This is a genomic window from Amycolatopsis sp. NPDC026612, assembly GCF_040638285.1.
GTDB lineage: Bacteria > Actinomycetota > Actinomycetes > Mycobacteriales > Pseudonocardiaceae > Amycolatopsis.
Window position 1 is genome coordinate 1 of the sequence record NZ_JBEZYB010000051.1, and the last position, 55927, is coordinate 55927.

Genomic DNA, 55927 nt, shown 5'->3' on the forward strand with positions numbered 1-55927 from the left:
AACCGGGCCACAGAACGATACCCGAACAGCTCCAGCACGCCCCGCTGCTCGATTTCCACCAGCAGCGCACCAAGTTCAGCCTCAGCAGAACGCATACACGCAAGCAGCGAACCGATACGGTCGGCCAAGGCCACCGCATCGGCTCGCTGCATCACGTCGCTGGACATACCTTCAAACTACCCGAGAATCGAACGCACGTTCATCACACGATCGGGGTAACTGTTCAGTACGTTTCGATAGTTGTTGGTAGCCAGGAGTTTCCGGCGATGGCGTCACGCAGGGCGGTAATGATGTGGAGGCTGTTTTTGCGGGCGGTGGAGATGTAGCCGCGGACGCGTAGCCAGGCCTGGGCGCCGTGCCGGGTGCGCCAGCCTCGACCCGCTCGGCGAACCCGTCGAGCTGGTCGGCGACCGGGTGAGGACACCGGCAACCCAGCCGGTCGGCACTGGCAGCCCAGCAGGTCTGCCCGCAGCTGCGCTGTCCGCGCGGCCGGGATGTGCTGATAGGTCAGCAGATAGACCGCCAGCGCGGTCACGTTCGGCCCGTAGCAGGCCGGCGCGGCCCAAACCGGCACCGCACCCCGAGCACGCCGACGGCGTGTGATCGACGATGGTGTCCGGGTTCTTCACCAGCGACAGGTTCGCGCCGGACGCACCGGGCTGCTTGCCCTTCCGGCGTCCGGATTTGCCACGCAACGACTTGGGAGCAGGTTCGCTGAACCGGTCCGGCGATGGCGGCATCGAGGAGTTCCCCGAGTTCGCGCCCAACCGACGCTTGAGGGCGGCGACTTCGGCCCGCAACGCGGCGATCTCCTTCCGTGCACGCGCGAGCTCCACCGCCTGCGCTGCGACCAGCGCGGCCAGCTCGTCATACGACGGACGGACACCCTCCCCCACAACAAGATCATCCCACAAGCCACCTCGCGGCCCGGAAACGACCTGAACAGTTACCGATCAAGCGAATCACCCGTAGAACTTCCGCACCCGCGAAACGATGTACTCCTGATCCGCCTCCGTCAACGACGTGTACGTCGGCAGGTACAGCCCCTCCTCGGCGAACCGGTTCGCCTTCAAGGAAACCCAGACCGGATCCAGGTACATCGGCTGCCTGCTCATCGGCTTGAAGAACACCCGGGTCTCGATCCCTTCCGCAGCAAGGAAAGCCCGCAGCTCGTCGCGCCGGTCGCACAGCAGGTCGTACATCCACAGCACGTCACGGCGAGGCATGAGCGTCACACCGGGCACGTCCCGCAACCCGCTGTCGTAGCGCGACTCGATCGATGCTCGCAGCGACAGGATCTCGTCCAGCTGAGCCACCTGTGCCGTGGCCACCGCGGCCTGCAGGTTCGTCATGCGGAAGTTGTAGCCGATCTTCTTGTGCAGGAACGTGTGGTCGCGGTTGAACGCCATCCCCCGCAGATGCTTCATCTGCGAAGCGAGCCGGGGATCGTCAGTGAGGCAGATGCCGCCCTCGCCCGAGGCGATGATCTTGTTGGCGAACAGCGAAAAGCACGCGATGTCCCCGACCGGCCGCACGCCGTGCGCCTCCGCGGAGTCCTCCACCACGCGCAGGTTGTACTCGTACGCCAGTTCCATGATCGCGTCCATGTCGCAGCGACGGCCGTAGACGTGCACCGGCATGATCGCTTTGGTGCGCGGGGTGATCTTCTGCTCGATGAGCGACACGTCGATGTCGAGATCGTCGCCGCAGTCGACGAACACCGGCGTGGCACCCGTGTACGTCACCGCCCAGGCCGACGCGATCATCGTGAACTCCGGGACGATCACCTCGTCGCCCGGTCCGATGCCCAGCGCCCGCAGGGCCAGCGTCAGCGCTGTCGTGCCGGACGAGCACGCCACCCCGTGCGCGATTCCGTTGTAGGAAGCGAAAGCCTCTTCGAACCGGGCCACGTACGGTCCCTGGGAAGAGATCCAGCCGCTCGTCACGGCGTCGGTGACGTTCGCCAGCTCGTCGCCGTTCAGGTACGGCTGCGACACCGGGTACTTGACGGACATACGTTTCCCTTCAGAGAGCGGCCAGCACGGTGTCGGCCGCCGCGTCGACGCCGCCCGCGGCCCGGAAGCGGTCGGCCCATTCTTCGGCGCGCGCGGTGAACTCCTTCTCCTCCAGCACCCGGCGCAGCTTCGCGACGATCGCGGCGGCGGAAATCGTCTCCTCGTACGAGAGCACCAGCCCGCAGCCGCTGTCGAGGACCCGCGCCGCGTGGTCGTGGCAGTCCATCCAGAACGGCTGCACGAGCCCCGGCTTGCCGAAGGAGATGCCCTCGTACGCGCTGTTGCCGCCGCCGTGGTGGTAGTAGACGCGCACGTGCGGGTGGGCCAGGACGTCGAACTGCGACGGGACCCAGTGTTCGAGCCGCACGTTCGGCGGGAGGTCCGCCGGCAGGAGGACGCGCTGGGCCTTCGGCAGCTTCCACAGCACGTGGTGCTCGGGCCCGATCCGCCGCGCCGCCTCGGCGATCGCCGCGACCTGCGGTGCGGTGAGCCGCATGTGGGTGCCGAACGCCAGGTACACCACCGACTCGTGCTCGTCCAGCCAGGCCGACAGCGACGGGTCCGGCTCCACCGCCTCCGGCAGCGGCGGCACGACCGGGCCGACCATCCGCAGGTGCGACGGCGCCGCGTCGAACGGGTACTCCATGCCGAACACCGAATAGCCGAGGATCGCCCGGGCACGGTCGGCGTAGCCGGACTGACCCGCCGTGGCGTTCAGGATTCCCCCTGCCTTGCGGGCCTTGGTGAACTGCACCGCGGGCACCTTGGTCAGCATGCCGTGCAGCAGCCGCAGCCGGAACCAGAGGTTGGCCAGCTTCTGACGCGGGCCCAGCGAGCGCGGCAGCCCGGTGTTCGGGCTCGGGTAGCTCAGCGGCAGGCGCTCGGCGAAGATCTCGCTGACCGAGATGGGCACGCTGTAGACGTACGGGATGTCGCGGGCGATCGCCGCGTCCGTCGGGTAGACGCTGGAGGAGTCGATGACCATCAGCGCCGGCTGCACCTCGTCGACGACGGCCAGCGCCCGCTCGTACATGGTCACCATGAGCCCGGCGTCGGTGACGCCGCTCAGGTAGGCGATCACGTTCTGCGGCCGCGCGGTGAGGCTGCCGGGCTTCGCGGGCCGGGTCGCCGCGGCGTAGAGGTCCGGGTCCCACTCGCCCGGCGGGCGCTCGAGCCGTTCCCCGAACGAAACGAACCGGACGGGGTTGGCGGCGGAGATCGCCTCGACGTCGGCGCGGCGGTCCTCAGTGGACGCGAAGTACAGGTCCGGCACGCCACGGCGGGCGAGCTCCCCGGCGATGACGAGCAGCGGGTTGATCATGCCGGCGTCGGCGATCGAGGCGAACAGGATGGGAGCCACGGCCGTCACCAGCTCCCGGCGAGCATCAGCTCGCTGTACTTGTGTTCGTTCGACGCCTTCCGCAGGTCGGCCTCGACCATCATGCGCATCAGCTCCACGAAGTCGACCGACTGCTTCCAGCCGAGCTCGGCGCGGGCCTTTTCCGGGTCGGCGCAGAGCGTCTCGACCTCCGCGGGCCGCACGAGGGCCGGGTCGACGACGACGTGGTCGCGCCAGTTCAGGTCGACCGAGCCGAAGGCGATCTGGACGGCGTCGCGGACCGAGTGCATCCGGCCGGTGCCGACCACGTAGTCGGTCGCCGTTTCCTGTTGCAGCATCAGGTGCATCGCGCGGACGTAGTCGCCGGCGAAGCCCCAGTCGCGGACCGCGTCGAGGTTGCCGAGGTAGAGCTTGTCCCGCAGGCCCAGCTTGATCTCCGCCACCGCCATGGTGATCTTGCGGGTGACGAACTCGGCGCCGCGGCGCGGGGACTCGTGGTTGAACAGGATCCCGGAAACCCCGAACATGCCGAAGGATTCGCGGTAGTTCTTGGTGATGAAGTGCCCGTAGGTCTTCGCGACCCCGTAGGGGCTGCGGGGGTGGAAGATCGTCTGCTCGTTCTGCGGCGTCTCGGCGACCTTGCCGTACATCTCCGACGACGACGCCTGGTAGAACCGCATCCCGCCGCCGGTCGGCCGGGACTTGTCCAGGCCGCACACCATCCGGACCGCTTCGAGCACCCGCAGCACGCCCATGCCGTTCACCTCGGTGGTGAGCTCGGGCTGCTGCCACGACATCGGCACGAACGAGATGGCCGCCAGGTTGTACACCTCGTCCGGCTGCACGAAGTCCACCGCGGACACGAGACTGACCTGGTCCATCAGGTCTCCTTCCACGAAGTGGAGTTCGGAGACCAGCCTGCTGATCCGCGACTTGCGCGGGTTGGCCTGGCCGCGGACCAGGCCCCACACCTGGTAGCCCTCGGCCAGCAGATGTTCGGCCAGGTACGAGCCGTCCTGCCCGGTGATACCCGTGATCAACGCACGCTTCGCCATGAATGTGCCTTCCTTGCCACGCTGTGTCGATGGCTACCGGTGCAGCTCCCGCCGTGGCGTCGTCCGGCCGCCTTGCGAGCAGCTTCGGTGAGCCCCCTGCCGCCGCGAAAATCGCGCTGTACCGCCGAATCCGCGTCCGGGTGGTCGGCAACGACGTCCACGCTCGTGGCGCACCGGTTCTTTGTCAAGGAAATCACCGCGAAGTCAATGGTCACGGGCCGTGGATCCCCTACGCGGGCGGAAAACCTAGGGGCGAAGGTAGGGGTCGTTTCCCCGGCACGCAACGGAGCCGGGACCCGCGTGGGTCCCGGCTCCGTTGCGTGACAACGTCAGCGGGCCGGCGGCACCGGCCTCAGTGGACGGCGCACCGGGGGCGCCGGCACCCGGTGGCTGACCGCCACCGGCGGCCGGGCCATGCCCGGCAGGCGCTCCTGCTGCTCCGGCACCCGCAGCTGCGGTTCCGACGCCAGGTCGCGGCGGCGGCTGACGCTCAGCTTGCGGTACACCCGCGTCAGGTGCTGTTCCACGGTGCTGACGGTGATGTACAGCCTGCTGGCGATCTCCCGGTTGGTGTGGCCCCGCGCGGCGAGCCACCCGACCCGCTGCTCGGCGTCGGTCAGCAGCTTGACGTCGGCGGGGGCGACCGCGCCGCGGAGGGTGACCACGACGTCGCCTTCCCCGCTGTCGAGGAACGTCTTGCGCAGCAGCTCCGCGCCGCACTCCTCGGCCAGCACCCGGGCGTCCCGGTTCGCCGTGCGCGCCGTGGTGACGTCCCCGCCGGCCCGGCTCAGCTCGGCCAGCGTGCGGGCCAGCTCCAGCTTGGCGCCGGACTTCTCGAGGACGTCCACCGCTTCCTGCAGCAGCTTCGGGCGCCGGGCCGGGTCGGCCACGAGCGCCAGCGTCCGCAGTGTGATGCCCCGGGTGCGGTCGCCGCAGCCCGGGCCGAGCTTCGCCGCCTGCTCCTCGGCCAGCACCCGGGCCTGCTCGCGGTCACCGAGCTTCAGGTGGACCTCCGCGGCGCTGGAGCGCCACGGCACCAGCGACGGCTGGTCCAGGTTCCAGCGGGCCATCTGCGCCCCGCAGGCGAGGAAGTCGTTCAGTGCCGTCGGCAGCCGGCCCGTCGCGAGGTAGTAGTGCCCCCGCGCGTGCAGGTAGTGCAGGCCGAAGCGGGTTTCGCCGAGCGCGTCGGGCACCGGCTGGTTGAGCAGCGCCGCCGCTTCGTCGAACCGGCCCATCTCGGTCAGTGCGGCCAGCAGGGTCGCCAGCGGCGCCCCCACTCCGATCCCCCACGCCTCCGGGGTCATCTTCGTCAGCGCGACCTTCGCGTTGTGCGCCGCGAGCGGCAGGTCGCCCTGCCGGAGGGCGACCTCCGCGCGCAGCTCGGCCAGCGATGCCTGCCAGGTCGGCGCCGGGCGGCCGGCGGCCTGCGCCATCAGGTGCTCGGACCAGGTGGCGGCCTTGCCGAGGCGTTCGGCGTAGATCAGCACCGTTGCCGCGAACACCAGGTGCCGCAGGGTGATGTCGGTCATCCGGGTGCCTTCCAGCACCTGCTCGGCGTCGAGCACCGCGGCCTCGGACGGGCCTTCGCGGACCACGGTGGTCAGCGCGTCGATCGCCTTCAGCTGCGAGTTCACCGCGAGCCCCAGCTGCGGTGCCGTGGCGCCGTCGGTGATCGTGGCGAGCATCGGCTCCACCAGGTGCCGCATCCCCGGCACCGAGCTGGCCAGCCACGAGTCGAGCGTCAGCAGCTCGCCGCGGGTGCGGCGGTCCCGGCAGTCGACGAGGTCGCCGAACGCCTTCGCGATCTCGACGGCTTCGTCGACCCGGCCGAACCAGAGGAGGAACTCGAAGATGCCGACGACCCGGATGCCGGGCAGGTGCCCGGCGCGGGTCGCGTGCACGAGCTCCGGCAGCCGGCGCATCGCCTTCGCCGGGGTGGTGCGCCATTCGATGTCGGCCAGCGACGCCTTGGCGATCGCCCGGTCGCGGTCGTCGGTGCAGCAGCGGCTGGCCAGCGCGATGCAGGCGCGGGCCAGCTCGACGTCGTCCTCGAGCAGCGCCGCCTCCGACGCCTCGGACAGCAGGTGCTCGGTCCACGGCTCGTCCAGGTTCCCCGCCACCACGTGGGCGGCGATGGCGGTCGGGCGGGCACCCTGGTCGAACAGCAGACGGGCGGCCTGGCCGTGCAGGGCGGACCGGACGCCGGGATCGAGCTCGTCGAGCACCGCGACGCGGGCTTCGGCGTGCCGGAACCGGTGCCCGTCGAGGACGCCGGCCCACTCCAGCGCCCGGCGCACCGGTTCGGTGGTGGCCGGCGCGAAGGAAACCATGCCGCCCGCCAGCGGGATCTGGGACTGCTCGTCGTCGCCGAGCACGGCGAGCGCCCGGGCGAGCTCGAGCGCCCGCGGCTCGCTGGAGTGCAGGCAGCTGAGCACCGCGTGCCGGTAGGCGGCCCCGGCGACCACTTCGCCCGTGCCGGCCGCCCGGGTGTCGTGCACCAGCGCGGTGGCCAGCAGCGGGTTCCCGCCGCTGACCGCGAAGCACTCCGCGGCGAGTGCGTGGGCCTTGCCCTCGTCGAGCTTGCCGGCCAGCAGGACGCCGACGCCGTTGCGGGACAACGGGGCCAGCCGCAGCTGACGGCAGTGCGGCCGCCGCATCAGGTCGACGTGGCGCACCGGGCGCCGTTCGCCGGGGTCCGCCCGTTCGGCGAGCAGCACCAGCACCCGGGCCGGTCGGATGCGCCGGGCCATGTGCTGCAGGAACTGCAGTGACGCGGGATCGGCGTGGTGGGCGTCGTCGACGCAGAGCACCAGCGGGCTCTCGGCCGACCAGCCGATCACCGCGCTGGAGAGGCGGTGCAGGAACCGGCTGTCCAGCAGCGTCGCGTCGGCCTCGGCGTCCTCCACGTACGCCGAAACCTGGTTCGCGATGTCCGCCCGGACGCCAGGGGTGTGGACCAGCTGCGAAACGACGCCGAGGCCGACGGCGGTTTCCGACCGGGCACCGGAAGCGGACAGCACGACCGCGCCGGTGCCCGCGGCCTGCCTGCCGAAGGCCTCCAGCAGCGCGGTCTTGCCGCTGGCGACCGGGCCGAGGACGAGGCCGACACCGCCGGCCCCGGAGTGGGTGTCGGCGAGCATCTGACTCAGGGTCGCCGTTTCGAAATCACGTTCGATGAGCATGGCGGGAACTTCCCCCAGAAATTCGTTGCGTGTTGGATTCGTCTGATCCACGACCCGCGTTGCGGCCACCCCAGACGGGCCGAACGCCGGCATTTTCCCGCGAATCACCAGCACAGCAGCGTGCGTGGCGGACAAATGCCGTCGCACGCAATGCTTCACGGTCGTTCGACCCGGCACACCGCTCCCCAACGGGTGCCTGGCGACGACAAAGTCCCGACGACTCGCGTACGAGCCGGCGTCAAAGTGCTATTCGGCGTCCCTTACCAGGGACCGCGGTAAACGTTCATCGGACAACCTTTCCCCAGACCCCAGATCCCCACGGTTCACGCTTGGACGATTACTGCCCTGATCGCCCGGTTCACCGCGAGGAGATAACGATCAGAAGCTACCACCTGCCCCTACGTGCCGCAACGAACCAAGACGGGGTTTCACCCGGACCCCGATGTCCGCTTGGTCCGGTTCGCCGACACATTCCGCAGGCGGCCGCCATCACGTCGCCCACCGGCCCTTGACCAGCATTTACGCCGCGGAAACACCGGTGGCCGGACAGCGGAACGAAAGGCGTACCTGCTACGGCCGCAGCGAGGTTCCACTCACGGTCGAAGCCGCGGCGGCCGCGTTCCGGCATTCGAGTGAGCGGAACGCGGCGGTTTGCCGTTGCGTAACCTTTACGCCCATCTCAGGAATCCGGATGCATTCCGGATCGGGTCCCATGTTTTCCGAATAAGACCCGGGAAACACAATGTGAACGAAATTCGAGCCGGGTGGCCGCGCCGCGGACCGGGCGCGGCCACCGGCGTCACACCCTCTCGGGAACCCGGCCCTGCTTCGAGAAGTACCCGCGGACGCTCTTGGTGCACAGCAGCAGGAACAGGACCAGCAGGACGAGCCCCTGCCCGGCCTGGCCGGCCCGCATCCAGTCCGGGAACTCGGCGGCGACGACGAGGTACACCAGGCCGGCCAGCCCGAGGACCGTGATCACCATCAGCCGGACGTAGGTGCGGCGGCGGCCGAGCTTGAGCCGCCCCGCCAGCCGGACGTAGATGATCGCGATGACCAGCACGGACACCGGGCGGATCCACAGCACGCTCTCCAGGGACGAGCGCGTCGCCGCCCGGTCGGCCGGATTGGCCTGGCCGGTCGACTCCCAGTGCAGCACCTGGTAGTCGAGGATGCCGTCCTTGTGCAGGAACGTGAGCACCGCGAACGCGATGCTGATCAGCAGGTTCAGGTAGAGCAGGGTGATGACCGGCCGCAGCACGCGGCCGGAGGTGTTCGAGGTGGACATGGTTTCCCCAGTTCAGTCGGGCGCGGTGGCACGTTCGACGATGGCGACGAGTTCGGCCGCGTAGGCGTCGACATCGGTGCCGGGACGCCGGATCAGTTCGGTGTGGATGCCGTCGATCGCCTGGCGGACGGTGATCGCCATGACACGCGGGTCGAACCGGCCGAAGTCGCCGGTGCGCTGCCCGTCGCGCAGGCAGGTTTCCAGGATGTCGACGGCGCCGTGGTACCAGTCGTCACTGCCCGCGGTGACCGCGCCGCCGGCGCCGCCGCCGTGCCGCAGGCTCTCGAGCAGCGCGGTGATTTCGACCGGGTGCTCGGCGATGAACGCCAGGTTCGACTCGATGTAGGCCCGCAGCTCCGCCGCCGGCCCTCCCACCGCGTCGATCCGCTCCCGCATGTAGGCGAGACTCGTGGCCAGCACGTCCCTGACGACTTCGGCGATCAGGTCCGCCTTGCCGTCGAAGTGGTAGGAGATCATGCCGGTGCTGCTCAGCCCGGCGCGTTTCGCGATCTGCCCGAACGAAGCCTTCGCGTACCCGAGTTCACCGATGGTCTCGATCGCCGCGCGGACGATCTGCGCCCGGCGGGCGTTCTCGGTGAACGTTTTTGCTTGCATGAGCAAAAAGTAGCACGGCTGAGCAAACAACCGCCAGAATGCCCTCTTTCCGCAACAAGGGAGTTGCGGTATGTGTCGATCACCAGGCCCGGGACGCTAGCCCTCCACTTGACGCGCGGTCGCCATCGCGCGCTCGGTCTCCCAGAACGCCCGGACCGACCGGATCAGCCCGTCCTCGCCGACGCGGTAGACGAACACCCCGTCGGTGTCGACGCGGTAGCCGCCCGGCAGGAAGGTCGTGATCGTCCCGACGTTGGCCACCTCGTCGCCCCCGGCGTGCGAGTCGCGGATGGTGAACTCGAAGCGCTCGACGTTGGCGATCGTCATGTCCCAGAACGCGCCGATGCCCTCGTGGCCGTGGTGCCCTTTGCCCTCGGCGTCGAACATCGACGGGCCCACCGGGTCCTCGACGACGGCGTCCGCGGCGAACAACGCGAGCCAGGCTTCCTTGTCGCCCGCCGTCACCGCGGTCATCGACGCGAACGCCGCGCGCCGCGCCGGCGGCTGCTCCTGCCCGGTGTCCCAGCTGACCTGCACGCCCATGGGAGTCACTCCTCGAACTTCGCGATGATCTCGGCCCCGAACCTGCGGATCGCTTCGAGCTTCGGCTCGACGGGCGCGTCGAACCCGACGCCGTCGAACACCCACGGCATGGTGATGACGTCGGTGACGCCGGCTTCGGCCTGCGCGCGGTAGCCATCCAGGCCGAAGGCGTCGATGCAGACCGCCTGGTACTCGAACGGGTCGCCGGCGCGGCCGCGCTCGGCCAGCAGCTCCTTCAGCCGGGCGATCGTGTCGCGCAGCTCGTCGAGCTTCATCATCGCCGACGACCAGCCGTCGGCGACCCGCGCCGCACGTTTCAGCGCGACTTCGGTGTGGCCGCCGATGTAGAACGGCACCCGGCTCGGCGGTGCCGGGCTCATCTGGATCTTGGCGAAGTCGTAGAACTCGCCGTGGTACTCGACCATCCCCCCGTCGAGGATCAGCCGGAGCACGTCGATGGCTTCGTCGACGCGCTTGCCGCGCCGCTCGAACGGGACCCCGCAGTACTCGAACTCCTGCGGCAGCCAGCCGACGCCGAGCCCGAGCCCGAACCGGCCGCCGGTGAGCGCCGCCACCGAGCCGACCTGGCGGGCCAGCAGCACCGGGTTGCGCGAACCGAGCTTCAGCACCGAGGTGTAGAAGTGGATCCGGCTGGTGACCGCCCCCATCGACGCGGCCGCGACGAGCGGGTCCACCCAGGGCGTCTCGGCGGTCCAGAACCGGCTGCCGTCGGGGGTGTACGGGTAGTCCGTGTCCACCGTTTCGGCGTAGAAGAGCGAGTCGGGCAGGGCGATGGCGGCGAAGCCGGCCTCTTCGGCGGCCCGGGCGAGCTCGCCCAGCTGATCGAGGGGGTTCATCGCGATCGACAGGGTGAACTTCATGAGGTCGAACTATAACGTGTTCTAGTTTTTTCGGCCAGGTGCGGGCGTGGGCCCGATCACGCACCGGGAACCCACCGCGTAGCGTCCGCGTTGTCCGAATCAGAGGTGACCACCGGTCACCGAGCCGCGAATTCCTGGGAGTGGTCCATGGGCACCGCGATCTTCCTGATCGTGCTCGTCGTCGTGATCGTCGGTGGCGGCCTCTATTTCTCGCGGCAGCGCGCCGCGGCCCGGCAGCGGGAGCTCGATGACGCCAAGGCCGACGCGCGGCGCCTGGTCGAGCGGCTCGGCGGCCAGGTCCTCAACCTGAACGGCAACGACACCGCGTCGATGCAGGCGATGGCCGACGCGGCCGAGCGCTACAACGCGGCCGGCTCGCAGATGGAGCAGGCCCGCACCATCGAGCAGGCCCGGCTGGTCAAGGACACCGCCGTCGAGGGCCTCTACTACGTCCGTGCCGCGCGCGTCGCGATGGGCATGGACCCGGGCCCGCAGCTGCCGGAGGAGACCGAGCGCGAGCGCGCCGGCAAGGTCACCGAGCGCCGCGAGGTCGACGTCGAGGGCCAGCACTACGCCGCGTCCCCCGACGCCGGCCAGGACACCCCGTACTACTACCCGGGTGGCCGCGTCGCGGGCCGTCCGGTGCCGCAGGGCTGGTACAGCGAGCCGTGGTGGAAGCCCGCGCTCGTCGCCGGTGCCTGGGGCCTCGGGTCGATGTTCCTGTTCAGCGCGATGTTCTCCGGCATGGGCGGCATCGCGAGCGCCTCGGCCTGGGAATCCGGCTACGACGCGGGCCAGCAGGACGCGCTCGACTCCGGTGACATGGGCGGCGACGGCGGTGACTTCGACGGCGGCGGAGACGGCGGGGGCGACTTCGGCGGAGACGGCGGCGGCGACTGGGGCGGCGGCGGCTTCGACGGTGGCGGGTTCGACGGCGGGGGCTTCGACGGCGGCGGTTTCGACTTCTGACCCTCGGCGCACGTGAGCGGCTCGTTCAGCCGAACGGGCCGCTCACGGCCGTTCAGGCCGGCTGGCAGCGAGGGCACCAGTAGAGGTTGCGGCCCACCAGTTCCGAGTGCGCCACCGGTGTCCCGCACACCAGGCACGGCTCGCCGGCGCGGCGGTAGACGTAGACCTCGCCACCGTGGCGATCCACCCGCGCCGCGCGGCCCATCGCCTCGGGCAGGTGCTCCGGGCGGACCGTGTCGATGCGGCCGACGCGGACGCCGGCGCGCATCAAGGTCACCAGGTCGGCCCAGATGTCCGCCCACACCCGGCGATCCAGCGCCCGCCCCGGCGTCAGCGGCGCGACGCCGTGGCGGAACAGCACCTCGGCGCGGTAGACGTTGCCCACGCCCGCGAGGACAGCCTGGTCCATCAGCAGCGCCGCGATCGACGTCTTCGACCGCGAAATGCGCGCCCAGGCCAGGTCCGGTTTCGCGTCACGGCGCAGCGGGTCGGGGCCGAGCCGGTCCTTGATCGCGTCGGCCTCGCCGGGAGCCAGCAGCTCACAGCGGGTGGGCCCGCGCAGGTCCGTCCCATGTGTCCGGCCGGCCAGCCGCAGCCGGACCTGGCCCACCGGCTCCGGCGCGGGCAGCGGCGACTCGCCGAAAGTGCCGTACAGCCCCAGGTGGATGTGGACGACGCCGTGGGGACCGTAGTCGTGGAAGAGGTGCTTGCCGTGCGCCTCGGCGCCGACGAACACCCGACCGTCCAAAAGGGACGCTTCGGCGGCGAACCGGCCCTGCGGGCTGCTCACCGCGACCGGGGCGCCGGCGAACCGGCGCTTGTGCAGCCGCGCGAGCCGGTGGAGCGTGTGCCCCTCGGGCATCAGGCCTCCGGCAACGCCGGCGGGGTCCCGGTGCGCTCGTAGTCGAGCAGCTGCTGGACGCGGCGGGCGTGCCGCTCCTCCGGCGAGACCTCCGTCGCGAGGAACGCCTCGACGATCTCGACGGCCTCCTCGGCGGTGTGCATCCGGGCGCCGACGCCGATCAGCTGGGCGTGGTTGTGCTCGCGGCACAGCTTGGCCGTCTCGACGCTCCAGGCCAGGCCGGCCCGGGCGCCGGGGACCTTGTTCGCGGCGATCTGCTCGCCGTTGCCGGAGCCGCCGACGACGATGCCGCGGCTGCCCTCGTCGGCCACCACGCGCAACGCCGTCTCGACGCAGAACGCCGGGTAGTCGTCGGCCGCGTCGTAGACCCGCGGGCCGATGTCGGTGACTTCGTGGCCCTGCTTCTGCAGGTGAGCCACCAGGTGGTTCTTCAGCTCGAAACCGGCATGGTCGGATCCCAAGTAGACACGCACGGCTGGGAGTCTGCCACCACGGCCGTTTTCGGGCATGCTCCGGGGGTGGGGATCTGGGAGTAGACCGGCAGCGACGTGCGGCTCGACTGGGGCGCCGAAGGGGTGGCGGCGCTGGGCCGGGAATGCACCGTGCTGGTCGTCGTCGACGTGCTTTCCTTCGGCACGACCACGGATCTCGTGGTCGCCCGCGGCGGCCGCGTCCTGCCGGTCCGGTGGCGCGACGAACGCGGCGTGGCGCAGGCACGCGCGGCCGGGGCGATCATCGCGGGCGAAGGCGCCTTCACCCTGCGGCCGTCTTCTGTGACGGAAATCCCTCCCGGCACGCTGCTGGCGCTGCCCTCGCCCAACGGCGCGACCCTGTGCGACGCCGCGGCGTCGACCGGCGCCCACGTGCTGGCCGGCTGCCTGCGCAACGCCTCCGCCGTCGCCGCGAAGGCCCACGAGCTGGGCGGCCCGATCGGGCTGATCGCGGCCGGGGAACGCTGGGGCGTGAACGTTTTCGGCCACGGCGAAACGTCCGGACCGCTGCGGCCCTGCGTCGAGGACCAGCTGGGCGCCGGAGCGATCGCCGCGGCGCTGGCCGGGCATGGGCTTTCGCTGTCCGCCGAAGCGGCCCTCGCCGCCCGGTCCGTCGACGTGACGGCCCTGGCGAGCTGCGTGTCCGGGCGGGAGCTGACCGAAGCCGGCCACGGCGGCGACGTCGCCCTCGCCGCCCAACTCGACGTGAGCCGCGCCGCTCCCGTCCTGAGCGAAGGAGTACTGGCATGACCGGCCGCTGGATCGAGGTCGCCGACGGCGTCCACGCCCGCCGCTACGCGGAGCTGGACCTGACCGTCGGGCTGGTCGTGGGCGCCGAGCGCTGCCTGGTCGTCGACACGCGGGGCGACCTCGAGCAGGGCGCCGAGCTCGCGGCGGCGGTCCGGGAGCTCACGCCGCTGCCGTGGACCGTGGTGTACACGCACGCGCACTTCGACCACGCCTGGGGCACCGAGGCGTTCCTGCCGTGCGAGATCTGGGCGCACGAGCGCTGCGCGGCCGAGCTGACCGCGGATCCCGAGGCCCGCCGCGCCACTTGGGAGGCCCACTACCGCAAAGAGGGCAAGCCGGACATCGCCGACGCGATTTCCCGCACCACCATCGCGGTGCCGGACCACACGTTCACCGGCCGCGTCGAGCTGGACCTCGGCGGCCGCACGGCGGTCCTGCTGCACCCCGGCCGCGCGCACACCGGCCACGACATCGTCGTGCACGTCCCGGACGCGGCGGTCGTCTTCGCCGGTGATGTCGTCGAGCACGCCGAAGCGGGGTTCAGCGCGTACTCGTTCAGCGACGAGACCGACCTGACCGCCTGGCCGGCCGCGTTCGACGCGATCCTCGCGCTGGAACCCCGCGTCGTGGTCCCCGGCCACGGCGACCCGGTCGACGCGGAGTTCGTCCGCTACCACCGCGACGGCCTGCACGAGCTGATCACGCTCAAGGCCGGCCTGGGCCGCGGCGAGACGACCGAGGTGGCCGCCGTCGCCGCGTCTCGCTACCCCAGTGACGTCACCCTGGCCGCCCTCGCAACCCCCTGAAAACGGCTCAGTTGAAGTTCAGCTCGCCCGAGCGGGTGCGCTTGAGCTCGAAGAAGTCCGGGTAGCTCGACAGCGCCACCGCGCCGTCGAACACCTTCAGGGCGTCCTCGCCGCGCGGGATCGAGGTCAGGACCGGGCCGAAGAACGCCACGCCGTCGATGTGGATCGTCGGGGTGCCGACGTCCATGCCGACCGGGTCCATGCCCTCGTGGTGGCTCTTCTTCAGCGCCTCGTCGTACTCGGTCGAGTGCGCGGCCTCGGCCAGCTCGGCCGGGGCGCCGATCGCCGCCAGGGCCTCCTTGATGACCGAGTCGTAGTCCTTGTCGCCCTGGTTGTGGTAGCGGGTGCCGAACTCGGTGTAGTACTCGCGCAGCACCTCTTCGCCCTTGAGCTGCGACAGCGCGACCGCCACGCGCACCGGGCCCCAGCCCTTCGACAGCAGCTCCCGGTACTGCTCCGGCAGCCCGTCCCGGCCCTCGTTCAGCACCGACAGGCTCATGATCCGGAAGTGCAGGTCCAGGTTGCGCTGCTTCTCCACCTCAAGGATCCAGCGGGAGGTGATCCAGGCGAACGGGCAGATCGGATCGAAGTAGAAGTCGACCTTCGTGGGCTGCTCGGCAGCGGTCATGCGGGCACTCCTGAGTCACGTCTCGATGTGGGCGGACCCCCACAGAGCGGGCCAACGCCGGGAAACGCGGGGTTGTTCCCTTGTCGCCCGCCACCCCGTCCCCATGATTGGATGCGGGGAGTTGAAAACCGATACCAACGACCAGAGGTGCCTGTGCCCGCCCCCAACCTGACCCGCGACCAAGCCAAGCTGCGCGCGGATCTGCTCGAAGTCACCGGTTACGACATCGAGCTCGATCTGACCGACGGCCACGGCGGTCCCGGGGAGAAGACCTTCGCGTCGAGGACGACCGTCCGGTTCTCCAGTGCCCGGGCCGGCGAATCGACGTGGGTCGACATCGTCGCCGACCGCGTGCACTCGGCCACCCTGAACGGCGCGGACGTCGACGTCAGCGCGTACGTCGAGGACAAGGGCATCGCGCTCGCCGGCCTGGCCGGGTCCAACGAGCTCACCGTGACCGCCGACTGCCGGTACATGAACACCGGCGAGGGCCTGCACCGGTTCGTCGACCCGGTCGACGACGGCGTCTACCTGTACACCCAGTTCGAGACGGCGGACGCGAAGCGGATGTTCGCCTGCTTCGACCAGCCCGACCTGAAGTCGGTCTACCGGCTCACCGTCGTCGCGCCGAAGGACTGGAAGGTGGTCTCCAACGCCATCGTCGAGTCCGCCGAGGAGACGCCGGAGGGCGCCGTCCGGACGGTCTTCAAGGAGTCCGAGCGGATCTCGACCTACCTCGTCGCGCTCGTCGCCGGCCCGTACGCCGAGTGGCACGACGAGTACACCGACGACCACAAGACCATCCCGCTCGGCATCTACTGCCGTGCGTCGCTGGCCGAGCACATGGACGCCGACCGGCTGTTCACCGAGACCAAGCAGGGCTTCGGCTTCTACCACGAGAAGTTCGGCACGCCCTACCCGTTCTCCAAGTACGACCAGCTGTTCGTGCCGGAGTTCAACGCGGGCGCGATGGAGAACGCCGGCGCGGTGACGTTCCTGGAGGACTACGTCTTCCGCAGCCGCGTCACCCGCTACGCCTACGAGCGGCGCGCCGAAACGTTGCTGCACGAGATGGCCCACATGTGGTTCGGCGACCTGGTCACCATGCGGTGGTGGGACGACCTGTGGCTGAACGAGTCGTTCGCGACCTTCGCGAGCGTCCTGGCCCAGGCCGACGCCACCGAGTACAAGAACGCGTGGACCAGCTTCGCGAACATCGAGAAGTCGTGGGCCTACCGGCAGGACCAGCTGCCCTCGACGCACCCGATCGCCGCCGACATCGTCGACCTGCACGCGGTCGAGGTCAACTTCGACGGCATCACCTACGCCAAGGGCGCGAGCGTGCTCAAGCAGCTCGTCGCCTACGTCGGGCTGGACCACTTCCTCGACGGCCTGAAGGTGTACTTCGGCAAGCACGCCTGGGGCAACGCGACCCTGGCCGACCTGCTGGGCGCGCTGGAGGAGGCGTCCGGGCGCGACCTGTCGTGGTGGAGCGCGCAGTGGCTGGAGACCACCGGGCTGAACTCGCTGAGCCCGCGCTACGAAATCGGCGCGGACGGCAGGTTCACGTCGTTCGCCGTCGTGCAGTCCGGCGCGAAGCCGGGCGCCGGTGAGCTGCGCACCCACCGCGTCGCCGTCGGCGTCTACGACGAGGACGGCGGCAAGATCGTCCGGAAGCACCGCGTCGAGCTCGACGTCGACGGCGAGCGCACCGAGGTGCCGGACCTGGTCGGCCGGCCGGCGGGCAAGCTCGTGCTGGTCAACGACGACGACCTGACCTACTGCACGATGCGGCTCGACCCGGTGTCGCTGACCACGCTGATCGACCGCATCGCCGACATCACCGAGCCGCTGCCGCGGACGCTCTGCTGGTCGGCGGCGTGGGAGATGACCCGCGAGGCCGAGCTGAAGGCCCGTGACTTCGTCACGCTGGTGCAGCGGGGCATCCACGCCGAGAGCGAGGTCGGTGTCGTCCAGCGGCTGCTGCTGCAGGCCCAGACCGCGCTGAACTCGTACGCCGAGCAGGACTGGGCGGCCTCGACGGGGTGGCCGGCGTTCACCGGGCGGCTGCTGGAACTGGTCCGGGGCGCCGAGCCGGGTTCCGACCACCAGCTGGCGTTCGTCAACTCCCTGGCCGGGTCGGTGCTGGACGACGCCACGTCGGCCGTGCTGGCCGGCTGGCTGGACGGGTCGGCCCCGCTCGAAGGCCTGACGGTGGACACGGACCTGCGCTGGCGGCTGCTGCACGCGCTGGTCGCGCACGGCAAGGCGGCCGAGGCGGAGATCGACGCCGAGCTGGCCCGCGACAACACCGCCACCGGCCGCCGCCAGGCGGAACGCGCCCGGGCGCTGCGTCCGACGGGCGAGGCCAAGGCCGACGCGTGGCAGCGCGCGGTGTACGACGACGAGCTGCCGAACGCGGTCAGCGACTCGCTCATCTCGGGCTTCTCGCACCCGGGTCAGAAGGCGCTGCTCGGCTCGTACGTGGCCACGTACTTCGAGGTGATCGACGAGGTGTGGCAGCGGCGCTCCAGCGAGCGCGCGCAGCCGATCGCGATCGGGCTGTACCCGTCGTGGGCGGTGGCCCCGGACACGGTGACGGCGTCCGACGAGTGGCTGGCGGGCGACCACCCGCAGGCGCTGCGCCGGCTGGTGTCGGAGGGGCGCGCGGGCATCGTGCGCGCCCTGGCGGCGCGGGACTTCGACGCCCAGGCCTGACCTCAAGCGCCCCAAGGTGGCCTTCGGTGCGTTCAACGCACCCAAGGCCACCTTGGGGCGGTCGAACCGTCAGGGACGGCAGGTGACCGGCGGTCTCGGGCGGGCACACGCCGTGGCATACGCGTCGCGGAGTTCGATGATCACCTTGTCCGGCTCGGTTCGGAGACGGCTCGGCAAGGTTTGCAGACAGACGACCCCGGCAGCCGAATAGCGCGCATTGCGCGCCAAGGTCGCCGCGTAGAAGTCGCCGCTTTCGTGGTATGCGCGAGAGTCGATCTCCCAGGCGAACGCTACGTCTTCACACCAGGCGTCGGGTTTCGCGATGAAGCTGCCGTGGCGGTCGAAAACCGGGACGTTCCAGTCCGCTGCGGACAGGCCGGACAGCTTCCAGACCTCCCACGCGTCCGCCTCGGCAACCGACTCGGCACCTTTCAGGAGCGCTTGCAGGGCTCGGCGGGGGATCGCGGAGCCGCGCTGACTCCCTCGCCTCAGCTCACGATCCAGTTGCTCGGCAGTACACCTTCGGCGTTGAACGGCCTCCGCGAGCATCGCCTGGACGACGTCGAAGTCGCGAATGCGTCGAGCCCCGTCCAGCACGGCCCTGGCCGCGGGCGCGACCGGCAAGCCCTCCTTCGTCCAGGCAGCCGGCAGCCGGGTGGTTCGCTCTACGAGGGCAAAACCCGCGCTGGTGACTTCGCGTTCGTGAGGGATGAGCAGGTGGACGTCGCCGGGTTCCGGCAACTGATGCAATCCGTGGCGCTTCAGTGCCCAAAGGCCGGTGATCATGGCACCGGGGCCACCGCGCAGGAGCCCGGCTCTCAGCCGTTGCTCGGCGGTCGGTTCCGCGGGATGTAGCAGAATCACTCCGGGCAGCAGCCGACGCCACGGGCCGCCGGGCAGGCACCTTCGATAGACACTGCTTCTGGGCATGCCGATCTCTTCCAGTTCGGACACTCGGACGACGTCCGGGTTGTCCGGGTGACCGGCGACGAGTGGATGTTTGCTCCAAGTTCCTCGATACACGCCCCGAGAGTGCCGACCCGGTCCGACAAGAAGCGGGCACACGAGGGCACGAACGGCCCGTTCGCGTCCATTTCGGCCGAAATCCTCCGTTCGCGCCGCCCCAGCGCCCCAATGTGGCCTTCGGTGCGTTCAACGCACCCAAGGCGGCCTTCGGTGCGTTCAACGCACCCAAGGCCACATTGGGGCGCTTGAGACCGGACTGAACGCGAAAGTGCCCCGCATCCGGTCGGGTGCGGGGCACTTTCGTGGCTCGGGTCAGCGGGGCGCGGGGCCCGCCTGGTCGGACAGCATGCGCAGCGCGTTCACCAAGCCGTTGACCAGTCCGCGGATCAGGTCGCCTTCCTTGAACGACGCCACCATGCTCGCCACCGCCAGCTTGGCGCCGCGGTCGGGCAGGCGCAGGTGCGCCGTCCGGCCCGTGACGATCTCGATCTTGCGCTCGCCGGGCGAGACCGCGATCAGCACCGAGTTCGCCGGGTCCGCCGTCGTCGCGTGCAGCTTCTCCGCCGCCGGACGGCTGTCCTCGCCCAGCCCGCCGAGGTACAGGCTGAAGTCCAGGCCGGTCTCGCGGCTCGCGAACGTCAGCGCCTCGTCGAGACGGGCCAGCTGCCGGGTGTTGAACGGCCCCGCCGGCGCGGCCGCCTCGTACATCTTCGCGGCCGACACGCGGCCGCTGGACGTCAGCGCCTCGCCGTAGCCCAGTTCGGACTCGTCGACGCGCTTCGTCAGCTCACCAGTTGCCACGAGCGCCTCCCGCCGCGGTCGGGGCGCCCTCGGGCGCGCTGTTTTCGGTACCGGCGTGCCGGTGTCCCGCGCCGGCCCCTTCGGGGTTGGCGCTCCACCACATGGCCGGGTATTCCCAGGCCTGGCCGGACCGGTGCCGCGGGGCACCGCCGGACCTGCGCCGGAGCGTCAGCAGCCCGGCGAGGCCGTAGATGGCCAGCGGGATCACGGCGAAGACCACGATCGTCTCGACAACGTTCACGGCGCTGAGCGTATCGGATGACCTCCGAAGACACCGACTGCCACCGGCTCCCACCGCGCGCGGACGGCACTCGACCGTTCGTCGTAAGCCGAGTGCCGTCCGCCGCTTGGCTCGTGGCCACTGGAACGTTGGGGCGAAGACCGTCGGGCCGAAAGGTTGCAACTCAACGTACAGGCGGCCGCACCCGCCGCTGTCGTCTTGTCGCAGCCTTGAAATCCTCGTAGCTTTTTCACCTGTACGGGCCTTGCGCCCCGCTCCCCAGCTCCAGCAGGTAACGCACCGGTCCCAGGAGGCCTTGCCATGAACAGCGTCGACACGTCCGCACAGGCGATCACCGAGACCCTCTCGTCACTGAGCGACATCGAATTCGTGCCAGGAACGCGTGTGACGGCGGGCACAAGGGTTACGCGGGGTACACGCGTCACTCGCGGTACACGGGTGACGGCCGGAACCCGCGTCACCATGGGCACCCGGGTGACGGCGGGCACGCGGGTCACGCGGGGGACCCGCGTCACTCGTGGCACTCGCGTCACGATGGGCACGCGTGTGACGGCGGGCACCCGTGTCACGTGCGGCACCCGCGTCACGCGAGGCACACGGGTCACCCGCGGCACGCGCGTCACCATGGGCACTCGCGTCACCTGCCAGAGCGACTTCGCTCTCGCCGCCTGACCCTTTCCTCCAGGACCGCGCGCACTACCTGAACAGGCGCAAGCACCCGGCTCGCCCCGGCCGCCGCAAGGCAGCCGGGGCGCCGGCTTGTCCGGGGTGGGTCATCCGGGATGCCGCAGCCCCGCAACCGCCCGGCTCAGGCCGCGGAGCCGAGATACGGACGCCAGAGCGGATCGGCCTCCTTGGAGTGCGCGAGCAGCCGCCAGTGCGGGCCGTGCGGGGCCCGCGGGACGACGCGCAGCCGCCAGCCGATCTCCGAGAGCAACCGGTCCGCCTTGCGGTGGTTGCACTTGGCGCAGCAGGCGACGCAGTTGGTCCAGCTGTGGGGCCCGCCCCGGCTGCGCGGGACGACGTGGTCGATCGTCTCGGCCCGCCCTCCGCAGTAGGCGCAGCGGTACCGGTCGCGGTGCATCAACCCGGCCCGGGTCAGCGGCACCTTCGCGCGATAAGGTACCCGCACATAGGTGCTGAGGCGGATCACGGAGGGCACCGGCAGCGACACCTTCGCCGAATGCAGCTCGGTCCCGCCGGGGTCACCGTGGACCACTTCGGCCTTGCCGCACATGACGAGCACGACCGCGCGCCGCAACGGCAACGCGGTCAGCGGCTCGAAGGTGGCGTTGAGCAGGAGCACCCGGCGCCGGCCCCAGGCCGGGGCAGCCGGATCCCGGCCTCTACTACGCTGTCCGGGCGGGCGGGTCACTCCCCCTGGGCGGGTCCCCGGCCCGGCCGGGACGGCTCCGCCGGATGCGGAACCCCCCGGGTAGGCACGCAGAACCACCTCTGGCGTCTCGTCGGCCGTGGCTTGGCCGGAGACGCCGCGGGGGCTGGGTTGTCGGTCTGGCACTCGACCACCTCCAGGGGCGTAGGCATAGTCGACCACAGAACAGCCCCCCAGCGCACGTGTGTTACAAGACGTGTCACATCCGCGCGACCCAACATCCACTCGAAGTTGGGCTGATCGGCCCGATCGGAAGGATGAACGAACCGCCGTGCTCTCCCTGTTCCCCTCGGCCGACCCGCCGTGCCTGAAAGACTCCAGCACGTTCTGCGCCCAGGTGTATGACGTCACGAACAACGCGTGGCTGGCGGGCTCGGCGAACTGGCTAATCACCAAGCCGGTCAAGATCCTGATGATCATCGTGATCGCGTTCGTGGTCCGGCTGATCCTGAGAAGGCTGATCAACCGCGTCACGACCCTGCCGAAGTCGGGCGGCAAGCTGCCGTCGATGCTGCGCCCCCTGCGCGAGCGCGCCCCGGAGGTGCTCGGCTCCGCCGTCATCGAACGGCGCCGGCAGCGCGCGCAGACCATCGGCTCGGTGCTGAAGTCGATGGCGACGTTTCTCATCTACGGCCTGGCGTTCATCCTCGTGCTGGGCGAACTCGGCATCAACCTGGGTCCGATCATCGCGTCGGCGGGCATCATCGGCGTCGCGATCGGGTTCGGCGCGCAGAACCTGGTCAAGGACTTCCTGTCCGGGATCTTCATGATGGTCGAGGACCAGTACGGCGTCGGCGACGTCGTGGACGTCGGTGAGGCGTCCGGCACAGTCGAGTCCGTCGGGCTGCGGATCACCACCCTGCGTGACGTCAAGGGCACGGTCTGGTACGTCCGCAACGGCGAGGTGCTGCGCGTCGGCAACTCGAGCCAGGGCTTCGCGGTGGCGGTCGTCGACGTCCCGCTCGGCTACACGACCGACGTCGAGCGCGCGACGGCGGTGCTCTCGGACGCGGCCGCTGCGGCCACGGAGGGTGACGCGCTGAAGGACAACATCCTCGAGCCGTTCGAGGTGCTGGGTGTGGAAAGCGTCACAGCGGAGGGCATCCAGCTGCGCCTGACGGTGAAGGTGCGGCCGGGCAAGCAGTGGGCCGTGCAGCGCGCGCTCCGGGCCCAGCTGCTGGCGGCGCTGGAAGAAGCCGGCTTCGATCCGCCGCTCGGGCGGCTGTTCCCGCCCTCGGCTCCGGCGGGCGGGAAGTAGCCGCCGCCCACGCCGTTACGCTGGGAAGTGGGTTCACGACCATCCGGCATGAGCGGACCGGGCGTGGGGAACCCGCACCCCCAGGGCAAAATGGAAGGCGTGTCTGCAGTGAGCGAACCGGCGAACCTCTACGAAGCGATCGGCGGCGAACCGACGTTCCGCCGGATCGTCGGGCGGTTCTACGAAGAGGTCGCGCGCGACGAGATCCTCCGCCCGCTCTACCCCGAGGAGGACCTCGGGCCGGCCGAGGAGCGCTTCCGGCTCTTCCTCATCCAGTACTGGGGCGGCCCGCACACCTACTCCGACCAGCGCGGGCACCCGCGGCTGCGGATGCGGCACGGGCCGTTCAAGATCGGGCCGATCGAGCGCGACGCCTGGCTGCGCTGCATCCGGATCGCCGTCGACGAAGAGAACCTCGAGGAGCCCTACCGCGGGCAGCTCTGGGCGTATCTGGAGATGGCCGCGCACAGCATGATGAACAGCTTCGTCTGATGAGACCGGCCGCCTGGTGGCAGGACGCCGTCTTCTACCAGGTCTACGTGCGTTCGTTCGCCGATTCGGACGGTGACGGCGTCGGGGACCTGGAGGGCATCCACTCCCGGCTCGGCTACCTCGAGCTGCTGGGCGTCGACGCGCTGTGGCTGACGCCGTTCTACCGGTCCCCGATGGCCGACCACGGCTACGACATCGCCGACCCGCGCGACGTCGACCCGATGTTCGGCACCCTCGGCGACTTCGACGTGCTGCTCACCGAGGCGCACAAGCGGAACATCAAAGTCACCGTCGACGTGGTGCCCAACCACACCAGCAACCAGCACGCCTGGTTCAAGTCGGCGATGGCGGCCGCACCGGGCAGCCCGGAACGCGACCGCTACATCTTCCGCGACGGTGTCGGCCCCCGCGGCGAAGACCCGCCGAACAACTGGGTCAGCGCGTTCGGCGGCCCGGCCTGGACCCGGGTGCCGGACGGCCAGTGGTACCTGCACCTGTTCGCGCCGCAGCAGCCCGACCTGAACTGGACCAACCCGGAGGTCGCCGCCGACCTCGAACGCACCCTGCGGTTCTGGCTCGAACGGGGCGTCGACGGCTTCCGCATCGACGTCGCGCACGGCATGGCCAAACCGCCCGGCCTGCCGGACATGGACCCGCGCGCGGACCCGCAGGGGCCCAGCCACTACTACGACCCGCGGTGGGACCACGACGGCGTCCACGAAATCCACCAGATGATCCGCAAGGTGCTCGACGAGTTCCCGGACGCGATGGCCGTCGGCGAGATCTGGGTGACCGACGAGGAGCGGCTCTCCCGCTACCTGCGGTCCGATGAGCTGCACCTGGCGTTCAACTTCCGGCTGGTGCTGACCCACTTCGACGCCGACGCGATGCGCACGGCCATCGAGCGCTCCCTGACCGTGCCGGCCCGCACGGGGGCACCGGCGACGTGGACGCTCGGCAACCACGACGTCTGGCGGCAGGTCAGCCGCTACGGCGGCGGTTCCGCCGGGGTGCGCCGAGCGCGGGCGATGGCGTTGGTCGAGCTGGCGCTGCCCGGTGCGGTCTACCTGTACAACGGCGAAGAGCTGGGCCTGGCCAACGTGGACATCCCGGCTTCGGAGATGGCCGACCCGCGCGCGAAGACGAGCGGCGCCGAGTTCGGCCGGGACGTCTCCCGGGTCCCGCTGCCGTGGGAGGGCGACCTGCCGCCGTTCGGCTTTTCGCGGAACCCGCGCACGTGGCTGCCGATGCCGGCCGAGTGGGCCGGGTTGACGGTGGAGAAGCAGATCGAAGACGCCGGCTCGACGCTGTCGCTGTACCGGCAGGCGATCGAGCTCCGGAAGACGCACTCGGCGTTCAGCGGCGACGAACTGGAGTGGTACGGCGCGCCAGCGGGGTGTTTCGCGTTCCGCCGCAAGGGTGGCGGGCTGGTGTGCGCGCTGAACACGTCGGCGAGCCCGATCGCGCTGCCGCCGGGTGCGGTGCTGCTCGCCAGCAGTCCGCTGGTGAACGGGAAGCTGCCCGCGGATTCGGCCGTCTGGCTGGTCTAGCCGGACTGGTCGCCCGAACCGGAACCGTCGTCGAAGGCGCCGCTGGCCAGCCACGCCACCAGGGCCGCGGCCTGGAGGTAGGGCGCCGCCTGGGCAGCCGCCCGGCCCGCCGCACGCGTGCGGCCCCACCTCTCAGGTCGTTCGGCGCGCTCCGGCGCCCGCTCACCCACCGGACGGTCCTGGCGCCACGGCGTCTCCTCGGCGCGCACGGCGTCGAGGAAGTCCGCGGTGGGGTCTTCGTCCGGGCTCATGCCTCCAGCGTGCCACCGCCCGGTGCGGAACGGTGGCCGCCGTAAGCATTCCGTCAGAACAGCGCCGTCAGAAGAGCAGCGCCGTCAAAAGAGCAGCGGCAGCAGCGCGTGCCGGCGCCGCACGATGGCGCCGTAGCGGGCGTCCAGGCGCAGCCACGAGTCCGTCGCCGTCACGCGGACGACGTCACCCTCGACGTCCGAGTCCACGAACCCCATGCCGGACATCGCGAACAGGCACCGCATCTGGACCTTGACCTCGACCGAGCCGCCGGACACCGTCAGCACCGCCTGGTCCATCAGCGACGACGGCGGCGTGCCGTGCGGGCCGGCGTTGTCCCTGGCCAGCGTCACACCGCGGTCCGCCAGCTCGGACACCACCTGCGCCGGGAGCTCGTCGATCAGCGGCCAGCGGCCGGACGGCGGCAGTTCTCCGTGCCACAGCAGGTCGCGGGCCGGACCCGGGTCCATCCGGGGGCCGCCCGCCACGGTGAGCGCCGCGAGCAGCTCGTTACCGGACACCGTGACGTCACCGGGCGTGACGTCACCGGCCACCGCGCGGGTGGCCAGGCACTCGAACGGCGTCGACGTCCAGGCCTCGACCACGCCGTCGCCGCGCTGCCGCAGCCGGACGGCCGTCTGGCCGTCCAGCCGGACCGCGCGGGCGACGAACGCCCCGAGGGTCTCCCGGTCGGCCGCGTCCGGCACGAACAACTCAGGCATCCGCGAACCCCTGCTTCAGAAACTCCGACTCGGCCGGGCTGAGCCTACGCGGCCGCAGTGCGACCGTGTCGTACGGCGCCAGCACCGTCTCCGCCGTCACCGCCACGGGGTCCGAGGCCGCCGGGCCGCCGTGGACCCGGTAGGCCAGCGTGAAGCTCGCCGCGCGCAGCTCGGTCAGGTCGATGTCGATCCGCAGCTCCTGCCCGGTCACCACGATCGGCGCCTTGTAGGCCACTTCCAGCCGCACCACGACGATGCCCTTCGGCAGCTGGTCGAGTCCGGCCGCGACGGCGTTCTCGAACAGCAGCGGGATGCGCGCCTCTTCGAGCAGGGTCACCAGCTTCGCGTGGTTGATGTGGCCGTAGACGTCCATGTCCGTCCAGCGCGGGCGGACGTGCGCAACGTAGGTCACCGAACCGTGCTCCTGATCTGGCGGGCCGCCACCGACAGCATCGCCAGGTCGAGCCGGCCGGACTTGGTGATCTCGTCCAGCGCGACGCGCGTCCGCTGCAGGCGGGAGGCGTTGGTCTTCTCCCACTGGGCGATCTTGGCGTCCCCGGACGAGCCGGGGTCGCTGTGCCGCAAGGCGTCCAGGGTGATCGCCCGCAGCGAACTGTAGACGTCGTCGCGCAGCGAAAGCCGGGCGAGCGCGTGCCAGCGGTTGCCGCGTTCGAGCTTGCTGATCTCGGTGAGCATCTGATCGATGTCCAGGTGCGCCGAAAGCGCGTAGTACAGCTCCGCCGTCTCCGCCGGGCTGTGCATGGCGTCCAGCCCGACCTGCTGCTCGGCGAGCTCGGCCACGTCGGTGACGTCGAGCAGGCCGTAGGTGTGCAGCAGCAGCGACACCCGGCGGGCCAGGCCGGCCGGCACGTCGGCGGCGATCAGCTCGTCCGCGTGCGCCTGCACCGACTCCGCTTCGCGGCCGCGAAGCAGGTCGCCGATCTTCGGCACCAGTTCGTTCAGCACCCGGCCGAAGCGCTTGATCTCCGACAGCGGCGCGAGCGGCTGCGGCCGGTTGGTGAGGAACCAGCGCGCGGCCCGGTCGAGCAGCCGCCGCGTCTCCAGCACCATCGCGTCGGCGACCTCGGTGTGCACGACGTTGTCGAGCGCGTCGATCTCCTGCCACAGGGCGGGGAGGTCGAACACGCGCGTCACCACGGCGTACGCGCGCACCGCGTCCGTCGCGGTCGCGTTCATCTCCTCCATCAGCCGGTAGACGAACGAGATGCCACCGCCGTCGACCACCTCGTTGGCGATCATCGTGGTGATGATCTGACGGCGCAGGGGGTGCTCGCCGATCGCGTCCGCGAACCGTTCGCGCAGCGGCTTCGGGAAGTAGTCGGGCAGCCGGCCGGCGAACACCTGCGAGTCGGGCAGGTCGCTGGCCAGCAGCTCGTCCTTCAGCTCCAGCTTGACGTGGGCCAGCAGGGTCGCCAGTTCCGGCGAGGTGAGGCCCTTGCCCGCCTTCTCCAGCTCGCGGAACTCCGAGTTGCCGGGCAGCGCTTCGAGCTTGCGGTCGAAGGCGCCCGCGGACACCAGCGCCTGCACCTGGCGCGCGTGCACCGAGACCATCGGCGCGGCGTGCGCCCGGCTGACGCCGAGGACGGCGTTCTGCCGGTAGTTGTCGTTGAGCACCAGCGCGCCGACCTCGTCGGTCATCTCCTCCAGCAGCTCGTTGCGCTGCTCGCGCTCCAGCTTGCCGGTCTGGACGAGGTGGTCGAGCAGGATCTTGATGTTGACCTCGTGGTCGGAGCAGTCGACCCCGGCCGAGTTGTCCAGCGCGTCGGTGTTGATCTTGCCGCCGGCCCCGTCCGGGCCGCCGCGGCGGGCGAACTCGATCCGGCCGAGCTGGGTGAGGCCCAGGTTCCCGCCTTCGCCGAACACCTGGACGCGCAACTGCCTGCCGTCGACGCGGATGGCGTCGTTGGCCTTGTCGCCGGCAGCGGCGTGGGTTTCGCTCTCCGCCTTGACGTAGGTGCCGATGCCGCCGTTCCACAGCAGCTCGACCGGGGCCAGCAGGATCGCCTGGATCAGGTCCATCGGCGCCAGCGCGGTGACGCCCTCCTCGAGGCCCAGCGCCGTGCGGACCTGCGGGCTGATCGGGATCGACTTCGCCGTACGCGGGTAGATCCCGCCGCCTTCGCTGATCAGCGAGCGGTCGTAGTCGTCCCACGAGCTGCGCGGCAGGTCGAACAGCCGGCGCCGCTCGGCGTATGACGCTGCCGCGTCCGGGTTGGGGTCGAGGAAGACGTGCATGTGGTTGAACGCCGCGACCAGGCGGATGTGCTCGGACAGCAGCATGCCGTTGCCGAAGACGTCACCCATCATGTCGCCGATGCCGACCACGGTGAAGTCCTCGGTCTGGGTGTCCTTGCCCAGCTCGCGGAAGTGGCGCTTGACGCTCTCCCAGGCGCCCTTCGCCGTGATGCCCATGGCCTTGTGGTCGTAGCCGACCGAGCCACCGGACGCGAAGGCGTCGCCCAGCCAGAAGCCGTACTGCGCCGAGACTTCGTTCGCGATGTCGGAGAACTTCGCGGTGCCCTTGTCGGCGGCGACCACCAGGTAGGAGTCGTCGGCGTCGTGCCGGACGACACCCGGCGCGGGCACGGTCTTGCCCTCGATGCGGTTGTCGGTCAGGTCGAGCAGACCGGAGATGAACATCCGGTAGCAGGCGATGCCCTCGGTGAGCTGGGCGTCGCGGTCGATGCTCGCGTCGCCGCTCGAGGCCGGCGGGCGCTTCACGACGAAGCCGCCCTTCGCGCCGACCGGCACGATGACCGCGTTCTTCACCGCCTGCGCCTTGACCAGGCCGAGGATCTCCGTGCGGAAGTCTTCGCGGCGGTCCGACCAGCGCAGGCCACCGCGCGCGACCTCGCCGAAGCGCAGGTGCACGCCTTCGACGCGCGGCGAGTACACGAAGATCTCGAACTTCGGCCGCGGCTCGGGCAGGTCGGGCACGCCGGCCGGGTCCAGCTTGATCGCCAGGTACGGCCGCAGCTTCCCGTCGGTGCCGGTGACGTGGTAGTTCGTCCGCCGTGTGGCCCGGATGACGGCCATCAGCCGGCGCAGGATCCGGTCCTCGTCGAGGCTGGTGACCTCGTCGATCATCGCGTTCAGCTCGGCGGTCAGCGCTTCGGTCACGGACTCGCGGTCGGCGTCGGACGACTGCGGGTCGAACCGGGCCTCGAACAGCCGCAGGAGCTTGGTGGCGATCGGGGTGTGGTCCAGGAGCGTGTTCTGGATGTAGTCCTGGGAGAACGCGCTGCCGGCCTGACGCAGGTAGCGCGAGTACGCGCGCAGCACGGCGGCCTGGCGCCAGGTGAGGCCGCCGCGCAGGACGAGGCCGTTGAGGCCGTCGACCTCGGCATCGCCCCGCCAGGCGGCCTGGAAGGCGTCCTGGAACCGGCCGCGCAGCTCGGCGACGGCGTCGCCGTCCGACTCGTCGAGCATCTTCCGGTCGACGCGCAGGCCGAAGTCGTAGATCCAGCACGGGCCGCCGTCTTCGCGGTGCAGCTCGTACGGCCGCTCGTCGACCACCTCGACGCCCATCGCCTGCAGCACCGGGAGCACCTTCGAGAGCGTGACGCCCTCGCCGCGCAGGTAGAGCTTGAAGCGCCGCTCCCCCGGCCCGGCGTCGCCCGGCTGGTAGAACGACAGCGCGAGATCGCCTTCGTCGGTCAGCGAGTCGAGCGCGCGGAGGTCGGCGAGCGCTTCTTCGGCACTGAAGTCCTCCTTGTAGCCCTCCGGGAAGGTGCTCGCGAAGCGCTGGCCCTGCTCGGTGGCCGACTCCTCGCCGACGATCCCGACGGCGACGCCGCCGTCGGCGCGCTCACGGCGTTCGTCGAGGACCGCCTCGACCATCCGGTCGTCCCAGGTGCGGACGGCGTCGTTCAGCCGGTCCTGGATCTCGAGCGTGTCCGGCTCGATCCGGCGCGCCGGATCGGTGTGCACCACGAAGTGCACCTGCGCCAGGACGGTCTCGCCGATCCGCGCGCTGTATTCGAGCTGGGTGCCTTCGAGCTCTTCGAGCAGGACCTCCTGCATCGCCAGCCGCGAACGCGTCGTGTAGCGGTCGCGCGGGAGGTAGACGAGGCAGGAGTAGAAGCGGCCGTACGGGTCGCGGCGCAGGAACAACCGCAGCCGGCGGCGGTCCGAGAGCGTGATCGCGCCGGTCGTCGTCGAGTACAGGGAGTCGGTGTCGGCGGAGAACAGGTCGGCGCGCGGCCAGTTCTGCAGGATTTCGAGCATCCGCTGGCCGGAGAACGACTCGATCGGGAAGCCGGCGCGGTGGATGACCTCGCGAACCCGCTTGCACACCACCGGGATGTCGAGGACGTTCTCGTGCAGCGCGGTGGTGGTGAACATGCCGAGGAAGCGGTGCTCGCCGGTGACGGTGCCTTCGGCGTCGAAGGTCTTCACGCCGACGTAGTACGGGTAGACCGGGCGGTGGACGGTCGAGGGCGCACTCGCCTGGGTCAGCACCAGCAGCGTCGGCGCGAGCGCGGTGGCGGCGGTGTCCGGACCCGCGGTGAGGCCGCGGGCGGCGAGGCTGTCCTGGCGCAGCACGCCGAGGCCGGAGGCCAGGACGGCGCGCAGGGCCGGTTCGTCGGTGTCCGGGCTGTCGATCAGTTCGTAGCGGCGGTAACCGAGGAAGGTGAAGTGGCCGTCGGCCAGCCAGCGCAGCAGCCGGGCCCCCTCGGCCACCTCTTCCCGGGGCAGCCGCGGCGGGTCGGTCTCCAGCTCGCTCGCCAGCTGGCAGGCCGTCTGGGCCATCTTGTCGGCGTCCTCGACGACCTCACGGACGTCGCCCAGCACGCTGGAGAGCCGGTTGTCGAGCTCGCGGGCGCGGTTGCGGTCGGTGACGAAGTCGATCTCGATGTACATCCACGACTCGGCAGCCGCGTTCGCGGGCGGCTCGGCCGGGTCCGCTTCGGGATGGACTTCCAGCAGCTCACCGGTGAGGTCGCGGCTGACCACCACGATCGGGTGAACAATCCGCTGCACCTGGACGCCGTCGCGGGCGAACTCCGCGGCGATCGAGTCGACCAGGTACGGCATGTCGTCGGTGACGACCTGCACGACGGTGGCTTCGCGGGCCCAGCCGTCTTCGGCGACGGTGGGGTTCAGCAGCCGCACGGCCGGGCGGCCGGGCATCCGGTGCTTGGCCAGCTGCAGGTGCGACCGGACCGCGCCGACGAGGTTCACCGCTTCGTCGCCGACGATTTCCTCGGGCGGGATGTGCCGGTAGTAGAGCCGGATGAGCTCACCGATCTCCGGCGCCAGCCCGGCGGCGGAGTCGATCAGGTCGTCCCTGATCTGCTCCGGGCTGGCCGGGGAGCGCGGGCCGAATTCGGGTTCGGCGTCGGCTCCGGTTCCGGGTAGGGACGAGACTCCGGTCGAGCTCATTTGAGGCAACTCTCCAGTTTGCGTGAGGTGGCACCGCGCCGGTTCGGCGTTGAGCCGGCCACCCCACACTAATGCGCCGCGGCGGGGGATCACATGAAGACCCTGAGGTTCCCCGAGGCGCGGAAACCCTTCCGGGACAGCGAATTCGCGTGATCGGTCAAGCTACTGACGGGTTGTGTTCCGGGGGTCCGTGCGGCCCTGACCAGCCGTCCGGCACGGGTGGTGCGGGCGGACGGGCCAACGTGATCGGTTCAGCCGACGGAGGGGCACACCGCTCGGCGAGCGCTGTCGGCCGGTCGGCGACCCCCGAAGTGCGACCGAGCCCACTGCGGCGTGTCCACGACGAGTCGGCGACGAAACACGCGGTCTCACCGACTGGGAGCCGGACCGGCCGGGCTGAGGTCACGCCCTGCCGCCGCTCCCGGGCGCGCCGGTCATGGCGGGTTCAGTCGCGCGAGCCGTGACGGCGGGAGTCCGGGACCTCGGCGCCGTGACCGTTGCGGCCGTGACCGTTGCGGTGGCCCGTGTCCTGCGATCCGAGCTGCTTGACCAGCGCGGCCGCGCTGGCCGTGCCCGCCTGGTGTTCGGCGAGGGCGCGGGCGAGCAGGTCGGCGAGCCCGGCGTCCGGTGGCGGCTCGTCCTCCGCGATGGCGCGCGCGTAGCTCTCCGGGAACGGTGCCGTCGCCGGTGTCCAGTGGCCGAAGTCCTCCATCGGCTCCAGCGTCGGGGGCATCCGCAGCCGCGGCAGCCAGGGCTCGGCTTCGTCGCGGTAGTCGGGCACCGACGGCGGCTCGTCCTCCGGCCGCGGCGGCGGGGCGAGCTCCGGTTCGGGCCGGGGCGCTTCCTCGGCGCGCGGGCTTTCGGCGTCCTCCGCCCGGCGGCGGCCCCCGGCTCCTCCGGAACCCGAGATGCCCAGGCGGTCGAGCACCGACCGCGCGGCCACCGAGCCGTGTTCGGCGTCGTGGCGCGTCGACGGCTGCGGCTCCGGCCGGCGCTTCTCCGGCTCCCACTGCTCCCGTTCGGCGGCGGGCTCGGGTGCGAGCGGCAGCGCCGGCGTGACGCGCGTGGGCGCCGACGCTCGCTCGGCAGCGGTCTCCCGCAACCGAGCTTCGGCCAGCGCGGCCCACGAGAACTTGGTCTTCCCGCTGTCGGCGCTCGCTTCGGGATGGCGTTCGGGCGACGTCCCGGCGGGCTCCCGCGCGGACTGGGCCTCGACGGGCTCGGGTCGCTGCTCCGCTTGGCGGCCACGCTCCCGCGCGGACCGTGTGTCGGCGGCCTCGGACCGGAACTCCGGCTCACGCGCGGGCTGGGTGCCGGCAGGCTCGGCTCGGTCCTCGACGTTCCGAGCCGACCGCGCTTCGATCGGCTCGGATCGCTGCTCCGGCTGCCGGACGGACCGTGTCTCGGCGGCCTCGGACCGCAACTGCGACTCACGCGCCGACCGGCTCTCGGCGGCCTCAGCGCAGAACTCCGGCTCCCGCGCCGACCGGCTCTCAACCGTCTCAGGCCGGAACTGCGACTCACGCCCAGACCGTGTTCCGGCCGTCTCAGCGCGGAACTCCGGCTCACGCCCAGACCGCACCTCCACGGCCTCAGACCGCAACTGCGGCTCCCGCCCACGCTCGGCCGCCGACCGCACCTCGATCGGTTCCGGCCGGGCCGGCGGTGGCCCAGGGCGCCGCTTCGCCGCGACCGGCTCCGGGCGCACCCGTGGCTCCGGCCTCCGGCCCGGCGGCGGCGCGGGTTCGTCGCGGACCGCCGGCATCAGCGCCGTCTCGGCCGCGTCGGCCGTCACGCGCGGCCGTTCGAACGACCACGCGGGCGCCGGTTCGGGGCGCGTCGGCGTCTCGTCCCGGCTGCCGAACGACCACGCCGGGGTCCGTGGAGCCGGTTCGGGAGCAGGCTGCGAAACCGGCGCGGCCGCGATGACCGGGACCGGCCGCGACGGCACCGCCTTCAGCACCTCGTCCAGGTCGACCGAAGCCGGTTCCCCGGTGCCGAACTCACCGGCCAGCACACTGCACGCCTGGCGCCGGGCGCGGGTGTGCAGCTGCTCGGCCGCGCGCGAGCGGTACAGGCAAGCGATGGCCTCCTCGGCCTGCCCGAACCGTTCCTGCAGCTGCGCCAGCTCGAGCCACAGCCTCGCGGTGATCGACGGCAGCCCGTGCCGGTCGGTGCTCGCCACGGCTTCGCGGACCAGCTCGATCGCCGCTTCGCCGGACCCCGTCGGCAGGTGGATGCGCGTCGCCACGGCCAGCCGCAGCCAGCCCATCGGTGCGACGCCGGCCGCCCGCACGGGCTCGGCCAGCACCGGCTCGGCGATCTCGTACGCCATTTCCGCGTCGCCACGGTCGAGCAGCGTGCTCACCAGCAGCAGCACGAGCCGGATCCGGACGAGGCCGCCGTCGTCGGCCGGGTTGTCGAGCTTCTCCAGGAAGCCGAGCCCGGTCCGGGCGGCGTCGGCCGCCGCGGTGAGGTCGCCGTGGCGGCGCCGGTGCGCCGCCGTGCCGACGCGCAGCAGCGCCCGCACCAGCAGCTGGGTGTCGGCACCCAGCGAGCCGTCGCCGACGACGAGCTTGTCCGCCTCGACGAGCACCCGGTCGAGCTCCGACTTGCGCCCGAGCTGCCCCAGGCAGCCGACCAGGTGACACAGCGCGGCGGCGCGGTGCACCGGCGACACGACGGGGTCGGTGAGCACCGGCCGCAACGCGGCGAGACCGGTCAGCGGCACGCCCAGGCTGCGAGCGCACACGGCGAGGTCGATGCGCAGCCGCGCCGCGATGTCGCCGTAGCCCGCGTGCTCGGCCGCACGCAGCGCCGCCACCGCGCGCCCGACCGTGCCCGGCCGCTCGCCGAGGCGGACGCGCGCGGACACGACCAGGCTTTCGGCCCGGATCCATTGCTCGTCGGCTCCGGCGGCCTCGGACAGCGCGGCCGCGCGCTCGCCGAGCACCAAGGCGAGCTCGGGCGCGCGCAGGTGCAGCGCGTCCGCCCGCTCGATGAGCCGTCCGACTGCGGAGAGGGTTCCCCCGGCATTGACGGAACGCCCGCTCTCCACGCCCGCCGACGTGCGGCCTCCGGCGGAGGCGGCAGTCGGCCGCGTGTGCGGGCCCGTCCGGTGCTGCTTGCTGGCTTCCACGGGGAAACCCGCCCCCTCAGTCGCGGGTCAGCTTGCGGTGGGTGACACGGTGCGGGCGAGCCGCTTCGGCACCCATCCGCTCGACCTTGTTCTTCTCGTACCCTTCGAAGTTGCCCTCGAACCAGAACCACTGCGCGGGGTTCTCGTCGGTGCCTTCCCAAGCCAGGATGTGCGTCGCGACCCGGTCGAGGAACCACCGGTCGTGGGAAATCACGACGGCGCAGCCGGGGAACTGCTCCAGCGCGTTCTCCAGCGAACCCAGCGTCTCGACGTCCAGGTCGTTGGTCGGCTCGTCGAGCAGGATCAGGTTCCCGCCCTGCTTGAGCGTCAGCGCCAGGTTGAGCCGGTTGCGCTCACCGCCGGAGAGCACCCCCGCCGGCTTCTGCTGGTCCGGGCCCTTGAAGCCGAACGCGCTGACGTACGCCCGCGACGGCATTTCGGTCTGCCCGACGTGGATGTAGTCCAGCTCGTCGGAAACGACCTGCCAGACGGTCTTCTTCGGGTCGATCCCGCCCCGGTTCTGGTCCACATAGGACAGCTTGACCGTCTCGCCGATCTTGACGATGCCGTCGTCCGGCTCCTCGAGCCCGACGATCGTCTTGAACAGCGTGGTCTTGCCGACGCCGTTCGGGCCGATCACGCCGACGATGCCGTTGCGCGGCAGGTCGAACGACAGGCCCTCGATGAGGACGCGGTCGTCGAAGCCCTTCTTGAGCTTGTCGACCTCGACCACGACGCTGCCCAGCCGCGGGCCCGGCGGGATCTGGATCTCTTCGAAGTCGAGCTTGCGGTGCTTGTCCGCCTCCGCCGCCATCTCCTCGTAGCGGTCCAGCCGCGAACGGGACTTCGTCTGGCGCGCCTTGGCGTTGGACCGCACCCATTCGAGCTCGGTCTTCAGGCGCTTCGCGAGCTTCTGGTCCTTCTTGCCCTGGACCTCGAGGCGCTCGCGCTTCTTCTCCAGGTACGTCGAGTAGTTGCCCTCGTAGCCGACGACGCGGCCGCGGTCGATCTCCATGATCCACTCGGCCACGTTGTCCAGGAAGTACCGGTCGTGGGTGACGGCGAGGACGGCGCCGGCGTAGCGGGAGAGGAACTGTTCCAGCCACAGGACACTTTCGGCGTCCAAGTGGTTGGTGGGCTCGTCGAGCAGCAGCAGGTCCGGCGCCGACAGCAGCAGCTTGCACAGCGCGACCCGGCGGCGCTCACCACCGGAGAGGTGGGAGACGCCTTCGTCCGGCGGCGGGCAGCGCAGCGCGTCCATCGCCTGCTCGACGGTCGAGTCGAGCTCCCAGGCGTCGGCGTGGTCCAGCTCCTCCTGGAGCTGGCCCATCTCCTCCATCAGCGCGTCGCTGTAGTCGGTCGCCATCAGCTCGGCGATCTCGTTGTAGCGATCGAGCTTGGTCTTGATCTCGCCGAGGCCCTCCTCGACGTTCTGCCGGACCGTCTTCTCCTCGTTGAGCTCCGGCTCCTGCATGAGGATGCCGACGGAGGCACCGGGCTGGAGGAAGGCTTCGCCGTTGCTGGCCTGCTCGATCCCCGCCATGATCTTGAGAACGGTGGACTTACCGGCACCGTTCGGCCCCACCACGCCGATCTTGGCGCCGGGGTAGAACGCGGTGCTGACGTCGTCGAGGATGACCTTGTCCCCGACGGTCTTGCGCACCTTCTTCATGGTGTAGATGAACTCGGCCATACCCACGATCGTAGAGCGCACCTGATCGCGACTCGACGCCGGTCACCGTCGCACTACCGAATGTCAGCCCAGGATCACTGGAATGGCCGTTTTCCGGGCATCGGACGCCATGGCCGAGCCTCGACCGGAAGTCGAGACTCAGTCGGCGCGCTTGCCGTCGGCGAGGTTCTTCAGCATCGCGTTGTAGGCGTTCAGCTCCTCGTCGCCCGTCACCGCTTCGCGCCGGTCACGCCGCTTCGCCTCGCGCTCGTCCTGACGCGACCACTGCACCAGCAGCGCGATCAGCACCAGCAGCACCGGGACCTCGCCGGCGGCCCAGGCGATGCCGCCGCCGAGCCGCTGGTCGGCGAGCAGGTCGGTGACCCACGGCAGGCGCAGCTGGCTGTAGAAGGCCTGCCCGATCACCGTCTGCTTGCTCATCAGGATCACGCCGAAGAACGCGTGGAACGGCATCGCGGCGAACATCATCCCGAGCCTGCCGAGGTACGGGATCCGCCGCGGCGCCGGGTCGACGCCGATCACCGGCCAGTAGAAGACGTACCCGGCGAGCAGGAAGTGGCCGTTCATCACCAGGTGGGCCCAGTGGTAGTTCAGGGCGCTGTCGAACAGGCCGGAAAAGTACAGCGCGTAGAACGAGCCGACGAACAGCAGCAGCGCGACCACCGGGTGGGTGAGGAACCGCGACACCGGGGAGTGCACGAAGGCGACCAGCCACTCGCGCGGCCCGGGTGGGGCGTCCTTGCCCGCGGCAGGCAGGGCGCGCAGCGCGAGCGTCACCGGCCCGCCGAGCACGAACAGCACCGGCGCCACCATCGACAGCAGCATGTGGTTGCCCATGTGCACGCTGAACATCGCGGGCGCGTACCGGCCGACCCCCGACGACGTGGCGATCAGCAGCACCACGCAGCCGATGATCCAGGCGACGGTGCGGCCCACCGGCCAGGTGTCGCCCCGGCGCAGCAGCCGCCGGACGCCGGCGAGGTACAGGCCGCCGAGTACGAGCGCGAGCGTGCCGTAGACCAGGTCGAAGCGGGTGTCGAAGAGCAGCCGCCACACCGTCGGCGCGCCGTCGAGGTTGTAGCCGATCAGCAGCTCGGTGGTGGACGGCTGGGTGATCGCGTCCGCCGGTGGCGGTGTCCTCGCCAGCCCGGAGGCGATGCCGATCGTGACGAACATGATCAGGATCTCGACCGCGGCCAGGCGCAGCAGCTGCCTGCCGCCCCTGCCGTCGACGAGGTCGGCGACGCCCTTCTGCCGCTGCTGCTGGCCGAACACCCCGAGCAGCAGCAGCGCAACCGTCTTGGCCACGACGAGCAGGCCGTAGTCGGTGGTGAACAGGTCGTTCAGGCCGATCCGGACCAGCGCGTTCACCGCACCGGAGAGCGCCATCACGATCCAGCAGACCAGGGCCAGCTTCGAAAACCGCTGCGCGGCCAGGCTCAGGTGGTTCCCGCGCCGGTACCCCAGCGCCAGCAGCGCGACCAGGCCGCCGACCCACAGCGACGCGGCGACCAGGTGGAACAGCAGGCTGTTGGTGGCGACGTCGTGCGAGCCGCCGCTGGCGGAGTGCCCGGTGACCGCGACCGGGATCAGTCCGCCGACGGCCAGGAAGAACAGCACCGCCGTCCAGCCCCAGGACAGCGCGAGCCGGCAGCCGAGCGCGACGAAGATCGCGATCCACGCCGTCCACAGCCAGGCCTTCGGCTGTTCGATGGCGCCGACCAGGTCCAGCAGCGTCTGCGGGTCCAGGACGTCGCCGAACGGCTTCCCGGCGGTGTCGGCGGCGGTGAAGGCGACCGAAAGCAGCGCCGCGGCGAACCACACCCAGGCGGCGATCCCGGCCGCGCGCAGGGCGCCGTAGCCCTCGGGCCCGAGCGTCCCGGACTTCTGCGGCGGCACCAGGAAGGCGGCGAGCAGCAGCGAGCCGACGCAGATCACCGAGGCGGATTCGGACAGCACGCGCATGACGGTGATGCCGTACTTGGTGACCAGCCCGGGGTCGGGCAGGCCGGCGATGGCGTACCCGGCCCCGCCGGTGAGCGCGATCAGGCCGATCGCGATCACGGCGGCCAGCAGGACCCCCACCGAGACCAGGGGCAGCACACTGGCCCGGCGCTGCGTCGGTACGTCGGGCTTCGTCACGGGCTCGCTGGACACGCCCCAGAGGGTATGCCCGCCCCGGTCAGGCCCGTGTGACGGGCAGGATGGGAGCGTGAAGATGATCCTGCTGCGGCACGCCGAGTCGCTGGGCAACGTCGACGAACTCGCCTACACGCGGATCCCGGACCACGCCCTGCCGTTGACGGAGAAGGGACGGCGGGAGGCGCAGGCGGTGGCGCCGGAGATCGTCCGCCTGCTCGGCGGCGCGCGGCCCGCCGTCTACGTCAGCCCGTATTCGCGCACGCAGGAGACGTTGCGGCTGCTGGACATCCGGGCCTCGTACGAGCGGCTGGTGCCGGAACCGCGGCTGCGCGAGCAGGACTGGGGCAACCTCCAGGACCCGGCCGAGCAGGAGATCCAGAAGGCGCGGCGCCACGAGTTCGGGCACTTCTTCTACCGGCTGCCCTTCGGCGAGTCGGGCGCGGACGTCGACGACCGCGTCGCGGCGTTCCTCTCGGACCTGCGCCTGCGCGACGAAAGTCACCCGGAGACGGTGCTGATCGTGTCGCACGGGCTCACGCTGCGGCTGCTGTGCCGCCGGCTCTTCGGCTGGAGCATCGAGCTGTTCGAGTCGCTGTCGAACCCGGGGACCTGCGAATACCGCGTCCTCGAAGAGCAGGACGGCAAGTGGTCGCTGGACCGCCCGTTCGCCCAGTGGCGGGACTCACCCGACGGGGAAACGCAGCTCTAGCGGCGCCGTCAGCACGACCCTGGTGCCCTGACCCGGCGCCGAGTCGATGCGCGCGGCGCCGCCGATCTCGGCCAGCCGCGCGTGGATCGAGTTCTCGATACCGAACCCCGCGCGGTGCGCGCCGAGGTCGAAGCCCGTCCCGTGATCGCGCACGGACACCGTCACGATCCCTTCGCGTCCTTCGAGGCACACCACAGCTCTCGACGTCTTCGCGTGCTTCAGCGTGTTTCGCAGTGCTTCGCGGGCCGCGTCGTGCAAGGCATCGACGACACTTTCGGGTACTTCGATCGGCTTCGCGAGCGAGACGACGTCGACGCCCAGGCCGTCCGCCGTCATTTCGACGGCAAGAGCGCCGAGGCGGTGTTCGAGGCCACCCGGCTCGGCGGCCGCGTCGCCGTCGAGGCTCAGCCGCAGGCGCAGGGCGTGCGCGCGGGCGGTGCGGCGGACCTGGTCGAGGCTGCCCCGCGGGTCGGCCGCGTCCCCGGGCGCCGGCAGCGCGAGGGACTCCATCACCTGCAGCACCGTGTCGTGGACGTCGCGGCGGTGCCGTTCCCGTTCGGCGGCGCGGCCGCGTTGCTCCCCCAGCCCGAGCGCGAACCGCATCGAACCCGCGACCAGCAGCACGATCGCCAGCGCCGTCACCGCCGCCGCGAGCAGCGCCAGCAGGATCCACGTCGCGGGCGCCGACGTGCCCGAGACCGCGGCCGTGCCGTACCGCAGGAGGACCGCGCCCGCGATGGCCACCGCGCCGGCCGGCGCGCCGCGCAGCAGGGTCCAGACCATGACGGTCCCCAGGATGTTCGGCCAGGTCAGGACGAGCAGACCGGGCACGTCCGCCGCGAACGCCGCAACGGCGAGGCTGGTGACGACCGTGTACGCGGTGTCGGCGGCGAGGACCGGCCGGATGCCGGTGGTGCGGCGGAAGACCCAGGCGACCTCGACGAGGTTGGGCACGACGTAGAGCGCGACCGCGATGCCGAGCGCCGGCGCGGCGAGCCCGTCGACGGCCCAGACCGCCTGCAGGAACAACACGAGCCGGAACACGACCGGCACCAGCACGAGCCGCGGCACGGCGTTCTGGACCAGCGAAAGTCCCGGACCGAACCGCCCGCTCACGCCGGCGAGCGCCCCCGCGCCGCCGAACAGCACAACCCTCACGACGTCCTCCCCGGACCAAGGCCCCTACCCTGATCAGCCGACCTGAAATCGAAACGTCGAAGCATTCATTTCAGTTTACTGATGCTGTCAGCTTGCCCCGGGACCATTCGGCTGTCAACGCCCGGACCGTGGCGGGAACCCGGTCTCCGGCACGGATTTTCGGGCCGGAGAGGGCCGGCGGCCGACCACCGCGGCCGCCTCCTCGCGCCGTCGCGACCGCCGGGCGGCGATCGCGGCGGGCAGGATCAGGGCGGCGACGAGCCCGGCGAAACCGAAGGCCACGCTGTAGTCCGTGACCTGCGCGATGCCGCCGATGATCGGCGGGCCACCGAGGAACCCGGTGTAGGCGATGGCCGTGACGAAGCCGATTTCCCGCTCGCCGCCGGTGCCGTCCCCGCGCTTCCCGGCGTCGCCGGCGAGGCTGAGGGCGAGCGGGAACGAGGCGGCGAGGCCGGCGCCGGCGAGCGCGAAACCGGCGTAACCGGCGGCGGCGACCGGGATCGCGGCCGCGGTGACCAGGCCCGCCGCGGCCAGCGCCGAACCGGCGGCCAGACAGCGGGTCGGGCCGAAGCGGCGTTGCGCCCAGGACCCCGCGAGCCGGGTCAGCGCCATGACCAGCTGGAACCCGGCGAACGCGAGGGCCGCCGCGCCCGGGCCGACCCCGCGTTCGGCCGTCATCAGCAGCGCGGACCAGTCCGACGACGCGCCTTCGGCGATCGCGGAGCACAGCGCGACGGCGGCGAGCAGCCACAACACCGGACGGCGGACCGGCGCCCGGCCCGGCGCCACTCGTCCGGTGCGTTCGGGACGGCTGCCCGGCACCTCGCGGACGATGAGCAGCAGCACCACGACGGCGGCGACGGCCGCCACGGTCAGGTGGCGGCCCGGCGACCAGCCGTGGGCGGCGGCGAGACCCGCGGCCAGCGAACCGGCGAGGGCCCCGAAGCTGAACCCGGCGTGGAACACCGGCATGAGCGGACGGCCGACCCGGCGTTCGACGGCCACCGCGGCGACGTTCATCGCGACGTCGAGCATCCCGACGCTCGCGCCGATGACCAGGAGCGCGCCGGCCAGCAGCGGCACGTCCGGCGCGAAACCGACCAGCACCAGCGAGCCGGCGGCGGCCGCGGTGCTCCCGGCGACGACCGCGCGGGCCCCGGCCCGTTCGATGATCCGGCCGGACACCGAGGCGGCGGCGAGCATGCCGGCGCTGGCGCCGAGCAGGGCCAGGCCGAAGACGCCGGGCGAAGCGTGCACCTGGGCCGCCAGCGCGGGCGTGCGCGACGCCCAGGAGCCCAGCGCGACGCCGTTGAGGGCGAACACCGTGAACACCGCGAGCCGATCCCGCATGGCTCCCCCTTTCGCAGTCCAGCGTGACTGAAGCGCTTCACCCGGCGCCACCGTCCCACGCCCTTGAGGGCCATCGTCTCCACCACCGACAACCGGCCCGGTCCCGCTGTTCCCGCGGCTGCGGGGACAGGTGCCGCGGATGCTTCCGAGCTCGGTTGCGCGGGTCCGGCCCCGACCGCGCGCAGCCTCGCGACCAGCCCGCACGGGAGCGATCGCGCAGGCCGCATCGCGGTCGCGTATTCGCTGGCCGACGGCACGCCGGCGCCGGCTCGGTGCCCGCGCGGCCGAGGTGCCGGTTCCCGCGCGGTGCGGACCAGCACCGGGCCCACTTAGCACTACTTTCCCACCCTGGCAAGACCGTTCGCGGATCTGTGGACAACCGGTTTCCACCCGGTCGGCTGTCCACAGATCCGAAATTGCGGGCTGACAAATCAGCCCCCGGACGCCAACCTGGAATCACCAGTTCGCCGCGGCCCGAAAGCCGCGATTCCGGAGGGGAATCCACGATGTCTGCACGCCGTTTCCGCGCCCACCTGCCGCGCTTGCTCGTCCTGGCCGTTCTGGGGCTCGTGAGCAGTGCCGGAACCGCCACAGCCGCGTCCGCGCACGAAGATCCCGGGTGTCAGAAGGGTGAGTTCTGCCTGTGGCGGGCGAACGACTACGGCGGCACCGCCCAGCGATTCGACCTGCGCACCGCGAATCCGGCGGAATGCATTCCATTGCCGGAAGGATTCGCCGGGGCGTCGTTCGCGAATCTGATGTCCCGGGACGTCACGGTCTACCAGAGCGAGGAATGCTCGACCGAGGGAGATTTTGTCACCTACCCGGGTGGTGGCACGTTCGTCCCGGACGCGTCGTTCCTGGTTCGCGGGATCCAGATCTGGGAGTGACGCCCTGACCCGGGCCCGAACCCGCCGCCCGCTCCCAGGAGAGAGCCGGCTCGCGGCGGCGGCCGGACCCCGACCGGGGCCGCTCCCCCGACAGCGGCCCCACCCCGTGGGCGCGCCTCTGCGGCGTGGCGCGCCCACGGGGCCCCGCCACGCCGTTGGGGCGCGAAGCCCGGAGTTCTCCGGTGGCACCCATCTGCCGGCCGGCGTCCGCGGAAACTCCAGCCGAGGGCACATCGAGCCGACCCTCCACCTGGAGCCCGGGTCGGCGGCGGCCGCGCCGGGGTACCGGCGACCCGCGGATGAGCCTTCCCATCTCCAGGTCGCCGGTTCGAGGCTGACGCAGACAGCCTCCGGCCCCGAGCCGGCGGGCAGAGCAAGAGCCTTCTGATCTCTGGATAGCAGGTTCGAGCCCGGCACGGAACCCACCCGACCGGCGAGCCGCTCCAACCCGGACCGAAAGGAGCACACACGGTCGTCGTCCCGTTACAGGTGCCTGATCCCGGCCTCGCCCCCGGCCGAACTTCCGAATTCCGTCGAACGAGACCTGAAACGATTCGCCGGTGTAGAACGATCGAGAGGATGGCGAAGACTAAGCTGCCCGTGCCGGGCGACCGGCACGACCGGCAGCAGCCGTCGGCGCGGGCCCTCGTAGCTCAGCTGGATAGAGCAAGAGCCTTCTAATCTCTAGGTCGCAGGTTCGAGTCCTGCCGGGGGCGCCACCAGGGAAGACGCCGTGCGCGATCGCGCACGGCGCGCCCGGCCGCGTGATCAGTCCCACATCCCACCGTGCTGCCCGGCCGAGGCGTGTCCCCACTGTGGACGGTGGCGGCCCCGGGGTGCCGGCTTCGCTTTGGTCCGCAAGGCGCACCGCGTGAGCAGCCAGGTGGCCCAATGGCGTCGGCGCCATTCCGAATTGTTACCGCACAGCTTTGTCGGCTGGACGCAAAGCCAATTGACCGGGCTTCTGCAACCGATCGATCACTCCGAGCGATGACACCGGCACGGTTCGGCCGCCACGCCAACCGATGGAGTGAACCACCACAACCCGATCAGGAGGCGAACACCGCTGTGGAAAACGAAGGATCCGGCGGACGGCACCGTCGGCGGCGCACCAACAGGATCACCCGCAACGTACTGGACGAAGCTCGGCATGCGGGCCTTGTCCGGCGACATCTGGTCAAGCTCCGCTACCTGGCCGAGCGTGAGCGGCAGCCTTCCGGGCCCGAGGCGCCCGAATCGCCCTCCACATCGGAGGCAGCCTGATCCCGTGCTTCCGCTTGGCGGCCGCGAACCCGAGCAGCGTGGACCGGACCACTGGCCCCGGCGGTCCGGTCGGTCCGGGCCCAACTGGTCCGCGGTACCCGACTTGACGACGAAGGACAACCGCGAACCCCTGCGGCTGCTCGATTCGTTGCGCCAGGAGACGAGGCGATTCCACACATCTGCTCGTTCGACTCGGCGGCGCGGCAGTCCGGCACCGCGGCACCGCGGCAGTGCAGCAGGGCGGCAGCGCGGCAGCCCAGCACTGCAGCACCGCGGCGATGATCACGCCGCGCGCAGGCCGTTGGCTGCCGCGGTTCCTGCCGCGTGAGCCGACAGCAGGCCCTCGCCGTGGAGCCAGCGGATCGTGTCGGCGAAGGTCTCCTCCACCGGCCTGCTCGAGTGCCCGCTCGCCGTTTCGGGCACCCTGGCCGCGCACGCGCACGTGTAGATCGCGCCGTACTCCGCCGGGATGTGCCATGGCCACACTCGCTGCACCAGCCCCACGAGCGCGCCGAGGGGCAGCATTGCGCGGGCGGGGAGGTGAATCGCCGGCAGCGCACGGCCGGTGATCTCGCGCAGTGTCGCCACGAACCGGCGGGTGCTCAGGTAGTGGCCGGGGGCGAAGTGCCGGTTGCCTGCCGGTCCTGCCCCGCCGAGCACCGCCGCGTGCAACGCGGCGGTGTCGCGGACGTCGCCGACCGGCAGCCCGCCGGACGGCCAGACCGGCATCAGCCCGCGCAGCGTGTTGCGCACCCGCGTGACCTGATCGCCCAGTTTGGGGTCGTGCGGACCGAGCAGCGCGGGCGGGTAGGTGATCGTCACCGGCACCCCCGCGGACTGGTGGCCGCGCGCCACGGACTCGGCGGCGGCCTTGGCCGCGAGGTACGTCTCCCGGGGGCGGCCGACCGGCGAATCCGGGCCGAGTACCCGGTCCGGCGTGGGGAGGAGCGCACCGAAGCTGGACACGTACACGATCCGGCCGGTTCCGGCGCGGCGGGCGGCGTCCAGCACGTGCGTGGTGCCCTCGACGTTGGTCCGCCCCATCTCGCGATGAGCGCGGCTGTCGAACGAATACACCGCTGCCGCGTGCAGCAGCGCGTCGGCGCCGTGCACCAGGCGGTCCACACTGGACCGGTCCATGACGTCGCCCGTGACGACGTCGACCGCGCCGGTGTCGACCCCCAACGGTACGAGCGCGCGCTCCACGGTGCCTTCGTCGCGGACGAGCAGCCGGACCCGGTGGCCGGCCCGGAGCACCGCGGCGACCGAGTGCGCGCCGACGAAGCCGGTGCCACCGGTGACACTGACCAGCATCGAACCTCCAGGTACGGAAGGGGCCGTTGCCCGCGGCACGGACAACGGCCCCTCGGACCAGCTCGTGGATCAGGCCGTTCGACGACGTTCTCGCCGTGGCACGCGGGTGCTCCGGAGCCGGCCGGTTCCGGCTCGCCGCCTCAGATGTAGAGGGTGTTGGGTTCGAGGCCGCACAGCACCCGGCCGTACAGCTCGAAATTCGTGTTCGGGTGCATCAGCGCGTGCTGGTTGACCGCCTGGATGTCGCGGTTGATCCGCTGGATCGGGATTCCGCGGTAGACCGAGCTGCCGCCGCTCGCGTTCGCGAGGATGCCGATCGCCTCCTTGGCGAGCTGGATCACCTGGCCGACATCGGCGCGCGTCCGGGCCCGCTCCTCGAGCTTCCACTCGGTGCCCTCGGCGCACTTGCGGTCCAGCAGGTCCGCCGCGTGCCAGGCGTGGTACCCGGCCGCGTCGGTCTTCAGCGCCGCCTCGGCCACCTGGAAGTGGGTGATCGGCGCCTCGCGCTGGCTTTCGTAGTTCGTGTAGGTGATCTTGCGGTCGGGCAGCCGGTCCAGGAAGACATCCATGGCACCCTTCGCCATGCCCACGATCGCACCCGTCGAGGACGCGGCCGCGACCGGCATCAGCGGCGCGCGGTAGACCGGCGAGTCCGCGTTGCGCTGCGACGCGGTCTGCCCGGACAGCACCACCGGAAGCGGGAGCACGCGCTCCTGCGGGACGAACAGGTCCTTGGCGAACGTGCTGACACTGCCGGTCCCCCGCAGCCCCATGGTGTCCCAGTCGTCGACGACCAGCAGGTCCGACAACGGCACCAGGGCCATCACCGGGTACGGCTCACCGTCCGGCGGCACCAGGATCGCGATGATCTCCTGCCAGTGCGCGTGGTGCGCGCCGCTGATGAAACCCCACTTGCCGTTCACGACGATGCCGCCGTCGGTCGGCGTGGCCATCGCGGTCGGGCTGAGCGTGCCGCAGATCCGGACGTCCGGGGTCGCGAAGACCTCCTCCTGCACCTCGTCCGGGAACTGGCAGGCCATCCAGGTCGGGATCGAGTAGACCGACGCGACCCACGCGGTGGAGCCGCAGCCCTGGCCGATCGCGGTGAAGACCTCGGTGAGCGTGCGGGCGTCCGATTCGTACCCGCCGAAGTGCTTGGGGCGCCGCAGCTTGAAGACACCGGCGTCGGCGAGCGCCTCGATCGTCTCCTCGGGCAGTCGCCGGTTTTCCTCGGCCGACGCCGCCCGGCTGCGCAGGGACGGGATCAGGTCCGACACCTTGCGCACGATTTCCTCGCGCGTCGGGATCGTGGTGGCCAAGATATCCTCCAAATGGGGCGGACGAGAACGAACACCAGGCGCGCGAAGCCAGGCCGGCGGCCGGAAATCTTCCCCTTCAAGGCTGCCCCAGGGGGCCGGGTCGCGCATCTCCTCGTTTGCGCGGGCCCTACCCGGGTTCCGGCAACGTCTTCCCAGCACTGAAGAGTGCTGCACGGCGGCGGCGGGCCGGGTGTCTTTTCTCCGCGCCGCCGACGTTCCCCGCGGACACCGGCGCGGCGGACACGCCCGGGCAGCTCAGGTGCGGTCCGAGTTCGTGGTCCGCCGCGATGCGGTACTCGCGCAACAAACGAGGTACCCCAAGGCAATCCGACCGCGGCACGCAGAACGCCGCGTCGGCCACCGGACCGGCCGCTTCCGCTCGCCGAGCACTAGCCCCGGCCACCATCGGTCCACAATGGAGCGACCGAGCCACGGGTGGCTCGCGGCGGTGCGGCCGAACACCCGCACTCGCCTGCGTACCGTGCCCGCTCCCAAGAACGTTGACACACCAGCACTTCTCCGCGACCGCTGCGTCGTCGCACCGCCCGGAATCACCCGGGGAGAACAGCGTGCCCGCGCAGGTTCCGGCTTACGCGGCGCGGCGGCTCCGCCACGACGGCACCCCGCGGCCCAGCACGCCGGCGAGGTCTTCCAGGGAGCGCTGCAGGATTCGCAGGTCGTCGGCGACCAGTGCCTGGGGGCCGTCGCAGAGGGCCTGCTCCGGGTGGGGGTGGACGTCGACGAGCACGCCGTCCGCGCCGACGGCGATCGCCGCGCGCGAAAGGGGCAGCACCAGGTCGCGGCGCCCGCCGGAGTGTGATGGGTCGATCATCACCGGCAGGTGCGAAAGCCCCTGGACCACCGGCACGGCGGAGATGTCGAGGGTGTTGCGGGTCGCGGTCTCGAACGTGCGGATCCCCCGCTCGCACAACACGATGTCGAGGTTGCCGCGCTGGGCGACGTATTCGGCGGCCATCAGCCATTCCTCGATGCTCGCGCTCATGCCGCGCTTGAGCAGCACCGGCTTGCCGGCCTCGCCGACCGCCTGCAGCAGCCCGAAGTTCTGCATGTTCCGGGTGCCGATCTGCAGCATGTCCGCGTACCGGGCGACCATCTCGACGTCCTGGGCGGAGACCACCTCGGTGACCACCGGGAGGCCGGTCTCGTCGCGCACGTCGGCCAGGATCCGCAACCCCAGTTCGCCGAGCCCCTGGAAGGCGTAGGGCGACGAGCGCGGCTTGAAAGCGCCGCCGCGCAGCAGGGTCGCGCCCGCGGCCTGCGCCATCCGCGCCGCCTCCAGGGTCTGCTCCGGGGTTTCCACCGCGCACGGCCCGGCGATCAGGGTCACCGTGTCCGGGCCGATCGGCACCCCGCGAACGTACACAGTGGACCGTTCCTGCCGGTGCTCCAGGCTCACCAGCTTGTACTTCGCGGAGATGCGGGTGACGCTGTGGACGCCCGGCATCGCGCCGAAGTTGAGCGTTTCGAAGCGGTCGACGTCGCCGACGAGACCGACGATCACCCGGCTCACACCGCGGCTGACGAAGGCTTCGCCGCCTGCGTTCACGACCCGGTCGACAATGGCCTCGACATCACTTTCCGTGGCGTCGGCAGCCAGGACGATGACCATGATTTCCGCACCTTCCGCAGGCCGCGGCCACCGCGGCGGTGGCCGTGGAATCAAGCATCCGCCCGGGCGGCGGCTAGCTGCGTCTCCACAGTTGCGCACCCGCCGTCGTGCTCGATTCCCAGGTGGCCTAGCCCTCTTCGGCGAGCACCTTTCCCAAGCCCGCGTAACCGACTTCGCGCAGCCGGCGGCCCGACACCTCCGCGTAGGCCGCATCGGCGCTCAGCCCCACGCCCTCGACCATGCGGTTCATGAAGTTGAACAGCGCGCACACCAGGACCGCGTCGTGCAGCGCGCGCTCGTCCCAGCCGGCGGCGAACACGGCGTCGGCGTCGGCGTCGGTCACCCGGGACGGCGTGCGGGTCAGCTTGCCGACGTAGGCGAGCACCGGCCTCATCTTCTCGTCCACGGGCGCGGACTCGAGGTCGCGCACCGCGGCGGCGAGCTGCCCTTCGGGGACGCCGAACGCCTCCGCGGTGATCGTGTGGATGCCGTGGCAGTAGTCGCAGCCGTTCAGGCCCGAGACGTACGCCGCGATCAGCTCCCGCTCGCCCGGGGTGAAGGGGGATTCGGCCCGCATGACCTGCTCGTGCAGGTCCAGCAGCGGCCGGGCGGGGCCGGGGTAGGCCCGGAACACCTCCAGCAGCCTGGTCTCAGCCGGCAGGGACTTCAAGTACGACATCGGGTTCTCCGTCTTCGTCGGCGAGCCGGTCGACTTCCCGGCGGCGCAGCGTGCAGGCGGTCAGGTAGGCGATGGACGCCGGTCCGGCATCGGGGACGGCGGCGGCGACGTGCTCGGCGGTTTCGGCCCAGGCGCGCCGCGGGGAAGCCGGGGTCGCCGTGCCGGGCGGGCTCCCGGCGGCCGCCCGGACCGCGCGCCAGCGGGCCCGTCCGGCCGCGATCAGGCCGGCGTAACCGAGGCCGGCCACCTCGTGCCGTGCCTGGTCGACGACCTGGGTGACCAGCGCCGGGTCGTCGGCGAGCCGGGCGAAGCCGACGCCGGCCAGCAGGCGCTCCGCGTCGAGGCCGAGCAGGATGACACCGACCTCGGTGGCGTCCGGGGCGTCGATCGAGGGCAGCGCGAACCGGGTGTCATCGGGCACCGGCCACCACCGGGACGAGGCCGTGGCGCAGGCTGTGCGCGATCGACGCGGCCACCCGCGCGGTCGCCACCCGGTGGCCGTCGATGTTGCGCGCGGCCGGGCCGAGCACCAGCCCGGCCGCCGCGCCCACCACCGACACGCGGGGGGTGCGGGTGTAGCGGAGCGTCCGCTCGTCCAGGTCCGGCCAGCCGTCGCGCTCCCCCACGACCCCCGGCGGCAGCAGACCGCTGCCGATCGACGGGGTCGTGCCCAGCGCCAGCACGGCGGTGTCCGCGCCGATGGACCGGCCGCTCTCCAGCCGGCACAGGACGCCTTCGCCGACTTCCTTGACCGACTCGCCGCGGTGCACGACCAGCCGCCCGTCGGCTTCGGCCTGCTGCAGCAGGGGCCGGAACTCGAACATGATGGAAGCCCGCCGGAAGCGGCGCATCAGGTCCAGCCGCCCGGGCCGGTCGACGCCGTCGAAGCGCGCCCGGCCCTCCGGGCGGAAGAACGACGAATTGACGTCGGCGCACTGGTAGTGCTCGCCTGTTTCCCGGACCACCCAGTGCACCTGCCTGCCCGCCGCGAGCGCGTCGGCGATCAGGTGCGCCGCGGTGAGCCCGGCGCCGACCACGATCTGGCGCTGCCCGCCCGGCGTCGCCGGTTCGTCCCAGTAGGACACTCCGGCGGGCGGCGGGCCGCCACCCCACCAGGCTTCGGGCGCCGGACGTCGTTCCTCGCCGAGGCAGAGCACCGCGTGCCGGGCGGTCACGGTGAACCGGTTCGCGCGCACTGTCACCGCTTCGTCGGTCGGCAGCACTTCGCGCACCGACGCCCGCCAGGTCTTCTCCGCGACGTGGTGGCTCGTCGCCAGGTGGTCGCAGTAGGCCTGGAAGACGTCGACCGGGACGACCGAGCGGTGGCCGGCCTGGGCCATCCGGATCTCGCGCCGCTCGGTGGCCGTCAGCCGTGCCCAGTGCAGCCGCGCGAAGTCCAGCAGCTCGCAGTCGCGGTACCCCTCGACGCCGGGGTGGTGTTCGTACGGCGAGCGGAGCACCCGCTGGCCGAGCCGGTCGATCCGGGCGAAGAACCGGCCGCACGGGCGGCCGTCCCGGTCGACCAGCACGACATCGCGCACGCCGTGGTGCCACAGCGCGGACGCGACCGCGAGGCCGGCCGGGCCCGCGCCGACGATGACGACTTCGGCGGTGTTCGCCGGTACGTCGTCCCGGTCGCGGACGGCGGGCTGCGGCAGCCGCGGCCAGTCACGGCCGCGGGGCGACTCGAGCAGGTGCGGCTCCGGCACGAACTTGATCACGGGTCACCACTCCGGCCGGAAGCAGGGGGACAAGGACCGCAGCCGGCCGGAACCATCGGCACCATACCGGCCGCGGCCGGGGTTCAATCGACGACGGTGATCGGCACGATCAGCTCGATCACCGGGCGTTGCTGCATCCCGTCGCTGACCAGCTGGTCCAGCGTCGCCTGCGACTGTTCGGCGCTGTCGGTGGCGATCGGGCTGTACCGGGAGTAGAAGTAGCCCGGCTTGCGGCCGCCCGTCTCCATCGAATACATCTTGAGCACCGCTTCGCCCGGGCGGACCTCACCGTCGTAGAAGGTGAGCCGCCGCTGGTCCGGCGTCATGAAGCTCTTCGCGAACTGCGGGGACATCACGGCGGTCCCGGGGTCGTCGACGAACGTCGAGTCCTCGTCGAGCACCGCCTGCATGGCCACCCAGGTGCGGTCGGTCAGGTTCGTCTCGGCCTTGATGACCTGCCAGCGACCCGCCGCCGGCAGGGTGACGCTGATCGCGACGTCGTGGTCGGTGGTGTCGATGGCCCCGGTGATCATCAGGACGCGGCGGCCGAGATCGGCCGTGCCGGTCATCTGGATGTCACGGGCCCTTACGCGTCCGTGGACGTCCAGTCCGGGCAACTCGGGTGAAGACATGGTCCAGCGCCTCCTTTGAACAAGGATCCCCAGAATGCGGGCTGACCAGCGAACACGAAAAGGTTTTCACACGCTGAGAGACGCTGTCAAGGTGAGGAATACATCGATCGCTCGTGATGTGTGCCCGCCGGGTGGAGGCCCGGCGCTGGACCGTTCGGCCTAACCCCCTTCGGGGCTGCCGGGCTCCTCACCGGACATCACGACCTCGCCGCCGGGACCGGCGGCTTCGTCGTCGTCCGGCGGGCCGGCATAGCGGATCGCGAACGACGAGTCCGCGCGCCGCAGCACAACCTTGAGCACCAGATCGGGTTTCACCGCGACGACGAGATTACCCCGATCACCGGGGTCACCGAAAATGTCGTAAATGAGGAATGCGGAACCGTCACTGACGGCGAACAAAGCTTCGTACATGACATTTCTCTGGGCCTGTGACGCCGATTCGGCCCATTCCTCGAGCAGCTCGAATCCCTCGACGAGCTGGAGGCGCATCGCCATCCGCCGGCCTCCCAACCAACGTCCGGGGGGTACCCGAGACGGGTCGCGGGCCCCGGCCCGCACCGGGCCCTGGTGACACTTCGGCCCAAACAGCTTCCAGTTTGCCCCGGGGCACGGGCCGGGCTCATCTCCGATCTTGCGCTGCGGGCCCGGGCGGCCCACGGCACCCCCGCACTGCGGGAGACGTGGGTGGGCGGCGATCGGTGCGAACGTGGACGAGTGACCGGGAAGCCGCGCCGTCCGGCCGGTTTTCCCTGCCCGCCGTCGTCCCCAGCCGTTCGCCCGAAAGGAAGCGCCATGACCACCACCGAGGTGCCGGCCGCCGACCAGGCGGCCGTCGCAGTGATCCCCCAGCGGCTCCTGGCGGCCTGGGCGCACCAGGACGCCGCTTCGATCGCCGACCTGTTCACCGAAGACGGCACGCTCATCCTGCCCGGCATCTTCCGGCAGGGCCGCCAGGCCATCAAGGAATACTTCGCCGACGCCTTCGCCGGGCCGTACGCCGGCACCCAGGTGATCGGCAAGCCGGTCGGCCTGCGCTTCTTCGGTCCTGACGCCGCGCTGCTGCTGTCGTCCGGCGGCGTGCTGGCGGCCGGCGAGACCGAGGTGTCCACCGCGCAGGCGATCCGCGCCTCCTGGCTGGTCGTGCGGACCGAGGGCCAGTGGCGGCTCGCCGCCTACCAGAACACCCCCGCGAAGCAGGGCCTGCCCACACCCGGCCCGACGGCATGACCGGCCGCCCTCGCCGCGTTCCCCCGGGACCACCGCGCCGGGCCGCCCCGGGGATCCTGCGCAAGCTCCGCGCGGACCGGCTCGGCCTGATGAGCGAGGCCGTCCGCGAGTACGGCGACGCGGTGCGGGTGGCAATCGGCCCGAAGACGCTCTACATCTTCAACCATCCCGACCACGCCAAGCACGTGCTCGCCGACAACGCGGGCAACTACCACAAGGGCATCGGCTACACCGAGGCCAAACGGGCCCTCGGCGACGGGCTGCTGACCTCCGAAGGCGCGCTGTGGAAGGAACAGCGGCGCGCCATCCAGCCGGTGTTCCAGCACAAGCGGATCGCCGCGCAGGCCGGGGTGATCGTCGACGAGGCGCTCGCACTGGTCGAACGGATCGGCGCCCACCGGGGCACCGGCCGGCCGGTGGACGTGCTGACCGAGGTCACCGCCCTCACGCTGGGCGTGCTCGGCACCACCCTGCTGGACATCGACCTCGGCGAGTTCGCTCACGTCGAGCACTCCTTCGAGGCCGTCCAGGACCAGGCGATGTTCGAGATGGAGACGCTGGGCCTGGTGCCGCGGTGGCTGCCGCTGAAGGGGCAGCGGGCGTTCCGGTCGGCGCGTGACCACCTCCAGGAGGTGGTCGGGATCCTCGTCGAGCGGCGGAAGACCCAGCCGTCCGCGGCCGGCGACGACGTGCTGACCCGGCTGATCGCCTCCACCGCGCGGGAAAGCGACCAGCGCGTCGCCGACCGCCGCATGCGCGACGAACTGGTGACCCTGCTGCTGGCCGGGCACGAGACGACGGCCAGCACCGTCGGCTGGACCCTGGACCACGTGAGCAGGCACCCGGAGGTCCGGGACCGGCTGCACGAGGAGGCGGTGGCGGTCTACGGCGACCGCCGGCCCACCTACGAGGACCTGCCCAAGCTGCGCTACACGCACATGGTGCTGCAGGAGGCCATGCGGCTGAACCCGCCGGTGTGGATCCTGCCGCGCCGGGCGATCGCCGACGACGAGGTCGGCGGCTACCACGTGCCCGCCGGCGCCGAAGTGCTGATCTGCCCGTACACGCTGCACCGGCACCCGAGGTACTGGCCGGAGCCGGACCGGTTCGACCCCGGCCGGTTCGACCCGGCCAAGCCCGTGGACCGGCCGCGCTACGCGCACATCCCGTTCGGTGCCGGTCCCCGGTTCTGCGTCGGGAACCACCTTGGGATGATGGAGGCCACCTTCATCATTTCGACGCTGCTGCGCGATCTGAGCTTCGAAACAGTGCCCGGCCGGACGGTCGTGCCGGAGCCGATGATGTCGCTGCGCCTCGGCGGCGGGCTGCCCCTGACCGTCCACTCGTTCCCGGAAGCCGGCCGTGCTGCGGCCTGACCCCGTCGGACATCGCGAAAGTGAGTGACCATGACTGAGCAGGCGGAGAACGCCTACGGCCGGCCCGAAGACCACCCGAAGGCGGCGGAGTTCGCGAAGCTGCGCGCCGCCATCGCCGACGAGGGAGTCCGGGAGCACTTCCCGTTCCGCTTCCTGGCGGCCAACGAGACGTTCGCCCGCCTCGTCGACGCGACCGCCCACCGGATCCTCTCCTCGATCGGTGCCCTGCCGACGGCTTCCGGAACCTCGGTCCAGCAGGCGAAGCAGGAGCTGTCGATCCCGTGGCGCCGGACGATCCCGCTGCACTTCCTGTACGAAAAGCTGTCGGACTCGGGGATCTTCGCCCGGGAGGGCGGCCGGTACGTGCCCGGCACGGTGGCCGTCCCGTCGTTCGACGACGTCGCCGCCGAACTCGCCGCGCGCGAGCCGGGTGCCGCCGTCGCCGTCGAAATCCTGCGGACGCTGGTCGACGAGGCGAAGACGTTCTTCGCCGGCGAAGCGACCGGCGACGAAATCCTCTTCGCCCCCGCCAAGCTGCCGTTGTGGCTGAAGTACTTCTCCAACGACAACCTGCTGTACTCCATCAACAACAAGGTCGGCGCGGAGGCGCTTTCCCGTCTCGTGCCGACGGGGGGCGGCCCGTTCGAGATCCTCGAGATCGGCGGCGGCTGCGGCAGCGGCGCCGAACAGGCGCTCCGCACGCTCGGTTCCGCCGTCACCCGCTACCGGTTCACCGAGGTCGCCGAGACGTTCGCCCGGCACGGCGAGAAGGCGGCCGCCGCGGCCGCGTCGCCGTCGACGACGGTCGAGTCGGCCCGCATCGACATGACGCTGCCTTGGGCGGCGCAGGGAGTCGAGCCCGGCACGTTCGATGCCGTGTACGCGGTCAACTGCTTCCACGTGGCCCCCGACCTCGACTTCGTCGTCGCCGAGGCGGCGAAGGCACTGAAGCCGGGCGGCGCGGTCGTCGTGTCCGAATGCGTGCGGCCGACGAAGCTCGCCCGGCCCATCCACGCCGAAATCATCTTCGACTTCCTGGACAGCTTCACCGACGTCATCACCGACCCGGTGAAGCGGCCCACGCACGGCTTCCTGACCCCGGCCGCCTGGCGGGCGACGTTCGAGGGGGCCGGGCTCGGTGACGTCACGGTCCTGCCCGATGTGGACGCCGTCGCCGAGCAGTACCCGGACTTCGTGGTGGGCTCCGTGATCGCCCGCGCGCACACCGCCCGATAGGAGCCCACGATGATCGCCGGTCTGGTCCGCTTCGCCGTGCGCAAGTCCCTGCGCGACACCCGGCACGTCGAGGTGGTGCCCCGGCGCCGGGCCCGCGGCCTGGTCGCCGCGGTCTACCGGCAGGTGGAGCGGGACTTCGGGATGCTCGCACCGCCGGTGGCGCTGCACTCCGCGGCGCCGGAGACGATGGCCGCGGCCTGGGTGCTGCTGCGGGAGACGCTGCTGGCGCCCGGTGTGGCCGGGCGGGCGGCCAAGGAGGCGGTGGCCACCGGGGTGTCGGCGGCCAACAGCTGCCCGTACTGCGTGGACGTGCACGGCATGACGCTCGCCGCGATCCCGGACGGCCCCGGCGGGGCCGTCCGGGACGAGCTCGAGGCGTGGGCGCGCGCGTCCGCGACCGCGGCGGCGCCCGCGCCACCGTTCCCGCCCGCGCAGGCACCCGAGCTGATCGGCGTCGCCGTGGCGTTCCAGTACTACAACCGCATGGTGAACGTGTTCCTCCGGGATTCGCCGTTTCCCGCGCACGTCCCCGAGGCCGCCAAGCCGCGGGCGCGGCGGGTGCTCGGCGGCGTGCTGCGGCCGTCGGTGGGTCCCGGCCCGCGGGCGGGTGACTCACTGAAGCTGCTGCCGGAGGCCCCGCTGCCGGAGGACCTGCACTGGGCGGCCGGGAACCCGGTCGTCGCCGACGCGCTCGCCCGGGCCTACGCCGCGGCGGAAGCGGCGGGCGCCCGTTCGGTGCCCGCCGCCGTCCGGACGCTCCTGCTCGACTGGCTGTCCACCTGGGACGGACAGCCGCCGGGACTCAGCCGATCCTGGCTCGAGGAAGCGGTCGCCGGGCTCACCGAGGCCGACCGCCCGGCCGGTCGGCTCGCCCTGGCCGTCGCGCTGGCGTCCTACCAGGTCGACGAAGACCTGGTGGACGCGTTCCGCGCCACGGCCACCGGCGACGGCACCCTGATCGAGCTGACCGCGTGGGCGGGGATGGCCGCGGCCCGCCGGGTCAGCAGCTGGCTCGCCGGGGCCGCTGACCGCGCGTGAACCGGCCGCCGCCGAAACGTACCTGTCGCCCGCAACAGCCAACTCACCGCCCGCAACAGCCAACTCACCGCCCGCAACAGCCAACTCAATGCCCGCAGCGGCCAACTCGCCGCCCAAAACGGCCAACTCACCGGGAACACGGGCGAGTTGGCCGCTGCGGGCGGCGAGTTGGCCGGACGCGACGGTGTGAA

General features: G+C 71.2%; 47 protein-coding genes, 1 tRNA gene and 1 pseudogene. 15 read left to right on the forward strand and 34 right to left on the reverse strand.

What is annotated here, in order from left to right:
• Positions 1-223 precede the first annotated feature (223 nt).
• The 10 genes and pseudogenes from AB0F15_RS32350 to AB0F15_RS32395 form a co-directional block, all read right to left on the reverse strand.
• A complete protein-coding gene (locus AB0F15_RS32350) occupies positions 224-535 on the reverse strand; it encodes a hypothetical protein (RefSeq protein WP_360278806.1) in 312 nt (103 codons plus the stop codon).
• Positions 536-650: 115 nt separating this feature from the next.
• A pseudogene (locus AB0F15_RS32355) lies at positions 651-896 on the reverse strand (DUF6444 domain-containing protein); the annotation flags it as partial.
• A gap of 66 nt (positions 897-962) precedes the next feature.
• On the reverse strand, positions 963-2015 hold the full coding sequence (locus AB0F15_RS32360; protein ID WP_360278682.1) for a DegT/DnrJ/EryC1/StrS family aminotransferase: 1053 nt from the start codon (positions 2013-2015) through the stop codon (positions 963-965).
• Positions 2016-2025: 10 nt separating this feature from the next.
• Positions 2026-3375, reverse strand: a complete 1350-nt coding sequence (locus AB0F15_RS32365) for a glycosyltransferase (RefSeq protein ID WP_360278685.1) — start codon at positions 3373-3375, stop codon at positions 2026-2028.
• Between the two features lie 5 nt (positions 3376-3380).
• Positions 3381-4409, reverse strand: coding sequence for a GDP-mannose 4,6-dehydratase (locus tag AB0F15_RS32370; protein WP_360278688.1), 1029 nt, complete (start codon positions 4407-4409; stop codon positions 3381-3383).
• A 329-nt stretch (positions 4410-4738) separates the two neighbouring features.
• A complete protein-coding gene (locus tag AB0F15_RS32375; RefSeq protein ID WP_360278793.1) occupies positions 4739-7684 on the reverse strand; it encodes an AAA family ATPase in 2946 nt (981 codons plus the stop codon).
• A gap of 706 nt (positions 7685-8390) precedes the next feature.
• Entirely contained in the window at positions 8391-8879 is a 489-nt protein-coding gene (locus tag AB0F15_RS32380) for a hypothetical protein (RefSeq protein WP_360278691.1), read from the reverse strand.
• Between the two features lie 12 nt (positions 8880-8891).
• Positions 8892-9494 (reverse strand): TetR/AcrR family transcriptional regulator, encoded by a 603-nt coding sequence (locus AB0F15_RS32385; protein ID WP_360278694.1) that lies wholly within the window; start codon positions 9492-9494, stop codon positions 8892-8894.
• A gap of 96 nt (positions 9495-9590) precedes the next feature.
• Positions 9591-10037 (reverse strand): nuclear transport factor 2 family protein, encoded by a 447-nt coding sequence (locus AB0F15_RS32390; protein ID WP_360278696.1) that lies wholly within the window; start codon positions 10035-10037, stop codon positions 9591-9593.
• A 5-nt stretch (positions 10038-10042) separates the two neighbouring features.
• Positions 10043-10918 carry a TIGR03619 family F420-dependent LLM class oxidoreductase gene (locus AB0F15_RS32395; RefSeq protein ID WP_360278698.1) on the reverse strand — a complete coding sequence of 292 codons (876 nt, stop codon included), beginning with the start codon at positions 10916-10918 and terminating at the stop codon, positions 10043-10045.
• Between the two features lie 147 nt (positions 10919-11065).
• Here AB0F15_RS32395 and AB0F15_RS32400 point away from each other — a divergent pair, with 147 nt between their 5' ends.
• Complete coding sequence (locus AB0F15_RS32400; RefSeq protein WP_360278701.1) at positions 11066-11887, forward strand: hypothetical protein; 822 nt, start codon at positions 11066-11068, stop codon at positions 11885-11887.
• A 52-nt stretch (positions 11888-11939) separates the two neighbouring features.
• Here AB0F15_RS32400 and AB0F15_RS32405 read toward each other — a convergent pair whose 3' ends face one another.
• Both AB0F15_RS32405 and AB0F15_RS32410 read right to left on the reverse strand, forming a co-directional pair.
• The gene (locus AB0F15_RS32405; RefSeq protein ID WP_360278704.1) at positions 11940-12749 is read right to left on the reverse strand and encodes a DNA-formamidopyrimidine glycosylase family protein; all 810 of its coding nucleotides are present in this window, start codon (positions 12747-12749) and stop codon (positions 11940-11942) included.
• A complete protein-coding gene (locus AB0F15_RS32410) occupies positions 12749-13222 on the reverse strand; it encodes a ribose-5-phosphate isomerase (protein ID WP_360278707.1) in 474 nt (157 codons plus the stop codon). Before AB0F15_RS32410 ends, AB0F15_RS32405 begins: the two co-directional genes overlap by 1 nt.
• Before the next feature lie 75 nt (positions 13223-13297).
• Here AB0F15_RS32410 and AB0F15_RS32415 point away from each other — a divergent pair, with 75 nt between their 5' ends.
• Complete coding sequence (locus AB0F15_RS32415; protein ID WP_360278710.1) at positions 13298-13990, forward strand: 2-phosphosulfolactate phosphatase; 693 nt, start codon at positions 13298-13300, stop codon at positions 13988-13990.
• Positions 13987-14796 (forward strand): MBL fold metallo-hydrolase, encoded by an 810-nt coding sequence (locus AB0F15_RS32420; protein WP_360278712.1) that lies wholly within the window; start codon positions 13987-13989, stop codon positions 14794-14796. The genes AB0F15_RS32415 and AB0F15_RS32420 overlap by 4 nt, the downstream gene beginning before the upstream one ends.
• A gap of 7 nt (positions 14797-14803) precedes the next feature.
• Here the strand turns inward: AB0F15_RS32420 and AB0F15_RS32425 are convergent, their stop codons facing one another.
• Positions 14804-15424 (reverse strand): DsbA family protein, encoded by a 621-nt coding sequence (locus AB0F15_RS32425; protein WP_360278715.1) that lies wholly within the window; start codon positions 15422-15424, stop codon positions 14804-14806.
• A gap of 153 nt (positions 15425-15577) precedes the next feature.
• Here AB0F15_RS32425 and pepN point away from each other — a divergent pair, with 153 nt between their 5' ends.
• A complete protein-coding gene (gene pepN / locus AB0F15_RS32430; protein ID WP_360278718.1) occupies positions 15578-18142 on the forward strand; it encodes an aminopeptidase N in 2565 nt (854 codons plus the stop codon).
• Between the two features lie 69 nt (positions 18143-18211).
• Here the strand turns inward: pepN and AB0F15_RS32435 are convergent, their stop codons facing one another.
• From AB0F15_RS32435 to AB0F15_RS32445, 3 genes are all read right to left on the reverse strand, one after another.
• Positions 18212-19096, reverse strand: a complete 885-nt coding sequence (locus AB0F15_RS32435; RefSeq protein WP_360278720.1) for a hypothetical protein — start codon at positions 19094-19096, stop codon at positions 18212-18214.
• 324 nt (positions 19097-19420) lie between these two features.
• Complete coding sequence (locus tag AB0F15_RS32440; protein ID WP_360278723.1) at positions 19421-19909, reverse strand: DUF5130 family protein; 489 nt, start codon at positions 19907-19909, stop codon at positions 19421-19423.
• Positions 19896-20150, reverse strand: coding sequence for a hypothetical protein (locus tag AB0F15_RS32445; RefSeq protein WP_360278726.1), 255 nt, complete (start codon positions 20148-20150; stop codon positions 19896-19898). The genes AB0F15_RS32440 and AB0F15_RS32445 overlap by 14 nt, the downstream gene beginning before the upstream one ends.
• A 300-nt stretch (positions 20151-20450) precedes the next feature.
• Between AB0F15_RS32445 and AB0F15_RS32450 the strand changes: the two genes are divergently transcribed.
• The gene (locus AB0F15_RS32450; RefSeq protein ID WP_360278729.1) at positions 20451-20822 is read left to right on the forward strand and encodes a hypothetical protein; all 372 of its coding nucleotides are present in this window, start codon (positions 20451-20453) and stop codon (positions 20820-20822) included.
• Between the two features lie 136 nt (positions 20823-20958).
• Here the strand turns inward: AB0F15_RS32450 and AB0F15_RS32455 are convergent, their stop codons facing one another.
• Complete coding sequence (locus AB0F15_RS32455; protein WP_093951418.1) at positions 20959-21456, reverse strand: HNH endonuclease; 498 nt, start codon at positions 21454-21456, stop codon at positions 20959-20961.
• Positions 21457-21850: 394 nt separating this feature from the next.
• Here AB0F15_RS32455 and AB0F15_RS32460 point away from each other — a divergent pair, with 394 nt between their 5' ends.
• The 3 genes from AB0F15_RS32460 (at position 21851) to AB0F15_RS32470 (ending at position 24843) form a co-directional block, all read left to right on the forward strand.
• On the forward strand, positions 21851-22801 hold the full coding sequence (locus AB0F15_RS32460) for a mechanosensitive ion channel family protein (RefSeq protein WP_360278796.1): 951 nt from the start codon (positions 21851-21853) through the stop codon (positions 22799-22801).
• A 90-nt stretch (positions 22802-22891) separates the two neighbouring features.
• Positions 22892-23293, forward strand: coding sequence for a globin (locus tag AB0F15_RS32465; protein ID WP_360278799.1), 402 nt, complete (start codon positions 22892-22894; stop codon positions 23291-23293).
• Entirely contained in the window at positions 23293-24843 is a 1551-nt protein-coding gene (locus tag AB0F15_RS32470; RefSeq protein WP_360278733.1) for a glycoside hydrolase family 13 protein, read from the forward strand. Before AB0F15_RS32465 ends, AB0F15_RS32470 begins: the two co-directional genes overlap by 1 nt.
• Here AB0F15_RS32470 and AB0F15_RS32475 read toward each other — a convergent pair.
• The 7 genes from AB0F15_RS32475 to AB0F15_RS32505 all read right to left on the reverse strand — a co-directional run bounded on the left by AB0F15_RS32475 (position 24840) and on the right by AB0F15_RS32505 (position 38209).
• Positions 24840-25094 (reverse strand): hypothetical protein, encoded by a 255-nt coding sequence (locus tag AB0F15_RS32475; protein WP_360278736.1) that lies wholly within the window; start codon positions 25092-25094, stop codon positions 24840-24842. The genes AB0F15_RS32470 and AB0F15_RS32475 overlap by 4 nt on opposite strands.
• Positions 25095-25178: 84 nt before the next feature.
• Positions 25179-25814: a hypothetical protein gene (locus AB0F15_RS32480; RefSeq protein WP_360278739.1), complete on the reverse strand. Its 636-nt coding sequence runs from the start codon at positions 25812-25814 to the stop codon at positions 25179-25181.
• Positions 25807-26226, reverse strand: a complete 420-nt coding sequence (locus AB0F15_RS32485) for a thioesterase family protein (RefSeq protein WP_360278742.1) — start codon at positions 26224-26226, stop codon at positions 25807-25809. Before AB0F15_RS32485 ends, AB0F15_RS32480 begins: the two co-directional genes overlap by 8 nt.
• Complete coding sequence (locus AB0F15_RS32490) at positions 26223-31220, reverse strand: NAD-glutamate dehydrogenase (RefSeq protein WP_360278745.1); 4998 nt, start codon at positions 31218-31220, stop codon at positions 26223-26225. The genes AB0F15_RS32485 and AB0F15_RS32490 overlap by 4 nt, the downstream gene beginning before the upstream one ends.
• 445 nt (positions 31221-31665) lie before the next feature.
• A complete protein-coding gene (locus tag AB0F15_RS32495; protein ID WP_360278747.1) occupies positions 31666-34278 on the reverse strand; it encodes a hypothetical protein in 2613 nt (870 codons plus the stop codon).
• Positions 34279-34375: 97 nt separating this feature from the next.
• Positions 34376-36052, reverse strand: coding sequence for an energy-dependent translational throttle protein EttA (gene ettA, locus AB0F15_RS32500; RefSeq protein WP_360278750.1), 1677 nt, complete (start codon positions 36050-36052; stop codon positions 34376-34378).
• 138 nt (positions 36053-36190) lie between these two features.
• Positions 36191-38209 (reverse strand): cytochrome c oxidase assembly protein, encoded by a 2019-nt coding sequence (locus tag AB0F15_RS32505; RefSeq protein WP_360278752.1) that lies wholly within the window; start codon positions 38207-38209, stop codon positions 36191-36193.
• A 55-nt stretch (positions 38210-38264) separates the two neighbouring features.
• On the opposite strand from AB0F15_RS32505, the gene AB0F15_RS32510 reads away from it, so the two are divergent.
• Positions 38265-38903, forward strand: a complete 639-nt coding sequence (locus AB0F15_RS32510; RefSeq protein WP_360278755.1) for a histidine phosphatase family protein — start codon at positions 38265-38267, stop codon at positions 38901-38903.
• On the opposite strand, the gene AB0F15_RS32515 is transcribed toward AB0F15_RS32510, so the two are convergent.
• Together AB0F15_RS32515 and AB0F15_RS32520 are read right to left on the reverse strand one after the other, a co-directional pair.
• The gene (locus AB0F15_RS32515; protein WP_360278757.1) at positions 38877-40061 is read right to left on the reverse strand and encodes an ATP-binding protein; all 1185 of its coding nucleotides are present in this window, start codon (positions 40059-40061) and stop codon (positions 38877-38879) included. The genes AB0F15_RS32510 and AB0F15_RS32515 overlap by 27 nt on opposite strands.
• A 114-nt stretch (positions 40062-40175) precedes the next feature.
• Positions 40176-41411, reverse strand: a complete 1236-nt coding sequence (locus tag AB0F15_RS32520; RefSeq protein WP_360278760.1) for an MFS transporter — start codon at positions 41409-41411, stop codon at positions 40176-40178.
• A gap of 506 nt (positions 41412-41917) precedes the next feature.
• Here AB0F15_RS32520 and AB0F15_RS32525 point away from each other — a divergent pair.
• Together AB0F15_RS32525 and AB0F15_RS32530 are read left to right on the forward strand one after the other, a co-directional pair.
• Complete coding sequence (locus tag AB0F15_RS32525; protein WP_360278763.1) at positions 41918-42301, forward strand: peptidase inhibitor family I36 protein; 384 nt, start codon at positions 41918-41920, stop codon at positions 42299-42301.
• Positions 42302-42943: 642 nt separating this feature from the next.
• Positions 42944-43020: transfer RNA gene (locus tag AB0F15_RS32530), tRNA-Arg, on the forward strand.
• A gap of 826 nt (positions 43021-43846) precedes the next feature.
• On the opposite strand, the gene AB0F15_RS32535 is transcribed toward AB0F15_RS32530, so the two are convergent.
• The 8 genes from AB0F15_RS32535 to AB0F15_RS32570 form a co-directional block, all read right to left on the reverse strand.
• A complete protein-coding gene (locus tag AB0F15_RS32535; protein WP_360278766.1) occupies positions 43847-44878 on the reverse strand; it encodes an SDR family NAD(P)-dependent oxidoreductase in 1032 nt (343 codons plus the stop codon).
• A gap of 140 nt (positions 44879-45018) precedes the next feature.
• Entirely contained in the window at positions 45019-46200 is a 1182-nt protein-coding gene (locus AB0F15_RS32540) for an acyl-CoA dehydrogenase family protein (protein WP_360278802.1), read from the reverse strand.
• Between the two features lie 586 nt (positions 46201-46786).
• Complete coding sequence (gene aroF / locus AB0F15_RS32545; RefSeq protein WP_360278768.1) at positions 46787-47827, reverse strand: 3-deoxy-7-phosphoheptulonate synthase; 1041 nt, start codon at positions 47825-47827, stop codon at positions 46787-46789.
• A gap of 127 nt (positions 47828-47954) precedes the next feature.
• Positions 47955-48506: a carboxymuconolactone decarboxylase family protein gene (locus AB0F15_RS32550; RefSeq protein ID WP_360278771.1), complete on the reverse strand. Its 552-nt coding sequence runs from the start codon at positions 48504-48506 to the stop codon at positions 47955-47957.
• Entirely contained in the window at positions 48478-48927 is a 450-nt protein-coding gene (locus AB0F15_RS32555; protein ID WP_360278775.1) for a DUF6187 family protein, read from the reverse strand. The genes AB0F15_RS32550 and AB0F15_RS32555 overlap by 29 nt, the downstream gene beginning before the upstream one ends.
• Positions 48917-50227, reverse strand: coding sequence for an FAD-dependent oxidoreductase (locus AB0F15_RS32560; RefSeq protein ID WP_360278777.1), 1311 nt, complete (start codon positions 50225-50227; stop codon positions 48917-48919). The genes AB0F15_RS32555 and AB0F15_RS32560 overlap by 11 nt, the downstream gene beginning before the upstream one ends.
• Before the next feature lie 83 nt (positions 50228-50310).
• Entirely contained in the window at positions 50311-50796 is a 486-nt protein-coding gene (locus AB0F15_RS32565; protein WP_360278804.1) for a DUF6423 family protein, read from the reverse strand.
• 222 nt (positions 50797-51018) lie between these two features.
• Positions 51019-51354: a DUF6235 family protein gene (locus AB0F15_RS32570; RefSeq protein ID WP_360278780.1), complete on the reverse strand. Its 336-nt coding sequence runs from the start codon at positions 51352-51354 to the stop codon at positions 51019-51021.
• 297 nt (positions 51355-51651) lie between these two features.
• Here AB0F15_RS32570 and AB0F15_RS32575 point away from each other — a divergent pair, with 297 nt between their 5' ends.
• The 4 genes from AB0F15_RS32575 to AB0F15_RS32590 are packed head-to-tail and all read left to right on the forward strand — an operon-like array spanning position 51652 to position 55736.
• Entirely contained in the window at positions 51652-52086 is a 435-nt protein-coding gene (locus AB0F15_RS32575; protein ID WP_360278783.1) for an SgcJ/EcaC family oxidoreductase, read from the forward strand.
• Positions 52083-53462, forward strand: coding sequence for a cytochrome P450 (locus AB0F15_RS32580; protein WP_360278786.1), 1380 nt, complete (start codon positions 52083-52085; stop codon positions 53460-53462). The genes AB0F15_RS32575 and AB0F15_RS32580 overlap by 4 nt, the downstream gene beginning before the upstream one ends.
• A 30-nt stretch (positions 53463-53492) precedes the next feature.
• Positions 53493-54698, forward strand: a complete 1206-nt coding sequence (locus AB0F15_RS32585; protein WP_360278789.1) for a class I SAM-dependent methyltransferase — start codon at positions 53493-53495, stop codon at positions 54696-54698.
• 9 nt (positions 54699-54707) lie between these two features.
• The gene (locus tag AB0F15_RS32590; protein ID WP_360278791.1) at positions 54708-55736 is read left to right on the forward strand and encodes a carboxymuconolactone decarboxylase family protein; all 1029 of its coding nucleotides are present in this window, start codon (positions 54708-54710) and stop codon (positions 55734-55736) included.
• Positions 55737-55927 lie beyond the last annotated feature (191 nt).

Bases quoted from the DNA above. Each gene is read 5' to 3' on its own strand.
- AB0F15_RS32535 (WP_360278766.1), bottom strand. From the start codon at position 44,878: ATGCTGGTCAGTGTCACCGGTGGCACCGGCTTCGTCGGCGCGCACTCG.
- AB0F15_RS32375 (WP_360278793.1), bottom strand. From the start codon at position 7,684: ATGCCGGCGTTCGGCCCGTCTGGGGTGGCCGCAACGCGGGTCGTGGAT.
- AB0F15_RS32390 (WP_360278696.1), bottom strand. From the start codon at position 10,037: ATGGGCGTGCAGGTCAGCTGGGACACCGGGCAGGAGCAGCCGCCGGCG.
- AB0F15_RS32405 (WP_360278704.1), bottom strand. From the start codon at position 12,749: ATGCCCGAGGGGCACACGCTCCACCGGCTCGCGCGGCTGCACAAGCGC.
- AB0F15_RS32400 (WP_360278701.1), top strand. From the start codon at position 11,066: ATGGGCACCGCGATCTTCCTGATCGTGCTCGTCGTCGTGATCGTCGGT.
- AB0F15_RS32520 (WP_360278760.1), bottom strand. From the start codon at position 41,411: ATGCGGGATCGGCTCGCGGTGTTCACGGTGTTCGCCCTCAACGGCGTC.
- AB0F15_RS32380 (WP_360278691.1), bottom strand. From the start codon at position 8,879: ATGTCCACCTCGAACACCTCCGGCCGCGTGCTGCGGCCGGTCATCACC.
- AB0F15_RS32370 (WP_360278688.1), bottom strand. From the start codon at position 4,409: ATGGCGAAGCGTGCGTTGATCACGGGTATCACCGGGCAGGACGGCTCG.
- AB0F15_RS32580 (WP_360278786.1), top strand. From the start codon at position 52,083: ATGACCGGCCGCCCTCGCCGCGTTCCCCCGGGACCACCGCGCCGGGCC.
- AB0F15_RS32550 (WP_360278771.1), bottom strand. From the start codon at position 48,506: ATGTCGTACTTGAAGTCCCTGCCGGCTGAGACCAGGCTGCTGGAGGTG.
- AB0F15_RS32475 (WP_360278736.1), bottom strand. From the start codon at position 25,094: ATGAGCCCGGACGAAGACCCCACCGCGGACTTCCTCGACGCCGTGCGC.
- AB0F15_RS32360 (WP_360278682.1), bottom strand. From the start codon at position 2,015: ATGTCCGTCAAGTACCCGGTGTCGCAGCCGTACCTGAACGGCGACGAG.
- AB0F15_RS32575 (WP_360278783.1), top strand. From the start codon at position 51,652: ATGACCACCACCGAGGTGCCGGCCGCCGACCAGGCGGCCGTCGCAGTG.
- AB0F15_RS32385 (WP_360278694.1), bottom strand. From the start codon at position 9,494: ATGCAAGCAAAAACGTTCACCGAGAACGCCCGCCGGGCGCAGATCGTC.
- ettA (WP_360278750.1), bottom strand. From the start codon at position 36,052: ATGGCCGAGTTCATCTACACCATGAAGAAGGTGCGCAAGACCGTCGGG.
- AB0F15_RS32465 (WP_360278799.1), top strand. From the start codon at position 22,892: ATGGAAGGCGTGTCTGCAGTGAGCGAACCGGCGAACCTCTACGAAGCG.
- AB0F15_RS32450 (WP_360278729.1), top strand. From the start codon at position 20,451: ATGAACAGCGTCGACACGTCCGCACAGGCGATCACCGAGACCCTCTCG.
- aroF (WP_360278768.1), bottom strand. From the start codon at position 47,827: ATGGTCATCGTCCTGGCTGCCGACGCCACGGAAAGTGATGTCGAGGCC.
- AB0F15_RS32425 (WP_360278715.1), bottom strand. From the start codon at position 15,424: ATGACCGCTGCCGAGCAGCCCACGAAGGTCGACTTCTACTTCGATCCG.
- AB0F15_RS32490 (WP_360278745.1), bottom strand. From the start codon at position 31,220: ATGAGCTCGACCGGAGTCTCGTCCCTACCCGGAACCGGAGCCGACGCC.
- AB0F15_RS32525 (WP_360278763.1), top strand. From the start codon at position 41,918: ATGTCTGCACGCCGTTTCCGCGCCCACCTGCCGCGCTTGCTCGTCCTG.
- AB0F15_RS32590 (WP_360278791.1), top strand. From the start codon at position 54,708: ATGATCGCCGGTCTGGTCCGCTTCGCCGTGCGCAAGTCCCTGCGCGAC.
- AB0F15_RS32420 (WP_360278712.1), top strand. From the start codon at position 13,987: ATGACCGGCCGCTGGATCGAGGTCGCCGACGGCGTCCACGCCCGCCGC.
- AB0F15_RS32395 (WP_360278698.1), bottom strand. From the start codon at position 10,918: ATGAAGTTCACCCTGTCGATCGCGATGAACCCCCTCGATCAGCTGGGC.
- AB0F15_RS32565 (WP_360278804.1), bottom strand. From the start codon at position 50,796: ATGACCGGCACGGCCGATCTCGGCCGCCGCGTCCTGATGATCACCGGG.
- AB0F15_RS32480 (WP_360278739.1), bottom strand. From the start codon at position 25,814: ATGCCTGAGTTGTTCGTGCCGGACGCGGCCGACCGGGAGACCCTCGGG.
- AB0F15_RS32585 (WP_360278789.1), top strand. From the start codon at position 53,493: ATGACTGAGCAGGCGGAGAACGCCTACGGCCGGCCCGAAGACCACCCG.
- AB0F15_RS32570 (WP_360278780.1), bottom strand. From the start codon at position 51,354: ATGGCGATGCGCCTCCAGCTCGTCGAGGGATTCGAGCTGCTCGAGGAA.
- AB0F15_RS32470 (WP_360278733.1), top strand. From the start codon at position 23,293: ATGAGACCGGCCGCCTGGTGGCAGGACGCCGTCTTCTACCAGGTCTAC.